The sequence below is a fragment of the Pseudomonas parafulva genome (genome assembly GCF_002021815.1).
In the GTDB taxonomy this organism is placed as follows: Bacteria; Pseudomonadota; Gammaproteobacteria; order Pseudomonadales; family Pseudomonadaceae; genus Aquipseudomonas; species Aquipseudomonas parafulva_B.
This window is the reverse complement of the sequence record NZ_CP019952.1, coordinates 1,534,702-1,592,372: the sequence shown is the minus strand read 5'-3', so window position 1 is coordinate 1,592,372 and position 57,671 is coordinate 1,534,702. Positions and strand designations below refer to the sequence as shown.

Annotated in this window: 50 protein-coding genes, 1 tRNA gene and 1 pseudogene (2 of these 52 only partly in view); 25 read left to right on the top strand and 27 right to left on the bottom strand. The window is 61.1% G+C overall.

Going from position 1 to position 57,671, the window contains the following annotated elements:
* Positions 1–1,440 carry the 3' portion of a transglycosylase SLT domain-containing protein gene (locus B2J77_RS07120; RefSeq protein WP_058639662.1) on the top strand. The gene continues 486 nt to the left of window position 1, outside the view, so 1,440 of the gene's 1,926 nt are visible here — the last part of the coding sequence; the start codon falls outside the window, past its left edge; its stop codon occupies positions 1,438–1,440.
* 62 nt (positions 1,441–1,502) lie between these two features.
* Here the strand turns inward: B2J77_RS07120 and B2J77_RS07115 are convergent, their stop codons facing one another.
* Together B2J77_RS07115 and B2J77_RS07110 are read right to left on the bottom strand one after the other, a co-directional pair.
* A complete protein-coding gene (locus B2J77_RS07115) occupies positions 1,503–2,300 on the bottom strand; it encodes an MOSC domain-containing protein (protein WP_078478264.1) in 798 nt (265 codons plus the stop codon).
* Between the two features lie 55 nt (positions 2,301–2,355).
* Positions 2,356–3,291, bottom strand: a complete 936-nt coding sequence (locus B2J77_RS07110) for a chemotaxis protein CheV (RefSeq protein WP_058639664.1) — start codon at positions 3,289–3,291, stop codon at positions 2,356–2,358.
* Between the two features lie 345 nt (positions 3,292–3,636).
* On the opposite strand from B2J77_RS07110, the pseudogene B2J77_RS07105 reads away from it, so the two are divergent.
* From B2J77_RS07105 to B2J77_RS07095, 3 genes and pseudogenes are all read left to right on the top strand, one after another.
* Positions 3,637–4,044, top strand: a pseudogene (locus B2J77_RS07105) (histidine kinase); the annotation flags it as partial.
* A 404-nt stretch (positions 4,045–4,448) separates the two neighbouring features.
* The gene (locus tag B2J77_RS07100; protein WP_058639666.1) at positions 4,449–5,345 is read left to right on the top strand and encodes a sensor histidine kinase; all 897 of its coding nucleotides are present in this window, start codon (positions 4,449–4,451) and stop codon (positions 5,343–5,345) included.
* Positions 5,335–5,994, top strand: coding sequence for a response regulator (locus B2J77_RS07095; RefSeq protein WP_058639667.1), 660 nt, complete (start codon positions 5,335–5,337; stop codon positions 5,992–5,994). The genes B2J77_RS07100 and B2J77_RS07095 overlap by 11 nt, the downstream gene beginning before the upstream one ends.
* Here the strand turns inward: B2J77_RS07095 and yegS are convergent.
* From yegS to moaB, 3 genes are all read right to left on the bottom strand, one after another.
* The gene (gene yegS / locus B2J77_RS07090) at positions 5,978–6,865 is read right to left on the bottom strand and encodes a lipid kinase YegS (protein ID WP_058606173.1); all 888 of its coding nucleotides are present in this window, start codon (positions 6,863–6,865) and stop codon (positions 5,978–5,980) included. The two genes, B2J77_RS07095 and yegS, sit on opposite strands and share 17 nt — an antisense overlap.
* Before the next feature lie 124 nt (positions 6,866–6,989).
* A complete protein-coding gene (glp, locus tag B2J77_RS07085; RefSeq protein ID WP_058639668.1) occupies positions 6,990–8,216 on the bottom strand; it encodes a gephyrin-like molybdotransferase Glp in 1,227 nt (408 codons plus the stop codon).
* Positions 8,200–8,739, bottom strand: coding sequence for a molybdenum cofactor biosynthesis protein B (gene moaB / locus B2J77_RS07080; protein WP_058639669.1), 540 nt, complete (start codon positions 8,737–8,739; stop codon positions 8,200–8,202). Before moaB ends, glp begins: the two co-directional genes overlap by 17 nt.
* A gap of 183 nt (positions 8,740–8,922) precedes the next feature.
* On the opposite strand from moaB, the gene B2J77_RS07075 reads away from it, so the two are divergent.
* On the top strand, positions 8,923–9,144 hold the full coding sequence (locus B2J77_RS07075; RefSeq protein ID WP_058639670.1) for a YgdI/YgdR family lipoprotein: 222 nt from the start codon (positions 8,923–8,925) through the stop codon (positions 9,142–9,144).
* Between the two features lie 81 nt (positions 9,145–9,225).
* A tRNA-Pro gene (locus tag B2J77_RS07070) sits at positions 9,226–9,302 on the top strand.
* An 87-nt stretch (positions 9,303–9,389) separates the two neighbouring features.
* Here the strand turns inward: B2J77_RS07070 and B2J77_RS07065 are convergent.
* Complete coding sequence (locus B2J77_RS07065; RefSeq protein WP_078478263.1) at positions 9,390–11,150, bottom strand: ABC transporter transmembrane domain-containing protein; 1,761 nt, start codon at positions 11,148–11,150, stop codon at positions 9,390–9,392.
* 214 nt (positions 11,151–11,364) lie between these two features.
* Between B2J77_RS07065 and B2J77_RS21455 the strand changes: the two genes are divergently transcribed.
* Entirely contained in the window at positions 11,365–11,538 is a 174-nt protein-coding gene (locus B2J77_RS21455) for a PA1571 family protein (RefSeq protein WP_165919263.1), read from the top strand.
* Positions 11,539–11,612: 74 nt separating this feature from the next.
* Here B2J77_RS21455 and pdxB read toward each other — a convergent pair whose 3' ends face one another.
* Together pdxB and tusA are read right to left on the bottom strand one after the other, a co-directional pair.
* On the bottom strand, positions 11,613–12,755 hold the full coding sequence (gene pdxB, locus B2J77_RS07060) for a 4-phosphoerythronate dehydrogenase PdxB (protein WP_078478262.1): 1,143 nt from the start codon (positions 12,753–12,755) through the stop codon (positions 11,613–11,615).
* Positions 12,756–12,815: 60 nt separating this feature from the next.
* On the bottom strand, positions 12,816–13,058 hold the full coding sequence (gene tusA, locus B2J77_RS07055; protein ID WP_058605718.1) for a sulfurtransferase TusA: 243 nt from the start codon (positions 13,056–13,058) through the stop codon (positions 12,816–12,818).
* A 290-nt stretch (positions 13,059–13,348) separates the two neighbouring features.
* Here tusA and B2J77_RS21450 point away from each other — a divergent pair, with 290 nt between their 5' ends.
* Positions 13,349–13,666, top strand: coding sequence for a hypothetical protein (locus B2J77_RS21450; protein ID WP_194286098.1), 318 nt, complete (start codon positions 13,349–13,351; stop codon positions 13,664–13,666).
* Between the two features lie 729 nt (positions 13,667–14,395).
* Here B2J77_RS21450 and rlmM read toward each other — a convergent pair.
* Positions 14,396–15,460, bottom strand: a complete 1,065-nt coding sequence (gene rlmM / locus B2J77_RS07045) for a 23S rRNA (cytidine(2498)-2'-O)-methyltransferase RlmM (RefSeq protein ID WP_058639852.1) — start codon at positions 15,458–15,460, stop codon at positions 14,396–14,398.
* 226 nt (positions 15,461–15,686) lie between these two features.
* Between rlmM and acnA the strand changes: the two genes are divergently transcribed.
* Together acnA and B2J77_RS07035 are read left to right on the top strand one after the other, a co-directional pair.
* A complete protein-coding gene (gene acnA, locus B2J77_RS07040) occupies positions 15,687–18,428 on the top strand; it encodes an aconitate hydratase AcnA (RefSeq protein ID WP_078478261.1) in 2,742 nt (913 codons plus the stop codon).
* Between the two features lie 235 nt (positions 18,429–18,663).
* Positions 18,664–20,229, top strand: coding sequence for a methyl-accepting chemotaxis protein (locus tag B2J77_RS07035; protein ID WP_058604537.1), 1,566 nt, complete (start codon positions 18,664–18,666; stop codon positions 20,227–20,229).
* Between the two features lie 50 nt (positions 20,230–20,279).
* Here B2J77_RS07035 and B2J77_RS07030 read toward each other — a convergent pair whose 3' ends face one another.
* The 5 genes from B2J77_RS07030 to B2J77_RS07010 form a co-directional block, all read right to left on the bottom strand.
* On the bottom strand, positions 20,280–21,161 hold the full coding sequence (locus tag B2J77_RS07030) for a pseudouridine synthase (protein ID WP_078478260.1): 882 nt from the start codon (positions 21,159–21,161) through the stop codon (positions 20,280–20,282).
* 52 nt (positions 21,162–21,213) lie between these two features.
* Positions 21,214–21,522 (bottom strand): hypothetical protein, encoded by a 309-nt coding sequence (locus B2J77_RS07025; RefSeq protein WP_058639849.1) that lies wholly within the window; start codon positions 21,520–21,522, stop codon positions 21,214–21,216.
* A gap of 65 nt (positions 21,523–21,587) precedes the next feature.
* Positions 21,588–22,019, bottom strand: a complete 432-nt coding sequence (locus B2J77_RS07020) for a D-Ala-D-Ala carboxypeptidase family metallohydrolase (RefSeq protein WP_078478259.1) — start codon at positions 22,017–22,019, stop codon at positions 21,588–21,590.
* A 109-nt stretch (positions 22,020–22,128) separates the two neighbouring features.
* Positions 22,129–22,377, bottom strand: coding sequence for a glutaredoxin family protein (locus tag B2J77_RS07015; protein WP_078478258.1), 249 nt, complete (start codon positions 22,375–22,377; stop codon positions 22,129–22,131).
* A gap of 72 nt (positions 22,378–22,449) precedes the next feature.
* Positions 22,450–23,658, bottom strand: coding sequence for an ammonium transporter (locus B2J77_RS07010; RefSeq protein ID WP_078478257.1), 1,209 nt, complete (start codon positions 23,656–23,658; stop codon positions 22,450–22,452).
* A 307-nt stretch (positions 23,659–23,965) separates the two neighbouring features.
* Here B2J77_RS07010 and B2J77_RS07005 point away from each other — a divergent pair, with 307 nt between their 5' ends.
* From B2J77_RS07005 to dacB, 8 genes are all read left to right on the top strand, one after another.
* Complete coding sequence (locus B2J77_RS07005) at positions 23,966–24,280, top strand: DUF883 family protein (RefSeq protein WP_078478256.1); 315 nt, start codon at positions 23,966–23,968, stop codon at positions 24,278–24,280.
* A gap of 9 nt (positions 24,281–24,289) precedes the next feature.
* Entirely contained in the window at positions 24,290–24,664 is a 375-nt protein-coding gene (locus B2J77_RS07000) for a phage holin family protein (RefSeq protein ID WP_058604530.1), read from the top strand.
* Positions 24,661–24,993 carry a hypothetical protein gene (locus B2J77_RS06995; RefSeq protein WP_027916551.1) on the top strand — a complete coding sequence of 111 codons (333 nt, stop codon included), beginning with the start codon at positions 24,661–24,663 and terminating at the stop codon, positions 24,991–24,993. Before B2J77_RS07000 ends, B2J77_RS06995 begins: the two co-directional genes overlap by 4 nt.
* 91 nt (positions 24,994–25,084) lie before the next feature.
* Positions 25,085–26,416, top strand: coding sequence for a deoxyguanosinetriphosphate triphosphohydrolase (locus B2J77_RS06990; RefSeq protein ID WP_078478255.1), 1,332 nt, complete (start codon positions 25,085–25,087; stop codon positions 26,414–26,416).
* Between the two features lie 279 nt (positions 26,417–26,695).
* Positions 26,696–27,313 carry a response regulator transcription factor gene (locus B2J77_RS06985; RefSeq protein ID WP_058604528.1) on the top strand — a complete coding sequence of 206 codons (618 nt, stop codon included), beginning with the start codon at positions 26,696–26,698 and terminating at the stop codon, positions 27,311–27,313.
* 7 nt (positions 27,314–27,320) lie between these two features.
* On the top strand, positions 27,321–30,959 hold the full coding sequence (locus B2J77_RS06980) for an ATP-binding protein (protein ID WP_078478254.1): 3,639 nt from the start codon (positions 27,321–27,323) through the stop codon (positions 30,957–30,959).
* A 41-nt stretch (positions 30,960–31,000) separates the two neighbouring features.
* Complete coding sequence (locus B2J77_RS06975; protein WP_023533709.1) at positions 31,001–31,345, top strand: YggL family protein; 345 nt, start codon at positions 31,001–31,003, stop codon at positions 31,343–31,345.
* Between the two features lie 238 nt (positions 31,346–31,583).
* The gene (gene dacB, locus B2J77_RS06970) at positions 31,584–33,041 is read left to right on the top strand and encodes a D-alanyl-D-alanine carboxypeptidase/D-alanyl-D-alanine-endopeptidase (RefSeq protein WP_058637687.1); all 1,458 of its coding nucleotides are present in this window, start codon (positions 31,584–31,586) and stop codon (positions 33,039–33,041) included.
* A gap of 42 nt (positions 33,042–33,083) precedes the next feature.
* Here the strand turns inward: dacB and rlmKL are convergent, their stop codons facing one another.
* Positions 33,084–35,276, bottom strand: coding sequence for a bifunctional 23S rRNA (guanine(2069)-N(7))-methyltransferase RlmK/23S rRNA (guanine(2445)-N(2))-methyltransferase RlmL (gene rlmKL, locus B2J77_RS06965; RefSeq protein ID WP_058637636.1), 2,193 nt, complete (start codon positions 35,274–35,276; stop codon positions 33,084–33,086).
* Positions 35,277–35,834: 558 nt separating this feature from the next.
* On the opposite strand from rlmKL, the gene rmf reads away from it, so the two are divergent.
* Positions 35,835–36,050 carry a ribosome modulation factor gene (gene rmf / locus B2J77_RS06960; protein WP_023533691.1) on the top strand — a complete coding sequence of 72 codons (216 nt, stop codon included), beginning with the start codon at positions 35,835–35,837 and terminating at the stop codon, positions 36,048–36,050.
* Positions 36,051–36,145: 95 nt separating this feature from the next.
* Here the strand turns inward: rmf and B2J77_RS06955 are convergent, their stop codons facing one another.
* The 9 genes from B2J77_RS06955 to ppsA form a co-directional block, all read right to left on the bottom strand.
* Positions 36,146–37,171, bottom strand: coding sequence for a quinone-dependent dihydroorotate dehydrogenase (locus tag B2J77_RS06955; RefSeq protein WP_058637637.1), 1,026 nt, complete (start codon positions 37,169–37,171; stop codon positions 36,146–36,148).
* Between the two features lie 236 nt (positions 37,172–37,407).
* A complete protein-coding gene (locus B2J77_RS06950) occupies positions 37,408–38,445 on the bottom strand; it encodes an OmpA family protein (protein WP_023533705.1) in 1,038 nt (345 codons plus the stop codon).
* Positions 38,446–38,555: 110 nt separating this feature from the next.
* Complete coding sequence (gene sigX / locus B2J77_RS06945) at positions 38,556–39,122, bottom strand: RNA polymerase sigma factor SigX (RefSeq protein WP_023533721.1); 567 nt, start codon at positions 39,120–39,122, stop codon at positions 38,556–38,558.
* 113 nt (positions 39,123–39,235) lie between these two features.
* Positions 39,236–40,060 (bottom strand): mechanosensitive ion channel family protein, encoded by an 825-nt coding sequence (locus B2J77_RS06940; protein WP_058637638.1) that lies wholly within the window; start codon positions 40,058–40,060, stop codon positions 39,236–39,238.
* 2 nt (positions 40,061–40,062) lie between these two features.
* Entirely contained in the window at positions 40,063–40,335 is a 273-nt protein-coding gene (locus tag B2J77_RS06935; RefSeq protein WP_078479400.1) for a CrfX protein, read from the bottom strand.
* An 87-nt stretch (positions 40,336–40,422) separates the two neighbouring features.
* Complete coding sequence (locus B2J77_RS06930; RefSeq protein ID WP_078478253.1) at positions 40,423–41,418, bottom strand: zinc transporter ZntB; 996 nt, start codon at positions 41,416–41,418, stop codon at positions 40,423–40,425.
* Positions 41,419–41,445: 27 nt separating this feature from the next.
* Positions 41,446–41,937 carry a ribonuclease E activity regulator RraA gene (gene rraA / locus B2J77_RS06925; RefSeq protein ID WP_058604522.1) on the bottom strand — a complete coding sequence of 164 codons (492 nt, stop codon included), beginning with the start codon at positions 41,935–41,937 and terminating at the stop codon, positions 41,446–41,448.
* Positions 41,938–42,032: 95 nt separating this feature from the next.
* Positions 42,033–43,025 (bottom strand): alpha/beta fold hydrolase, encoded by a 993-nt coding sequence (locus tag B2J77_RS06920; protein ID WP_228385167.1) that lies wholly within the window; start codon positions 43,023–43,025, stop codon positions 42,033–42,035.
* Positions 43,026–43,127: 102 nt separating this feature from the next.
* A complete protein-coding gene (ppsA, locus tag B2J77_RS06915; protein WP_078478251.1) occupies positions 43,128–45,503 on the bottom strand; it encodes a phosphoenolpyruvate synthase in 2,376 nt (791 codons plus the stop codon).
* A 177-nt stretch (positions 45,504–45,680) separates the two neighbouring features.
* Between ppsA and B2J77_RS06905 the strand changes: the two genes are divergently transcribed.
* Positions 45,681–46,499 (top strand): pyruvate, water dikinase regulatory protein, encoded by an 819-nt coding sequence (locus B2J77_RS06905; RefSeq protein ID WP_027916539.1) that lies wholly within the window; start codon positions 45,681–45,683, stop codon positions 46,497–46,499.
* A gap of 119 nt (positions 46,500–46,618) precedes the next feature.
* On the opposite strand, the gene B2J77_RS06900 is transcribed toward B2J77_RS06905, so the two are convergent.
* The gene (locus B2J77_RS06900) at positions 46,619–51,484 is read right to left on the bottom strand and encodes an NAD-glutamate dehydrogenase (RefSeq protein WP_078478250.1); all 4,866 of its coding nucleotides are present in this window, start codon (positions 51,482–51,484) and stop codon (positions 46,619–46,621) included.
* A gap of 61 nt (positions 51,485–51,545) precedes the next feature.
* Positions 51,546–51,680 (bottom strand): hypothetical protein, encoded by a 135-nt coding sequence (locus tag B2J77_RS21710; RefSeq protein WP_267128934.1) that lies wholly within the window; start codon positions 51,678–51,680, stop codon positions 51,546–51,548.
* Between the two features lie 77 nt (positions 51,681–51,757).
* On the opposite strand from B2J77_RS21710, the gene B2J77_RS06895 reads away from it, so the two are divergent.
* Positions 51,758–52,111, top strand: coding sequence for a hypothetical protein (locus B2J77_RS06895; protein WP_078478249.1), 354 nt, complete (start codon positions 51,758–51,760; stop codon positions 52,109–52,111).
* A 40-nt stretch (positions 52,112–52,151) separates the two neighbouring features.
* Here B2J77_RS06895 and B2J77_RS06890 read toward each other — a convergent pair whose 3' ends face one another.
* Entirely contained in the window at positions 52,152–53,057 is a 906-nt protein-coding gene (locus tag B2J77_RS06890; RefSeq protein ID WP_078478248.1) for a LysR family transcriptional regulator, read from the bottom strand.
* A gap of 123 nt (positions 53,058–53,180) precedes the next feature.
* Between B2J77_RS06890 and lysA the strand changes: the two genes are divergently transcribed.
* The 4 genes from lysA to B2J77_RS06870 all read left to right on the top strand — a co-directional run.
* Positions 53,181–54,413, top strand: a complete 1,233-nt coding sequence (gene lysA / locus B2J77_RS06885; protein WP_058637643.1) for a diaminopimelate decarboxylase — start codon at positions 53,181–53,183, stop codon at positions 54,411–54,413.
* Between the two features lie 249 nt (positions 54,414–54,662).
* The gene (locus B2J77_RS06880; protein ID WP_078478247.1) at positions 54,663–55,373 is read left to right on the top strand and encodes an AraC family transcriptional regulator; all 711 of its coding nucleotides are present in this window, start codon (positions 54,663–54,665) and stop codon (positions 55,371–55,373) included.
* Between the two features lie 106 nt (positions 55,374–55,479).
* Positions 55,480–56,895, top strand: a complete 1,416-nt coding sequence (locus B2J77_RS06875; protein WP_078479399.1) for an efflux transporter outer membrane subunit — start codon at positions 55,480–55,482, stop codon at positions 56,893–56,895.
* An 86-nt stretch (positions 56,896–56,981) separates the two neighbouring features.
* Positions 56,982–57,671, top strand: the 5' portion of a protein-coding gene (locus tag B2J77_RS06870) for an HlyD family secretion protein (RefSeq protein WP_078478246.1). It continues 456 nt past the right edge of the window; the window shows 690 of its 1,146 coding nt (coding positions 1–690); its start codon is at positions 56,982–56,984; its stop codon lies beyond the right edge, outside the window.

Genomic DNA, 57,671 nt, shown 5'->3' with positions numbered 1-57,671 from the left:
GACCCGTTGTTCGCCATGTGGGCCGCAGAGGGGCAACTCACGGAGGGCAAACGCTGGGAACGGGCCAAGCTTGCTGCCCAGGCGCGCAACTACGGCCTGGCCGAGAACTTGGTCAAGACCCTGACCACGCTGGCGCCACAAGGCCGCCTGCTGATCGATGTGGCGCAGAAACCCGAACTGCTCAACCAGCCATCACGCTTCACCCAGGCCGACGAGGCCACCTCGGACGTCGTCAGCCTCGGCCTGCGCCGCCTTGCACGGCAGGACCCGGAGCGCGCCATGGGGCTGCTTGACGACTACGCCCAGCGCATGCACTTTTCCCGCGATGAAAAAGTGGCCATTGCCCGCGAGATCGGCCTGACCCTGGCCCGGCGCTATGACCCGCGCGCGCTTGACCTGATGACCCGCTACGACCCGGAGCTGCGGGACGACACCGTCAGTGAATGGCGCTTGCGCCTGTTGCTGCGCCTGGGCCGCTGGGAAGACGCCTACGCGCTCACCAAGCGCCTGAGCGGCGACCTGGCCCAGAGCAGTCGCTGGAAGTACTGGCAGGCGCGCAGCCTGGAGCTGGCACAGCCGAAGAATCCGCAAGTCCCGCAGCTGTACAAGGCCGTTGCCCGCGAGCGTGATTTCTATGGCTTCCTGGCTGCGGACCGTGCGCAAGCCCCTTACCAGCTGAACAACAAGCCCCTGGTGCTCAGCCCACAGCTGGTCAAGAAAGTGCGCAACACCCCTGGCATCCAACGCGCCCTTGAATTCCATGCTCGCGGTCAGATCGTCGAAGGTCGCCGCGAGTGGTATCACGTTAGCCGTCACTTCAACCGCGACGAAATGGTTGCCCAGGCGCGCCTGGGTTACGAGTTGCGCTGGTATTTCCCGGCCATTCGCACCATCAGCCAGGCCAAGTACTGGGATGACCTGGATGTGCGCTTCCCCATGGCGCACCGCGACACCCTGGTACGCGAAGCCAAGGTGCGCGGCCTGCATTCAAGCTGGGTGTTCGCAATCACCCGTCAGGAAAGCGCCTTCATGGAAGATGCTCGCTCCCCCGTGGGCGCCAGCGGGCTCATGCAGTTGATGCCTGCTACAGCCAAAGAAACGGCGCGCAAGTTCAGCATCCCACTGGCATCGCCCGCACAGGTCCTGAACCCGGACAAGAACATCCAGCTGGGGGCCGCCTACCTCAGCCAAGTGCACAGCCAGTTCAACGGCAACCGAGTACTGGCGTCAGCGGCTTACAACGCAGGCCCAGGCCGCGTGCGGCAATGGCTCAAAGGTGCCAAGCACCTGAGCTTCGACGTGTGGGTCGAGTCCATTCCGTTCGATGAAACCCGTCAGTACGTTCAGAACGTGCTGTCCTACTCGGTGATCTACGGGCAGAAGCTCAACATGCCACAACCTCTGGTGGACTGGCACGAGCGCTACTTCGACGACATGTAAGGGCCACTGCCGGCTGATCAAGCCTGGGCGCCGGTCACACCGGCGTCCAGCTGCCCGGCGACTCAGAGCACCTGCACCTTCATGCCAACTTCCAGGTGCCCGCTGCCATCGGCGGCCAGGTTTTGCCCAAACAGTATGTCCCCTTCCTTTTCCCGGAACGTCCTAAGCGTGGTCATGGGCTCCCGCTCAGGGCTGCGCTCCCCGGTGGCAGGGTCGATGGTGGTGAAAATACAGCGCACGCTTGGCTTCAGAACACGAAACTCCACCGTACCGATGCGAATGCGTTTCCAGCCATCCTCTGCAAAAGCCTCGGCCCCTTGAACCACCAGGTTGGGCCTGAACCGCAGCATGTCCATGGGCCGGCCGATACGGCGATCGAGCTCATCGAGCGACCCTTGGCCAATGAGCAACAACGGGAAACCGTCGGGAAAGGCGGCACGGTCACGGTCGGTGCCATAGCCATTGGGCAGGTACCTGGCCCGCTGCTGCGGGCAGTAGACCAACCTCACCGGTTTGCCTAGCCAGCCACTGAGCCAGCCGGCGACCTCATCGCCGGCATCCGGCACGCGCAAGGTGTCGCGCCACAAGGTCACCCCTCGCAGCGGGGCATCCTCGGCTGGGGCCACCACATTCAGCGGCACTTGCCCAGGCGCCCGCAGCAACAGTGCCCCGCGTGACTCCACTGCTTCGAGCTGCCCGAGCTGCGGCCAGGCACGCTGGGTCAGGAAGCGCCCGTTTTCTTCCTCCACCAGCATCCAGCGACGGTCTCCTTCCAGTCCAAGCAGACCCACGGGAGAGGCTTGCAGGCATTGTGCCCGCCCTGACTTGACCGGATACCGATAGAGCTTGCTGAGAAACATCCCTGCCGCCTCATAATTCACAAAAACGTCAGCTTATACCCGGCAGGGCGCGCGATCACGCGTTGGTGTTGTCCAGCAACAGGCGCTGCTTGACCACATCGACCAGGCGATCAGGCTGAAACTTGGACAGAAAATTGTCGCAACCCACCTTCTTGACCATGGATTCGTTGAAGCTGCCCGACAACGACGTGTGCAGTACGACGTACAGCTTACGCAGGCGCGCATCCTCGCGGATCTCGGTGGTCAGGCGATAACCGTCCATTTCCGGCATTTCAGCATCGGTAAAGATCATCAATAGCTTTTCGCACATGTCCTCCCCGGCATCGGCCCAAGCCTTGAGCATGCGCAACGCCTTGAGGCCATCACTGGCAACGTGCAGTTTCATCCCCAACTGCGAGAGCGTGTCGCGCAACTGGGCCAGGGCCACGCTGGAATCGTCCACCAGCAGCACCTCGCGACCACGTGCCCTTGCCAGAACCGGATCGGCCAGCTTCTCGCCCGAAACGCGAGCGTTGTAAGGCACGATCTCGGCGAGCACCTTTTCCACATCGATCACCTCTACCAGCTTGTCGTCCACCTTGGTGATGGCGGTCAGGTAATGCTGACGGCCGGCACTGGTCGGTGGCGGCATGATGGACTCCCAGTTGAGGTTGACGATGCGGTCGACCCCGCCCACCAGAAACGCCTGCACCGAGCGGTTGTATTCAGTGACGATGATGGTGCTGTCAGGGCCTGGCTGAATGGGGCGCATGCCGATTGCCTGGGACAGGTCGATGACCGGGAGGGTCTGGCCTCGCAGGTTGACCACACCGCAGACGAACGCGTGGCGCTGCGGCATCAGGGTCAGCTTGGGCAGCTGTAACACCTCCTGCACCTTGAAGACGTTGATTGCGAAAAGCTGACGCCCAGCCAGCCGGAACATCAGGATTTCCAGCCGGTTCTCACCTACCAGTTGTGTGCGTTGGTCTACCGTGTCGAGAATGCCAGCCATTGGTAAGCCCCCAGGCTCATGTCGAAAATATGCGCGATTGTGTGTGTATCGGCAGTTGGCGTAGCATCTTGACCCCTAGTAAACGCTACACCCCCCCTTATTTGATGTCACTTTAACAGCATGCTTAACGGGTTTCCTAATACCACTCCCACGGGCTGAAAAGTTCCGTTTTTTTCTTGCCTATCAGGGAAACCCCTAGCGGCACTCAGGTACAACCTGATGTTCGCTCTATCTTTTAGCCATTAATGTGACGCCATTCTCACTGCATGAATGGAGTCAGGCTTTGCTAGCTATCGTAACGGCGTGCCCGTCTCTATCGCCTGTCCTGCCCATGGAGGCGCCATGATGGACAGTGCCTTACCCTTCTCGGAGGCGCTTGAAGGTTTTCGCGAGAAGGCTCAGAAGCGCCTCCACAGAGCAGAGGACTGCTTGCAGCATCTTGAGCTCATCGAAAATGACCCTGATGCCTGCAGGTGTCTGGACGCTGCGTTAAGCGACTTGGCACATGACGCACAGCGTTTGGGGCTGCTTGAAGTGGCCCACTTCACTACTTCCCTTCAGCAGATACTGGCACCCTGCTGCCAAGGCGCATGCCTGCATCTTGACACGCTGCGTACTACTGCCGCATGCCTGAGGCTGCTGGCCTGGCAGCTCGAGCTACTGGACGCACACACGGGGCGGCTGGACCTGGACGCTGGAGAACAATTTGTGTTGCTGGGCGAACTGGCCAGGGCGGTTCGATCTTCTCTGGCATAAGCCTGGTTAACAGGTGACGGTGCAGCGCATGACCGCCAAGAGCCCGACCTTGGCGACAAACCGTAGGGCAATTTGCCACCCTGCAGTTGCATGCCAGAAGTACAACTTTGGCGAAACTGGAAAGTTGTAGCTTTAATTTACAAAGTTGTAGGAAATAGCCTCAGACAAGCAAGTCAGGCGCCGCTATGGGGCAATTCACAACAATAAGAATTATCTAGGTGAAGTCGTCTTCGGCGGCGACCTCGGGTATTCGAGGTGGTAGTATGCCCCACCGAAACGCTTCAACTTGACACAAGGTTGAATGAAACGTGGTCGAAAAAACATCGAAAGTACGGCGCAAAAGCTTCTGAGCAGTAATGTGCAAGGCCCCCATCAGCAATACTTCAGCGGCTCCCCTACCTATGTTCCCACGCTTGATGACCTCTTTTCGTTGTAGCCCCCCGTACACCAGGCTGTGCTGGGCCACGGCAGGCATCAGTGTGGTTTCCTGCATCGCCTGCCTGGTGTTGCACCTGACTGAGCGCCCCGTACCCATCAGCCTGGTGGTGCTGCAGCTGACCGGTGTATTGGTCGCTGCCGTGCAACTGCGTACGGGGGCGCGCTCGATCAGCTTGCGCCCTGCGGAACTCGCCGAGCGCCTGCTAAAAGTGCAAGAAGATGAACGCCAGCACCTGAGCCGGGAGCTTCATGACGACATCGGCCAGCTGCTGACCGCTGCGAAATTGCAGCTGCAATGGCTGCAGCGACGAACGCCCGGGGATGTGCAGGGGCATTGCGATGCCTTGCATGCCACGCTGGACGATACGTTGAGCGCTGTGCGCGACGTTTCTGCCCTGCTCAACCCCCGTCAGCTGGCCAGCCTTGGTCTTGAGGCCAGCCTGCGCGCGCACTTGCTGCGCACCTTGGACGGTAGCGGCGTGCAATGGAGCCTGTCTTGCAAGCAACGCCTTGGGGGCATTGCCGAAAATGTCGCAATGGCAGTGTTTCGCATCACCCAGGAGGCGGTGACCAACATGTTGCGCCACGCTGGGGCGCGCAATCTCGTCATCCACCTACGGCGTACGGAGCTGGGCCTGGCATTGTCGATCGAGGACGATGGCTGCGGCTTCAAGCCTGCCCGAGAACCGCACCTTGCCAGTCAGCGTGGACTGGCTGGCATGCTCGAGCGGGTCACTGCCCTTGACGGCAGCTTGAAGATTACCAGCGATGTTGGCCAGGGCACCCGCATCGATGCCGTGTTCCCCTGGCCGCCCCGTAGCCGGCAACGCGCTGACCGAGTGGATACCCATGACCTGTAGATTGTTGCTGGTGGATGACCATTCGTTGATCAGGGCGGGGGTCCGCGCCCTGGTCAGTGACATACCCGGGTACGAGGTAGTCGGCGAGGCCGACGATGGCGGGCAGTTGCTGGATCAGGCGCGGACGTTGATGCCCGATATCATCCTGCTGGACCTCTCCATGCGATCAACCAGCGGGCTGGACGCCTTGACCCAGCTCAATGCCAGCGGCAGCGCCTGCAAGGTGCTGATCCTCTCCATGCACACGGACCCGGAGTTGATCATGCGCGCCCTTGAGGGCGGTGCCCATGGGTATCTGCTCAAGGACACCAGCGCCTCTGAACTTGAGCAGGCGCTTAGCGCGGTGCGCAACGGGGAGCGCTACCTAAGCCCGGCCATTGCCCACACCGTCATCAATCAGGCCTTGCGTCATACTAGACCCGCCAGACGTCCGGCGTGCGAGCGACACAACCTGACTGCCAGGCAGCTGGAAATTCTGCGCCTGATCGTGCGCGGCAAGTCCACCCGCGAAATCGCCAACGGTCTGGGGCTGTCGATCAAGACAGTCGAAACCCATCGCTCGCAAGTGATGAAACGTCTGCAAATTCACGACGTCGCCGGGCTGGTGCTGTTCGCGGTGCGCGAAAAGATCATCAGCCTCGATGACTGAGCAATGGACAGCCTTGCGGCAGGTGCAGGCGCAACGCCTGGGGCCGCGCTTCGAAACGCAAGCTGTCCGCCTTGAGCGGTTCGCCATCGAGGTTGATATCAAGGCCCTGTTGACTGTTGATCTCTACCCACGGCAACCGTGTGCGAATGAACAGCCCATCGCCTGCCAGCAAATCGCGTAATGCGCCGACCACTTCCTGCGGCTTGGGCAGGATCGCAACATCCAGCAACCCGTCATCTACCACCGCATCCGGACACAACTCCTGCCCTCCCCCGGCTTGGCGACCGTTGCCGATCCCTAGCGCCAGCAACTCACCCTGCCAATGGAAATCCGGGCCTTTCAACTCGACCGAGGCTGCCTCCAGTTCACTGAAGCGTGACAAGCCGGTGAATACGTAGGCGGCGGCCCCCATCAACTTCTTCAGGTCTTCGGACGTACTGGCTGTGACCTGGCTGCCAAAGCCGCCGGTCGCCATGTTAAGGAACAGTTGCTCGCCCACTTGCCCAAGATCAACTGCCTGCGCCGGTTCATTGAGCAGCGCCAGTGCCTGGGCAGGCTCCAGCGCAATACCGGCCGCCTTGGCAAAGTCGTTGGCGGTTCCAAGCGGCAGCAACACCAGGCTGGCTTCGGTGCCCGCCAGGCCCATGGCTTCGGCCACATCCCGCAAGGTGCCGTCACCACCGCCGGCGACAATGTGACTGTAACCGGCGGCAAGTGCCTCCTTGACCAGGCGCTGGGCATCACCGCCCTCCCAGGTTACGCGCACGTCCAATGCCCAGCCAGTGTCGCGCAGATCATGCACGGCGGTGCGTACGTCTTCGTTCATGGCTTGCTTGCCGTGCAGAATCAGCATTGCCTTGCGCGCTTGCATGTAGGTGCCTCCATAATTGACCACCTGCATCTTGACTCTTAGCCGTTACCAATTGTTGCACGGTCGTTCAAATATTGCGGCGCAGGGCTCGCGCACTGGAGCGAGCCTGCGCCGCTGGCGTGCGTCAACCGAGTAGGTCACTGAAGGGAATGAAGGGTACGAGGTCACCTTGACCAGGCGTAGTGCCCTCCTGCACCTCGACCAGCCCATCGGCCCACACTGCGCTGCGCAACACGCCAGAGCTCTGGTTAGGGTAAAGGCATACCTTGCCCTGCTCGATGCGCGCACGCAGATACTCACGCCGTGACCCAGCTTTGGGCCAATCGAAACCGGCGGGCAGGCACACACGCAGCGGGGCGACATCGATCACACCCTGACGACGCAACAAGTAGGGGCGCGCCAGCAGGCCGAAGGTCACCAGGGTAGAGGCCGGGTTACCGGGCAGGCCGATCACTGGCACGCCCTGGAAGTGGCCGAAGGTCAACGGTTTGCCGGGTTTGATCGCCAGTTTCCACAAGGCCAGCTCACCGGCCTCGCGCAGGGCCGCGCCCAGATAATCGGCCTCGCCCACCGAGACGCCACCTGTCGAGAGGATCAGGTCCACCCCTTGCAACTGAGCCAGGCTCGCGCGGGTACGGGCCAAGTCATCAGGCAGGATACCGGCGTCGGTGACGTCGCATCCCAGGCGCTGCAACCAACTCACCAGCAAGCGACGATTGCTGTTGTAGATTTGCCCAGGCCCCAGCGGCAGCCCTGGCTCGACCAGTTCATCCCCAGTCGACAGCACTGCCACCCGCACCCTGCGTACCACATCGAGCTGACCATGACCCAGGGTGGCGGCCAAGCCCAACTCGATTGGCCCAAGACGCGTGCCGGCGTCGAGCACCTGCTCACCCTTGCGGGTTTCCTGTCCTTGCGGGCGAATGTTCTGCAGCGCCTTGAGGGGGTGCAGAAACTGCACATGGCCATTGGCCTGAACCTGGGTGTTTTCCTGCATCTCCACGCAGTCGGCGCCTTCGGGAACCGGTGCACCCGTGAAGATCCGCGCACAGGTGCCAGGCTGCAGTGGGCCAGGTGCGTGGCCGGCAAAGATTCTCTGGCTGACCGGCAGCGGCGCCCCCTGCCAGTCGGCCCGGCGCAGGGCATAGCCGTCCATTGCGCTGTTGGGCCAAGGCGGCAGATCGAGCGAAGCCACCAGGGCAGTGGCCAGCACTCGGCCTTGTGCCTCGGCCAACGCCACGCGCTCGATGTCGCGAATCGGCGCAGCATCTGCCAAGGCCAGCAATTGCTCGAGGGCCTGTTCCACCGGCATCAGTGGCCTGGGCTGCACGGCCTCAGCCACGGCTTTCACAGGCCGCCGCCTGCTTCAGATGGGCGACGAAATTGCAGGGACGGTGCCGTGCATCGAGCTGTTCGGCCAGGATACCGTCCCAACCGGTGCGCACCGCATTGGTCGAGCCGGGCAGGCAACACACCAGGGTACCGTTGGCCAACCCTGCCAGTGCCCGCGATTGCACGGTCGAGGTACCGATATCCGCCACGGAGATCTGCCTGAACAGCTCGCCAAAGCCGTCGACCTGCTTGTCGAGCAGGCAAGTAACCGCCTCAGGCGTACTGTCACGTCCGGTAAAACCGGTACCGCCAGTAATGAGCACCACCTGCACGGTGTCATCGGCGATCCAGGTCGCGACCTGGGCGCGGATCTTGTAGAGATCATCCTTGAGCAGTACGCGTTGGGCGAGCCGGTGGCCCGCCGCTGTCAGCCGGTCTACGAAGACCTGGCCCGATGTGTCGTTGTCGAACGTGCGGGTATCGCTGACCGTGAGCACGGCGATATTGAGAGGAACGAACGGGGTGTCTGCCGAGGCTTTCATAGGTATCGGTCACTGGTAATGGCAATGACGGCAGTTATATCACAGCGCACCCCCGCCGGCGTGAGGAGCGCTGTCTTCACTGGATCGCGCCGAGCGAATGCCGTTATGCTGCACGCGCAAGGAACTTGCACTAACGTCCCGCGTCTTAACAGTCATCTTGCACCATCGCACTGGAGAAACACGATGATCAAACGGACCCTTCCCGCCTTTATGCTCGCCCTGGGCCTGGCTACCCTGGCCGGTTGCTCGACCCCAACCGTCATCACCTTGAACGACGGTCGCGAAATCCAGGCGGTGGACAAGCCGTCCTATGATGAAGATTCCGGCTTCTACGAGTTCGAGCAGCTCGATGGCAAGCGCATGCGTCTGAATAAAGACCAGATTCGCACCGTCAAAGAACTCTGATAGCCCATCCGAGTTGGCCAAAGCTTCGTTCTTTTACAAGGACTTGCGGGCAAATTTCGGATGCAGTAGGATTTTGTTCATCGGAGTGTAGCGCAGCCAGGTAGCGCGTCTCGTTCGGGACGAGAAGGCCGCAGGTTCGAATCCTGTCTCTCCGACCAAGTCCTTCAAAAAACCCGCCTTGTGCGGGTTTTTTGTTGTTCACGACTCAGGCTCATACCTGCATCGCGCACCAGCGGGCCAGCCTTTCAAGCGGACGTAAATTGCAGCGCTGCCAGCCGTGCATACAACGGGCTGGCTTCAATCAGCTCACTGTGGGTCCCAGTGGCGACTACTTTGCCTTGGTCGACCACGGCAATGCGGTCGGCGTGTTGTACCGTGGCCAAACGGTGCGCGATCACCACCGTTGTCCGCCCCGCCATCAGGCGCGGCAAAGCTTGCTGGATCAGGTGCTCACTGTGAGCGTCGAGCGCGCTGGTCGCCTCGTCAAGCAGCAGGATCGGGGCATCCACCAGCAACGCACGGGCAATCGCCAACCGTTGGCGCTGCCCACCGGATAAACCCACCCCGCCCTCCCCCAGGCAAGTCTGGTAGCCCTGCGGCAACTGGCGTATGAACCCGTCGGCATGGGCTGCGCGCGCGGCTGCTTCGATGTCGGTCAGGCAAGCGCCAGGGCGTCCGTAGGCAATGTTGTCCGCCACCGTACCTCGAAACAGTGCCGGTTGCTGTGCGACCCATGCAAACTGCTGGCGAAGGTGGTCGGGGTCGAGTTGGTCGATGGGGTGGTCATCGAGCAGAATCTGCCCGTGCTGAGGGTCATAGAACCGCAGAAGCAGGTCGAACAGGGTGGATTTACCCGCACCGGAGGGACCGACCAATGCAAGCGTCTGGCCTGCCTGGATGGCCAGGCTCAGGTCATCGATAGCCTTGTGCTCGGGTCGCGAGGGATAGGCAAACACCACGCGCTGCAACGTCAGGCAGCCCCGTGCACGACCTCCCGTCAGCAGCCGCGCACTGGACGGCGCCAGAATCTGGCTTTGCGCAGCCAGTAATTCGGCTATGCGCTCTGCTGCTCCAGCAGCACGCTGGAGCTCGCCAATCACCTCGCTGAGTGTACCGAACGCACTGCCCACTACCAGGCTGTAGAACACGAACGCCGCCAACTCACCCCCCGACATACGCCCGGCGATAACGTCCAGGCCGCCGACCCACAGCATTGCGCCGATAGCGCCTAGCACCAGCACAATCACCACGGTAATCAGCCAGGCCCGCTGCGTAATGCGCTGGCGGGCCACTGCAAATGCCGACTCCACCGTCTCGGCGAACAGTGCCCGGTCGTGGGCTTGATGAGTGTAGGCCTGCACGGTCTTGATCTGGCCCAGGGTTTCGGCCACATAGCTACCCACATCTGCCACCCGGTCCTGGCTCTGGCGGGAGAGGCTGCGCACACGACGACCGAACAGCAGGATCGGGGCCAGCACCACCGGCAATGCCACGACCACGATGCTGGTCAGTTTCGGGTTGGTGATGAACAGCAAGACCACACCCCCCACCACCATCAGCGCATTACGCAGGCACATGGACAGGGAAGAGCCAATCACCGATTGCAGCAATGTGGTGTCGGCCGTCAACCGAGACTGTATTTCCGAGCTGCGGTTGTCTTCGAAAAAACCCGGATGAAGCTCGAGCAGATGGTCAAAAACGGCGCGGCGAATGTCCGCCACGCACCGCTCACCTATCCAGGAGACGAGGTAGAACCGACTGAAGGTCCCTACCGCCAAGGCCAGCACCAGCAGCAGGAAGAGGCCAAGGGTCTGGTTGAGCTGATGGACGGAACCGGTCATGAACCCCTGATCCACCAGCAGGCGGATGCCTTGCCCCATGGACAGGGTAATGCCGGCAGTCACCACCAGTGCCAGCAAGGCCAGCACCAGGCGCCGCCGATATGGGCGAAGAAAATGCCAACCAAGGCGCAAAGCGCGGCTGGGGCGCGGAGTTGTAGAGGCCATGGATCTGCTCTCGAAGGCGGAACATGCAGCCTACCATTCATGCCGCAGTACGGAACTGTCTGGCGCGGCTATAGCCTATTGTTCTAACCGCGCTCTGGCACTTGTTCGCCATCTCTGGTGGACTATGGCCCAGCCTCAGGTTGCGCCGCACCCGCGTCGACGATCTGCCAGGCGCAAGGTTGATACCAGACGTCATCTGAAGAGGAGACCCTGCATGAGCTTGCACCATGACCGCGAACACCACACGCCTCGTCACGCACCGTCCCCCCAGGCAAGCGGCGCGCTAATCGACGCCCAAGGGCGGGAGGTACCGATCACCGAGCAGATGATCCAGCAGGCCTGCAAGGCCTTGGAAGAAAGCCGGGTCGAGCGCTCGCAGAAAAACTGATCACCTTATTCCTGACCCGGCGCAAGCGTCGGGTTTTTTATGCGTGCTGCTTTGCCCTGGGGCAACCCCGAGCGTCAGACCCTTTTTGCTCCGATAGCGTCAATCAGCTGCGCAAGCTGGGGCGAGTTACCACGGATGCGCACGGATAGCCCTTCGATTTCACGGCGTGGCGGATAGTGTTTGCGCAATAGGTCGAAAGCCGCACGTTGCTGCTGCGCGTCTTCGCTCAGGCTGCGGCGCAAATCGGCATCATCGCGGCGCGGATCGTAGACGGCGCGGCATAGCATGGCCAGTGCCCATTGCAGATCGGCCTCAGCGTCCAACTCAATCTGCGCGACTGGCGGGCGCGGCAACAGGTCGGCCAGTTGAATGCGCTCATCCACGCCCAGGTGTTGACACAAGGCGCGATAGATCTGGGCGGTGCCACGCTGACGGCCATCGAGGCTATAGCCGGCGATGTGGGGGGTGGCGACGGTACACAGGTCGGCCAACCGCAGATCGACCTGGGGCTCGCCTTCCCACACGTCCAGCACCGCGTGCAGGTCATCGCGCTGCTGCAGGAGCGTGCGTAATGCGCCATTATCCACCACTGCCCCTCGACTGGCGTTGATCAGCCAGGCGCCGGGGCGCAGTTTCGCCAGTTCTGTAGGGCCTAGCAGGTGCCAGGTCGGGTACCGGCCACCGCGTTCGAGGGGTGTGTGCAGGCTGATGACATCGCAGGCTTGCAGCAGGGTATCGAGCTCGACGTAGTCACCGCCTTCGGCGGCCTGGCGCAATGGATCGCAGACCATCACCTTCCACCCCAGGGCGCGTAGCACGCCCACCAGCCGCCCACCTACTTCGCCTGCACCCACCACGCCGTAGACGCGCTCGGGCAGTGATGCACCCTCAAGGTCAGCGAGGGTCAGCAGGCTGCCCAGCACATAGTCCACCACACCCCGGGCGTTGCAACCGGGTGCACTGCTCCAGCGGATACCCGCTTGTTCGAAGTAGTCGAGATCGAGGTGATCGGTGCCGATGGTGCAGGTACCCACGAACCGCACGCGACTGCCTTCTAGCAGTTGCCGATCGACCTTGGTCACGGAGCGGACCAGCAGGATGTCGGCCTCCCGGACGCTGGCGGCGTCGAGGCTACGCCCAGGATAGCGACGAATCTCGCCAAACCCTTGGAAGAAGGCATCGAGCAAAGGGATGTTTTCGTCGGCAACTATCAGCATGGCGCTCTCCTGTCTGGGGAACGCAGTGTAGGCTCAACGCGGAGCGTGTTCCAGAGAGGCTCAGTCGGCTTTCTTGCGGATCCAGTAGAGGAAGGTGCCGGCGGCTTCCTGTTGTTCCAGCAGTTGGTGGCCCAGGAAGGTACAGAACTTGGGGATGTCGCGTTGGGTCGAGGGGTCGGTGGCGATGACTTTCAGCAGGCCGCCGGCGGCGAGGGCGCGCACGTGTTGGTGCAGCATCATCACCGGCTCTGGGCAATTGAGGCCGGTGGCGTCGAGGGTGGCATCAGGGGTGAGGTCGGTCATGAAGGGCTCCGCAAATGATGGGTATTGTGGCGCATTCGAGGGATGCGGGCCAAGTGGGGCTGTTGTGGGGCCCGCTGGTTCAGGGGCGCCGTACCGGCAAGACCGTCTCTACCCGGAATCCGTTGGCTTTTGAGTGCGGTGCAAGGCAAATTTCCGCATACAAATGAGACAGGTTGCCAATCTCCATAAGATGCAAGTTGTGTGGCATTGCTAGTTCATACCATCCTTTCTTTTTATAATACATAACCATGACATTCCAGCTCGTGGTATCGGCCAGGATAAGATGCTCGATGCCTATTACTGTTGCTATTGCTGTTGCTGTTGCTGTTGCTATTGCTGTTGCTGTTGCTGTTGCTGTTGCTGTTGCTGTTGCTGTTGCTGTTGCTGTTGCTGTTGCTGTTGATCTTGACCTTGATCTTGATCTTGATCTTGATCTTGATCTTGATCTTGATCTTGATCTTGATCTTGATCTTGATCTTGATCTTCGCGACTTCAGAAGGCCGAACGCAGGTCTTGCGGAGGGAGGTGACAGGCATGGATGCCTGTCAAGCGCTGGGCCCCAGGATGGGGCCTACAGCGCGGTCCTCCCGGGAGCAAGACCGGAGTGAGGGAACCCCGAAGCGCAGCGTAGGGGCCGTATGAATGGAGCGCAGCGTTTTTTGGTTAATTTTTGTCGCGTTTGACAAAAAGTGACTCGCCGTAAGGGCGAAAAGGTGATTAAGCGTCGCCATCGCAAATGGACTATGCTCTCTTTCGACACCCACACCAACGCAATCAAACTTAAAACTTAAAACTTAAAACTTAAAACTTAAAACTTAAAACTTAAAACTTAAAACTTAAAACTTGAAACTTGAAACTTGAAACTTGAAACTTGAAAGCGCGGGCGCACATAGCAAGTTGGTATTCATTGGCGCGGGTGGCGCACAGTCACCTTTCCGCCCTTACGGCGGCTCACTTTTTGTCTTGTCAAAAAGTAAGCAAAAACCGCCTGCTCCTATCATCCGGCCCCTACGCTGCGCTCCGGGGTTCCCTCGCTCCGGGCTTGCTCCCGGGAGGACCGCGCTGCAGGCCCCCTCCTGGGGCCCAGCGCTTGACAGGCATCCATGCCTGTCACCTCCCTCCGCAAGCCCTGCGCTCGGCCTCCTGAAGTCGCGATCTGCGGCGTCTGTGCTACCGCGCGCTTAGAAGCAAAAGCCAAAGCAACGGCAACGGCAACGGCAACGGCAACGGCAACGGCAACGGCAACGGCAACGGATCGATTTGGCCTGATTTCGAGCATCGCGGCCGATTCAGCGCAAAGCAGTACAGGCCACGCCTGGCTCGGCCTCGTTAGACCCTCACCGCCCCTTCAAATCAACCCGCCGCAAATGACACGTCACTTCTTCACGATCGTGATACAGCTGCTTGCACGCAATCAGCACCCTCACCTTCCGGGCCTTGAATGTCGCCTCCATGCGATCGAGCAACCGCCGTACCTCAGCATACCGCTGCTTCATCGGCAGCTTCAGGTTCACCACCGCCTCGCGGCACAACCCCTCCCCCAACCACGTCTCGATCAAGGCCGTGGTGCGCGCCGGTTTCTCGACGATGTCGCACACCATCCAATCCACCGGGTGCCTGGGCTGCCAGGTAAAGCCATCGGCCATCAAATGCTGGACAAGCCCTGTGTCCATCAGGCTCTCGGCCATCGGACCATTGTCGATGGCGGTCACCAACATGCCCCGCCGTACCAACTGATACGTCCACCCACCCGGTGAGGCCCCCAGGTCGACACCGGTCATGTCATCGCCCAGCCGCTGCTCCCACTGCTCGCGTGGGATGAACTGATGCCAGGCCTCCTCCAGCTTCAAGGTCGAGCGACTGGGCGCTTCACGCGGGAATTTCAGGCGGGGAATGCCCATCGGCCATAAGGCACTGTTGTCAGCAAAAGCCTGCCCGACAAACACCCGGCGGCCACTGATGAACGTCAACAGCAGTCGTGGGCGATTCGGGTCATCCACCAGGCGACCGGCCTTCTCCAACGCCTTGCGCAATGGTGCTTCGAACTTGCGGCAGAACGTCGACAGTTCCTTGCCCTCGTTGCTGTCGAGCACCTCCAGCCACAGGCTGCCGAACACCGGCTGGTCGGCAAGGTGCGCCAACAACACGCTGATACGATCGCTCTCGGGCAACTCGATGAACGCGCCACGCGCCCACTGCCTTGGGAAAATCAGCTGGTTGAACCGCACTGCCTGCATCAAGCGCTCGGCACCGCCTTGCTCGCTGCAGACGAACTCGGCGCTGGCGCTGCCAGGCTTGCCTTTGGCATAGCCGGCAATCCCCAGGCGGGCGGCATGTTCACTGATTTCGGCGCACACCTCACCCTCGAAGCCGGGCCGGCAATGCATGAACAGGGTTTCCATCTCTCACTCCACGACGGCTGGCGCGACACAGGCGCCGGCAGGGCGGCGATGATAAAGGAAGATCGGAACCTGGGACATGCCCCGCTGGTCCAGAAAAGGGTCAGGTCAGGCAAACAGGACTAACCTGACCATTCAGTCGGACCCGTGCCGTGCGGGCCTGTACACAGCGGTGCCACCGGCAGCCCTTAGAGACGTTGCCGGGGCACCGGCTCAGAAGGAGTTGGCAATGCCCTCGCTCGATAGCCTGAATACCCTCACGTCGCTCGATGTCGGTGACAATACCTATCACTACTTCAGCCTTCCGAAAGCTGCTCGGCAGCTCGGGGACCTGCAGCAATTGCCCATGTCGCTCAAGGTGCTGCTGGAGAACCTGCTGCGCTGGGAGGACGGCAAGACCGTTACCGGCGAAGACCTGCAGGCACTGGCCCAGTGGCTCGTTGAAAAGCGCTCGGACCGCGAAATCCAGTACCGTCCCGCGCGTGTACTGATGCAAGACTTCACCGGCGTGCCAGCCGTGGTGGACCTCGCCGCCATGCGCGCGGCCATGGCCAAGGCTGGCGGCGATCCCCAGCGCATCAACCCGCTCTCGCCTGTGGACCTGGTGATCGACCACTCCGTGATGGTCGATCGATATGGGACACCGCAGGCCTTTGGCGAGAACGTCGACATTGAGATGCAACGCAACGGCGAGCGCTATGCGTTCCTGCGTTGGGGCCAGAGTGCCTTCGATAACTTCAGTGTGGTACCGCCTGGCACTGGCATCTGCCACCAGGTGAACCTCGAATACCTGGGGCGTACCGTGTGGACCCGCGAAGCCGACGGCCGCACCTATGCCTTCCCGGACACGCTGGTCGGCACCGACTCCCACACCACCATGATCAACGGGCTGGGCGTGCTGGGCTGGGGCGTGGGGGGCATCGAAGCGGAGGCCGCCATGCTTGGCCAGCCTGTGTCGATGCTGATCCCACAGGTCATCGGCTTCAAGCTCACGGGCAAGCTGCGCGAAGGCATCACAGCCACCGATCTTGTGCTGACGGTCACCCAGATGCTGCGCAAGAAAGGCGTGGTAGGTAAGTTCGTGGAGTTCTATGGCGACGGTCTGGCCGAACTGCCCTTGGCTGACCGCGCCACCATTGCCAACATGGCTCCGGAGTACGGCGCAACCTGTGGCTTCTTCCCCGTCGATCAAGTGACGCTGGATTACCTGCGCCTGTCGGGTCGACCTGAAGCAACCGTGCAACTGGTCGAGGCCTACTGCAAGGCTCAGGGGTTGTGGCGCCTGCCTGGGCAGGAGCCCATCTTCAGCGACACGCTGGCGCTGGACATGAATGAGGTTGAGTCCAGCCTGGCCGGCCCCAAACGTCCGCAAGACCGGGTTGCCCTAGCCCAGGTCAAGCAGGCGTTCGAACAGTTCGTCGAGCTGCAACCCAAACCTGCCGCCAAGGAAGTCGGCAGGCTTGAGAGCGAGGGCGGGGGTGGCGTTGCCGTGGGCAATGCCGATCAGGCGGGCGAAGCCGACTACAGTCACCAAGGCCAGACCCACACCCTGCGCGACGGCGCCGTGGTCATTGCGGCTATCACCTCCTGCACCAACACCTCCAACCCCAGTGTGATGATGGCGGCCGGCCTTGTGGCCAAGAAAGCCCTCGAGAAAGGTTTGCAGCGCAAGCCATGGGTGAAAAGCTCGCTGGCACCGGGGTCCAAGGTGGTCACCGAATACTTCGAGGCGGCGGGTCTCACGCCCTACCTCGACGAGCTCGGGTTTGATCTCGTCGGTTATGGCTGCACCACCTGTATCGGCAACTCAGGCCCCTTGGACGAGCCTATCGAAAACGCCATCAGCAGCGCCGACCTGACCGTCGCCTCGGTGTTGTCCGGCAACCGTAACTTCGAAGGACGCGTGCATCCACTGGTCAAGACCAACTGGCTCGCCTCACCGCCTCTGGTCGTGGCTTATGCACTGGCTGGTAGCGTGAAAGTCGACCTGACCCAGGATCCATTGGGCACCGACAAGCACGGGCAGCCGGTCTATCTGAAGGACATATGGCCTAGCCAGCAAGAAGTCGCCGAGGCTGTGGCCAAGGTAAGCACGGCCATGTTCCACAAGGAATATGCCGAAGTGTTCGCGGGCGACGAGCAGTGGCAGGCTATCGAAGTGCCAGAGGCTGCCACGTATGTATGGCAAGAAGACTCGACCTATATTCAGCACCCCCCTTTCTTCGAAGGTCTCGAAGGACCGGCGCCTCGGATCACCGATATCCACAACGCCCGCATCCTGGCGTTGCTGGGCGACTCGGTCACAACGGACCATATCTCTCCGGCCGGCAATATCAAGGCCGATAGCCCTGCGGGTCGCTATCTGCGCGAGAAGGGTGTGGAGCCTCGCGATTTCAATTCCTACGGGTCAAGGCGCGGCAACCATGAAGTCATGATGCGCGGTACGTTCGCCAATATTCGCATCCGCAACGAGATGCTTGCAGGCGAAGAAGGCGGCAATACCGTGCATGTGCCAAGCGGCGAGAAACTCTCGATCTACGACGCCGCCATGCGCTACCAGCAGCAAGGCACGCCCCTGGTGGTGATCGCCGGCCAGGAATACGGCACAGGCTCCAGCCGCGACTGGGCTGCCAAGGGCACGAATTTACTTGGCGTGAAGGCAGTGCTGGCCGAAAGCTTCGAGCGTATTCACCGCTCCAATCTGGTTGGCATGGGCGTGCTGCCGTTGCAGTTCAAGGCAGGCCAGGACCGTAAACAACTCGGCCTGACGGGTAGAGAGCAGATCGATATCACTGGCCTGGAGGGGGCTGCCATTGTGCCGGGCATGAGCCTGGCACTGACCATCCTCCGCGAAGACGGCACGAAGGAGCAGATCGACGTGCTCTGCCGGATCGACACCCTCAATGAAGTGGAGTACTTCAAGGCGGGTGGAATCCTGCACTACGTGCTGCGTCAGTTGATCGCCGCGTAGGCCCCGCGCGGGTGCCAGTCTGTGCGCAGGCTGGCACCCTCCTTCTTCCAATCTGCCCTTGCTAGCCTCCCCTCCACCAAAGTACCTATGAAAATCGCAGTGGGAACCGACCGCGAAATGCCAGTAGCCCACCCGTATCTGCCATGCACTGCCATGGGTCAATTCCTAGAAATATTCCCTCAATAAAGCGCGCACCGTGCCGATACCAGTCCAAAGCCCTGCGGACATCCTAGCCATGCGCAACAACCAGCCCATTACCCAGAGAGAACGGACTTTCCCTGCCAAGCAGCGGTTGATTTCCACCACCAATGCCAAAGGCGTGATCACTTACTGCAACGATGCCTTCATCGAAATCAGTGGCTTCACCCGCGATGAATTGATGGGCGCAGCGCACAACCTGGTGCGTCATCCTGATGTGCCGCCCGCCGTGTTTGCTCACATGTGGCAGACCCTCAAGCAGGGGCTGCCCTGGATGGGCATCGTCAAAAACCGTTGCAAGTCGGGTGACCACTACTGGGTCAATGCGTACGTCACACCGATTTTCGACAACAATCAGGTCGTCGGCTTCGAGTCGGTGCGCGTCAAGCCCACTGCCGAGCAAATTCGCCGGGCCGAGGCCCTGTACCAGCGTATCAACCAAGGCAAGCCTGCTGTGCCGCGCCGTGATCGTTGGTTACCCGTGTTGCAGGACTGGTTGCCATTCATCCTGATCAGCCAGATAGGCTTCCTCATCGGCAACTGGCTCGGACACTCATGGGGTTTTGCCTTGGCGGCAGCGTTGTCGGTCCCCCTGGGCCTGCTCGGCCTGACCTGGCAACAACGTGGGCTCAAGCGCTTGTTGCGCCTGGCCGAACAGACCACGTCCGATCCACTGATTGCGCAGATGTATACCGACAGCCGTGGCGTGCAGGCGCGCCTGGAAATGGCCATGCTCAGCCAGGATGCCCGGATGAAGACCTGCCTGACACGGTTGCAGGACAGCGCCGAGCACCTGAGCGATCAGGCGCGGCAGTCAGACGAGCTGGCGCATATGAGTTCATCAGGCCTAGAGCGCCAGCGTGTGGAAACCGAACAGGTCGCTGCCGCAGTGAACCAGATGGCCGCCACCACCCAGGAGGTGGCCAACCATGTACAACGCACCGCCGATGCGACCCAGCAGGCCAATCGCTTGACAGGCCAGGGCCGTCAAATTGCCGGTGAAACCCGGGCAGCCATCGAACGCTTGTCAGCCGCAGTTGGAGAAACTGGGCAGACCGTGACGCAATTGGCCAAGGACAGCGACGAGATCGGCGGTGTGGTCGATGTCATCAAGGGCATTGCCGACCAGACCAACTTGCTGGCGTTGAACGCCGCCATCGAAGCGGCACGGGCAGGCGAAATGGGCCGGGGCTTCGCCGTGGTTGCCGACGAAGTGCGGCAGCTGGCCCAGCGCACGGCTGAATCGACCGGGCAGATTCACGGCCTGATCGCCAAGCTCCAGCAAACTGCCAGCAACGCCGTGACGACCATGGAAAGTGGGCACCGCCAGGCCCAGGAAGGTGTTGATCGGGTCATGCAGGCTGACGAGGCGCTAGTGGGCATCAGTGAAGCCGTGGCGAACATCACCGACATGGCCACGCAAATTGCCGCTGCGACCGAGGAACAGACTGCGGTGGCCGACGAGATCAGCCGTAACATCAGCACCATTGCCGACCTGGCCGACCAAACTGCCGAGCAGGCACAGCACTCGGCAGTGCTGAGTGAGGCCCTCAACAGCACGGCCGGTAGCCAATATTCACTGGTGGAGCGCTTTAACCGCTAGATCGGATAACTCGCGAGGGTCGGCATCGTCGACCCTTTGCATGACCAACGTTACCAGTCAAGCCGCAGACGGGTTTCGAAACGGCGGGCCTGCCCGGTTAACGGATCATCGAAACTCAGGCTTTGCGCCAGCAATTTCAGCGGCCGTTGATAGTCATCCTCTACATCAAGCAATGCCGGGTAGAACGGGTCGTTACTGATGCCTGCTCCCAAAGCAGCCATGTGCACACGCAGCTGATGCGTCTTGCCCGTGATGGGCGAGAGTTCATACCGCCAATGCTCCTCGTTCTTTTCCAATACGCGGGCGTGCGTCTCACTGTTGGCCGGCCCTTGCACCTCATGCATGCGAAAGAACGGCTCCCCGTGTTCCAGGCGGCTGCGGTGCACCAGTGGGAAGGTATGCTGCCCAAGCGCTGCGGCAATGGCCTGATAGCGTTTTTCGATCCGCCGCTCTGGAAACAAGCGCTGGTAAGCGCTGCGTGACTCAGGGTTGGCCGAGAACAGCACCAGCCCCGCCGTGTGCCGATCGATGCGGTGCAGGGGCACCAGGTGCGGATTGTCCAGCCGATGGATGAGACGGCGCAGCAAGGTCTGCTCCACGTACGCACCCCCTGGGGTGACCGGCAGAAAATGGGGTTTGTCAGCTACCACCAGGTGTTCGTCCACATGCAATATCGCTTCCTGCACGGGAATCACTCGCTCGTTCGGCACTTCGCGAAAATAGTGCAGACGCAGACCGCGCTTGTAGGGATCACCGGCCGAAATAGCCTGGCCGTCCGCGCCCAGCACCCGTCCCCGGGCAAAACGGTCCACCCACTGGCTACGGTCAATGGCCTTGAAGTGATCGCACAAGCAATCGAGCACCGTAGCCCATGGACCAGGAGGCAGACATACCGTGCTGGCTTGCAGTCGGGCGGGGTCGAATGGCGTCATCGTCGGGCTCGGAACCTGGCTTGGCGGCGTATTATCCTTCAAGCCCCGCCGATCAGCCAGCCTGGGCCAGCGACTCGCTGCGCGCCTTGAGCCAGCGCAGCACCTGAACGGGCTCCCAGCGGCTGGGGTCGTACAGCGCATACACCAGCCCTTCATAACCCACCACATCCAGCCCCCGGTGGTAGCCAGCCCGCTGGAACAGCGCCTCCACCTCGGCAAAGCAGGTGTTGAAGTGCACCTTGCCGAAAGGCGTGCGGTCGTCGGTGACCAGGCCTTCAAGCCGCAGCTCCAAGACAGCATCGGCCACCCTGTCGACGGGCATCCGGTTGACGCTGTACTTCAATTGCTCGACGTTGAGCATGGGCTCACCTTGATACTGTATTTATGTACAGCATACGAACATCCTTCCGTTGCCGTCAATCCGTCTCATACCAGACCCGCGAGGTAACCACCTCCCTTGCGCAGGGTGAGCACCTGTCGGCGTGGAATGCCAGGGGTTACAGACAGGTGCACCCAGCGGTCGTATTCCAGTATGAGCTGATCGAACGCGATCGGGCTCGTGCTGATGCGGTGCACCGTGTCCCTGGGAGAACGCTCGACGACCGTGAAGTCAGCGGCGAGCCCCTGCATGTGCTGGCTGTTGGAGGCGCCGCCGAGCAACCGGTTGACTTGCTCGCTGCGATATCCACTGCTGATGATGATCGGCGCGTTCCAGAGGGCACGCACCTGTTCAAGGGTTTCGCACAGCAGACGAAGATTGTCGATGACCGGCTGGGAAGGCGTGTTATCGACACCGTTCCGGGCCGCGACCTGGGAGACGGTCATTTCGTTGAGGGTGAAATGTGGGGTGAGCAACATGACGTTCAGATCCGATAACAGAAGGCGGAGTCGACACTCAGGCTGCGCCCAGTGCCTGAATCGGATCATCGTATTGATGTTTCTGCAGTGGAGCAGGGTCAAATCTCCACTAGGGGTTTGGGTGCCTCAAAAAGGCCGCTACTTGTTCGGCATCGAAAGGCCAAAGCAATTCCGCCGCATTGTCGCGACGTCTCAGCACGGGGATTGCAAGGCCATAATGCTCGAACAGCGCATCGCTTTCGGCAATGTCGACCAGTTCGACGAGCAATCCATGATCGACAAAAGGCATCAGTATGGCCTCAGCCACCTCGCACAAATGACAACCCAAGGTGCCGAACAGCTGGCATTCAGGCAACATGGCACATATCCTCACTCAGTTGCACAGGCCGTTATTCTATGCCGCCCTACTGACGTCTGCATCTTTTGAGTATCAGTCCTGGCTCGTAGCGCCTATCCGGTGCAAGGACAAATCTGCCCCCTCGAACTCTTGTTCGTGACTGAGCCGCAAGCCAAGTACCTTGCGGATCACGCCATAGACGGCCAGGCCACCCACCAGCGCCACGGCTACACCGGCCAGGCTTCCCAGCAGTTGGCTGTAAACGCTGACCCCACCCAGCCCCCCCATCCAGACCTGCCCAAAAATACCGCAGGCGACTCCGCCCCATACCCCACACAACCCATGTAGGGGCCACACACCCAGAACATCATCGATCTTCCAACGGTTCTGCGCGGCGGTGAATGCCCACACGAACAGAACTCCGGCCACCAGGCCCGTAGCCAGCGCGCCCACGGGATGCATGATGTCGGAGCCTGCGCAAATGGCGACCAGCCCTGCCAGCGGGCCGTTGTGCAGGAACCCTGGGTCGTTGCGACCCACCAGCAGCGCGGCCAGCGTGCCGCCAACCATGGCCATTAATGAATTTATAGCGACCAGGCCGCTGACGCCCTGCAAGGTTTGCGCACTCATCACATTGAAGCCGAACCAGCCGATGATCAGTATCCAAGAGCCCAAGGCCAGAAACGGGATGCTCGAGGGCGCGAACGCGACCAATCGCCCTTCACGGTAGCGCCCGCGTCTGGGGCCCAGTAGCACAACCGCAGCCAGCGCCAGCCAGCCGCCCATGGCATGTACCACCACCGAGCCGGCAAAATCATGGAACGGCGCACCGACATGCACCTGTAACCACGCTTGGACGCCAAAGTTGCCATTCCACACTATCCCCTCGAAAAAGGGATACACCAGTGCCACGATCAATGCCGTGGCGCACAGTTGGGGTGCAAAGCGCGCTCGCTCCGCAATCCCGCCAGAGATGATCGCCGGTATGGCAGCTGCGAACGTCAGGAGGAAAAAGCACTTGACCAAGGCGTAGCCATTATCGGCCGCCAGGGTTGCGGCAGGCTGGAAAAACGCAACCCCGTAGGCCACCCAATAGCCGACGAAGAAATAGGCGATCGCCGACACGGCGAAATCGCTCAAAATCTTGGACAGGGCGTTGACCTGATTTTTGTAGCGTACGGTGCCGACCTCAAGAAACGCGAAGCCGGCATGCATGGCGAGCACCAGAATGGCGCCTACCAGGATGAACAACGTATTTGAACCGTTTACCTGAGACTGAATCGCGCTTGAAGTCATATCCATGAAGCAGCAGCACCTGTCGGCGGCACCAACAATGCTCAGTCGACCCCCTTCCTGCACCGATTCGGTGCCTGGCAAGGCGGTTATGGGCACTTGCCACGAATGGACGGGAGCCCAATCTGGCAGTCTGGGCAATTTGGGTTAATGTTTAGGCGTGGCGGGTGGCACGCGCCCCGAAGCAGCGCAGCGCGTTGAGAGGGCGCCCTGCAACGATGCATAAACCAAGCAAAGCCTGTACCAGTGTGCTGACTTGAACCTTCCAGTAGCCACGTCACTCGAAGTACCAACATCAACCGACAGGGAGAGACACATGGCCAGCAATTCGGCAAAGCATGCACAAGATGTACTGATGGCTGACTTCCAGGCACTGGTCCGCGACACGGAGAAGCTGCTGGCCGATACCGCCAACCTGGCAGGTGACCAGGCGCAAGTGCTGCGCGAACAGATGCACGAGCGCCTGGCGCAAGCACGCGAGGCGCTGGAAGTCACCCAGGAATCATTGCGCGAACGCAGCCAGGAGGCACTGGGCAGCGCCGAGCAGTATGTCCAGGAAAAACCCTGGCATGCCATTGGTATCGCCGCCGGCGTTGGCCTGTTAATCGGCCTGCTGGCGAACCGTCGTTAAGGGGTTTTCATGGACAATGACGCCATCGGCACCGGTGCCACCGGCAAGCGGCTCGGTGCAGCTGTTCTTGGGCTGCTGCACAGCCATATAGAACTGTTCGGCATCGAACTGCAGGAGCAGAAAGGACGAACCCTGCGCCTGTTGCTGTTCGCAGGCCTGGCACTGGTTTTCGCGCTGCTGCTGTTGACAGCGCTTTCCGGGTTGGTGCTTGTTCTGCTCTGGGACAGTTATCGCCTGGCCGGCATAATTGGTCTGTGCGTGTTCTATGGACTGGCAGCGCTGTACTGTGGGCTGCGCCTAAAAGGCGCGGTGTTCGACGAGTCCTCGCCCTTCCACTCCACGCTTGAGGAACTGGCCAAAGATCGGGAGCGCCTTCTGCCATGAACCTGCCTGACTTGCCCAATACACGTAATCCGCGTGAACTGCGCAAAGCGCTGCTGCGCCTGCGCATGGAAATGCACCGCCAGGAAATCCGCCATGAAACCGGCCAATTGCTCGAGCCTGTGCGGCGCATACGCGGCATGGGTAGCTCGCTCCATGCCGGGCTTGGCATCAAGCATGCACCCTTGTGGGGCATAGGGGCGGTAGTGGCCATGGGCTTTCTGACAGGCAAGGGCGTTCGAAGTGGTGGTCTTCCCCGCCTTGTCCGTCTAGGTGCCAGCCTGATTCCCTTGGTCAAGCTCTTCATGCAGAGCAACCGTCGTCGCCGGTGATCCCCACCTCACGCCGCGTCAGTGGTTGTTCGCGAACAAGAACCACTGACGCGGCGTATGCTTCGCTGCAACCCCTTCTGGAGACTGCGCCTTGGATTGGCATACCCTGCTCACCCGCGAACGCCTGGGCAAAGCTCAGTACAGTGCTGAAGAATTGGGACGCAGCCCGTTTCACAAAGACCATGACCGCATCATTTTCTCCGGCGCATTTCGTCGCCTGGGGCGCAAGACGCAAGTTCATCCTTTCACCAGCAACGATCACATTCACACGCGCCTGACACATTCGCTGGAGGTGAGTTGCGTAGGCCGGTCCCTTGGCATGCGCGTTGGGGAAACGCTACGTACAAGCCTGCCCGACTGGTGTGATCCGAGTGACTTGGGCATGGTGGTGCAGTCGGCCTGCCTTGCCCATGACATCGGCAACCCCCCCTTCGGACACTCCGGTGAAGATGCCATCCGTCATTGGTTTCAGCAGGCCGCCAATCGTGGTTGGCTGGACGACATGCGCGATGATGAACGTGCCGACTTCCTCAATTTCGAAGGCAATGCCCAAGGCTTTCGGGTACTGACGCAGCTGGAGTACCACCAGTTCGATGGGGGCACCCGCTTGACCTATGCCACCCTGGGAACCTATCTCAAGTACCCCTGGAGCGCGCGTCATGCCGATGCTCTGGGCTATAAAAAGCATAAGTTCGGGAGTTACCAGAGCGAATTGCCGCTGTTGGAACAGATTGCAGGTCGCCTGGGCCTGCCTCAAGTAGACGATCAGCGCTGGGCACGGCATCCCCTGGTGTATTTGATGGAGGCTGCCGATGACATCTGCTATGGCCTGATCGACCTGGAAGATGGCCTGGAAATGGAGCTTCTGCAGTACGCTGAAGTTGAAACGCTGTTGCTCGATCTGGTAGGCAGCGACCTGCCGGAAACCTACAGGCAGCTCGGTCCAAGTGACTCGAGGCGCCGCAAGTTGGCGATCCTGCGCGGCAAGGCTATCGAACACCTGACCAATGCGGCGGCACTGGCCTTCGTGGAACAGCAGGATGCACTGCTCGCCGGCCATTTGACCGGTGATCTTGTCGAGCACATGCACGGCCCCGCTAAACGTTGCGTACTGCACGCCAAGGCGATGGCGCGAAACAAGATTTTTCAGGACAAGCGCAAGACGCTTCACGAAATCGGTGCCTACACCACGCTGGAAATCCTGTTGAACACCTTCTGTGGCGCCGCACTGGAGCAACATGGGGGGCGCACTCCCTCGTTCAAGAGCCGTAGGGTATTGGACCTGCTAGGCAACAATGCCCCCGACCCCCATGGTTCGCTTTATCAGGCTTTCCTGCGCATGATCGATTTCATAGCCGGTATGACCGACAGCTACGCCAGCGAAATGGCACGGGAGATGACAGGGCGTTCCGGCTCTGCATGAAGATGCGCAGAAAATCTGTCGGCCTGCGCTTTCAAACGGGTGAATCAGGAAAGACTTACATCCAATTCAACCAACCTTGGATACCAAGTTCAAACCATAAACATCAGCTAACAAACAAGGTTTGACTTTGCTTGTTGATGCAACCGTACGTAAGTAGTTTTTGTTAAATTTGTAGGCCATTTCCTATATACGGTTATTGAGCCGCCCCCGCATTACTTGCCGCTTTCAACTGGGTTAAGGTGCCAACTGTCACCCTCATTGATAGCAGGGAAGTAGAACATGTACTCCATATTCATCGTCGACGACCATCCGGTAATCCGGCTGGCAGTGCGCATGCTTCTGGAAAATCAGAATTACAAAATCGCTGGCGAATCGGACAACGGCGTGGATGCCATGCAGATGATTCGCGAAACCAATCCAGACCTGATCATCCTGGACATCAGCATCCCCAAGCTCGATGGCTTGGAAGTACTGGCACGGTTTCAGTCGATGGCAATGTCACAGAAAATCCTGGTGCTGACCGCGCAGTCGCCAGCGCTGTTCGCAGTGCGCTGCATGCAATCAGGGGCAGCGGGCTATGTCTGCAAGCAAGAAGACCTGAGCGAACTACTCAGCGCGGTCAAGGCGGTTTTGGCTGGGTACAACTACTTTCCCAGCCAGGCGATGCAGACTCATGCACCTGTTGACAACGACCTGCAACTTCTAAGTACCGTCAATGATCGGGAATTGATGGTTCTTCAACTTTTCGCACAAGGGCGAACCAACAAGGAGATTGCAAAAGGCATGTTTCTAAGCAGCAAGACGGTCAGTACCTACAAGAAACGCCTCATGCACAAACTCGAAGCCAGCACGCTGGTCGATCTGATCGACATGGCTAAGCGCAACGCACTGGTCTGAGGGCTCCATGGCACGTTTTATCGCCCTCCTGCTCCTGGTCGCCACACTGCCAGGCAACCTGGCGAACGCCGGGCAGCAAGGCGCGTCCCAGCTGTCCCTGGTCGCTCGCTCCACCGCACGGCCCGCCATGCCTGCGATCACCCCTGAACAACAGCAATGGCTGAATGCTCGCCACGAACTGGTGGTCGGCACCTCTGCCCCGGATTATCCACCTTTTGACATCAGCAGTGGGGGGCGCGACTACCAAGGCCTTACCGCAGAGTACGCCAGCCTGCTGGGCAAGGCGCTTGACCTGCCGGTACGCGTGCTGCGCTATCCAAGCCGCCAAGCGGCGCTGCAGGCGCTCAAACAAGGCGACATCGATCTGCTAGGCAGTGCCAACGGCTATGACGCCAACTATGAAGGCGTGGTGCTGTCGCACGCCTACGCCATCGACCAACCCGTGCTGGTCACGCGAGAGGACGAACATCGGGCGCTGGACACTGGCCTGGCAGGCATGCGCCTTGGCATGCTGTATCACTACCTGCCCAGGAAAGAAGTACTCAGTGTCTATCCCGATGCCAAGGTCCTGGCCTTCGGATCATCCAGCGAAGCCTTGAATGCGGTGGCGTTCGGCCAGGCCGATGTCTTCATCGGCGACACGATTTCCACCCACTATCAACTCAACCGCGGGCACCTGCCAAGGCTGCGTATGGCCAGCTTTGGCAACCATGAAGCATTTGGCTTCGGCTTCGCCCTACGCAAGCAAGACACGGTACTGCTCGCGCTGGTCAATGCTGCGCTCGACAGTCAGTCCCCCGCCCTGCGTTCGAGCATATTCAAACGCTGGAGTGCAGGCAGCGATTTGCTTTTGACCGACCGCAAGCTTCGACTGACGCGTACCGAAGAGCAGTGGTTGCAGCGTCATCCAGTCATGCGTGTCGTTGTCGACGGTACGGCGGCGCCATTGTCCTACTTCGACAAATCGGGCTATTTCCGCGGCATCACCGCCGACCTGCTGGAACTGATCAGCCTGCGTACGGGCTTGCGTTTCGAGGTGCAACGGGCCAGTGGCATCGCGGACATGATTGCCCGGGTCAAGGACGGGCGCGCCGATGTGATCGCTGCACTGGCAAGCGGCGGCATCGACCAGAACGATCTGCAGATCAGTCAGGCATATCTGGACAGCACCTACGTGCTGGTCAATCACAAGGACAACGCGGCAGCCACTTCGCTGGACGATCTGCGTGGGAAGCGGATAGCAATCACGCGCTACAGCGCCCTAGACACCATGCTCTCGCGCTACCACCCGCAAATTGGCTGGATAGAAACGGAAAGCTCGTACTACTCCATGGCCCTGCTCAACAGCGGAGCAGTGGATGCGGTCATCACCACACTGATCGACGCCAACCATGCCTTGGCCAGCAATCCCGACCTGATCATCCGCACCACAGTGGGCAGCGAACCTGCCAGTTATGCAATGGCCACCAGTACCCCCTCCAAAACCCTCATTTCAATACTGGACAAGGCACTTTCGAGCATTTCACCTGAAGAGCTGGGGGTAATCAACAACCGCTGGCGAGGCTTCACCCTGTTCGAAGATGCCAAGGGCGAGGGGGTGCGCCGCTTGACGGTATTGGTAGCCCTGGGTGCGGCGGTATTGCTGCTGCTGGCCCTGTTATGGAATGCCCGCCTGCGTTTGCAGATCCGTCAACGCCAGCAAGCAGAGCGCGCCCTGAACGATCAGGTGGCATTCATGCGCGCATTGCTCAACGGTACGCCACACCCGATGTACGTCCGTGATCGCGAAGGCTGCCTGCAAAGCTGCAACTACAGCTACCTCGAAGCGGTCCAGGCCAGCGCCGAGGAGGTCCTGGGCAAGCAACTGGAGAGCAGCCTGTTTGCCGACTGCGAACAGACCCGACAAATCCAGAACGACTACGCCAAGGTGATGGCGGCTGGTACGCCGTTGATCATGGACCGTCCCTTGCGCATCAAGGGCCGGGAAATCACCATCTACCACTGGATCCTGCCCTACCGGGATTCGTTGGGCGAGGTACAGGGCATCATTGGCGGATGGATCGATATCAGCGACCGCCGCCAGCTGGTCAACGAGTTGCGTCAAGCCAAGCAGCAGGCCGATGACGCCAACCGGGCCAAGAGCACGTTCCTGGCCACCATCAGTCATGAAATCCGCACGCCCATGAACGCCGTCATCGGCATGCTCGAACTCGCCGTCAAGCGCGCCGAACAGGGTCAGGTCGATCGCGGCGCCCTTCAGCTGGCCCACCATTCGGCCAAGGACCTGCTTGGCTTGATTGGCGATATCCTGGACATCGTGCGCATAGAGTCAGGGCACCTCACGCTGGTCCCTGAAGTGGTCGACCTGGCTGAATTGCTCGAGTCGGTAGGGCGCATATTCGAAGGCCAGGCTAGGCAGAAAGGACTGGCGCTGGAAGTCATCATCGAGCCCGCGGCACGTTGTCATGTCCTGCTGGACCCCTTGCGTTTCAAGCAAGTGCTGTCCAACCTGGTGAGCAATGCCATCAAGTTCACCGAGCACGGGCAGGTACGCATCCACGCCAAGCTACTACAGAACGAAGACAGCGCCAGCTCGCTGTTAGACATGGAGGTGCGCGACAGTGGCATTGGTATCCGCCCGGACGACATAGAACGGCTATTCCATCCGTTCGTTCAGGCGAACCCGCACAGCCAGGGCGCACGCGTCGGCACCGGGTTGGGCCTTACTATCTGCCGCACACTCTGCGAAATGATGGGAGCCGACCTCAGTATCAAGAGCCTGGAAGGCCTGGGCACACAAGTCCGGGTGAAGATGCCGCTGCAACAGGCCGACACTGCAGTGCAATCGGCACCGGTACCAGCTGCCGAACGCTTGCTGACACCCGACCCTCACCTCAAAGTGCTGGTGATCGACGATCACCCTGCTAACCTGCAACTGATGGCGCAGCAGCTCGGTTACCTCGGGCTGCAGCACGCGACGGCTGAGGACGGTCGCGAAGGCCTGTCGGCATGGCGTGCAGGCGACTTCGATGTGCTGGTACTCGATTGCAACATGCCCCACATGAACGGCTACCAATTGGCGACTGCGGTACGTGCCGAAGAGCAACGAACAGGACGCAGACGCTGCACGATCCTGGGCTACACCGCCAACGCACAACCCGAGGTACGGCGCAAATGCCTTGACTCGGGCATGGACGATTGCCTGCTCAAACCCATCAGCCTCAGCACCCTGAGTCAGCACCTTGCAGCAGTGAACATGCAGCGCCGAAAAAAGAACCGACGCAAACCCTATTGCCTGGATGGACTCAACGCGGTGGTTGGGCATGACCCGGCTGATCATCTGCGATTCCTGCAGACGCTGCAACGAAGCCTGGAGACAGACTTCACGCTCTTGATGGACCTGAAGCCTGATCAAGATCAACAGGCCATCGCCGCCCAAGCGCACAAAATCCTGAGCGCAGCACGCATGCTGGAAGCGGCAGCGCTGATGCGGGCCTGCGCCGCCCTTGAAAGTGAGGACCTCACCCCTGCCCAAGTGCGAGTGCGACGACAAGCCCTGGCCAGGCACATGCGCCGTGTGCACCGAGCGCTGACGCTGGACTTGTCGACAACCACGTGCAAGCAGGCGGGCAACCGGACGTGTTAACTGATAGACTGCGCGGCGTTATTACCTAAGAGGATTGTTTCATGGCCACAAACCGCTCCCGTCGTCTGCGCAAGAAGCTGTGTGTCGACGAGTTTCAGGAATTGGGCTTCGAGCTGAACCTGGAATTCAAAGAGGATCTGGATGACCAGGCAATCGATGCATTCCTCGACGCGTTCCTTGCCGAAGCCATGGATGCCAACGGCCTCGACTATGTCGGCGGTGACGATTACGGCTTGGTGTGCTCGGTCAAGCGTGGCTCGGTCACCGAAGAGCAGCGCGCTGCCGTCGAAAGCTGGCTCAAAGGCCGCAGCGAACTGACCAAGGTCGAAGTCAGCCCACTGCTCGACGCCTGGTACCCGGAAAAGCCGATCAACAAGGCAGAGTAATCTCTGTCGGGTTCGTTCGCAGAAGGCCACCCCCAGGGGTGGCCTTTTTACTTTCGGATCTGCACACAAGCCGCAGTGCAGAACAAACTCACCGTAGCGGTCCGATGTGAAACCCATGTGCATCGAACTGGCGCAACCCCGGGGGGCTTGGGGCATAATGCGTGTGCATTCGTTCTGGGGCCATCATTCCTCTACAGCCCCAATGCCCTTTCTCCTCTTTGCAGGGTATCCGTTGATCATGATCAAAACGCTCCGCCCCATCCTACTCGCCGGCCTGTTGCTGCCTTTGGCCCTGACCAGCCAGGCCGCTGCGGTCAATACAAGCCTTCCACCCAAGGTGCAGCAGGCACTCAAGGCCAATAAGCTACAAGACACGGCATTGTCATTGGTGATGCTGCCCTTGGATGGCCCCGGCACAGCCACGGTGTTCAACGCCGACGTGTCCGTGAACCCTGCCTCGACCATGAAGTTGGTCACCACCTATGCTGCCCTGGAGCTGCTGGGGCCGACCTACCAGTGGAAAACCGAGTTCTTCACCGACGGCACGCTCAGCAACGGTGTACTCAACGGCAACCTCTATCTCAAAGGTGGAGGCGATCCGAAGCTGAACATGGAAAAGCTGTGGTTGCTGATGCGTGACCTGCGCGCCAACGGTGTGCGCACCATTACAGGTGACCTGGTGCTCGACCGCAGCCATTTCGTGCAGCCCAATCTTCCGCAATTCAATGACGACGGGGGTGATCAGAACAAGCCGTTCCTGGTGAAGCCTGACGCATTGCTGGTCAATCTCAAGGCCTTGCGCTTCGTGGCGCGCAACGATGGCGGCAGGGTCAGCGTTGCCGTGGAGCCACCGATTGCCAGCATTCGCATAGACAATCAGGTCAAGGCTATCAACAGCAAGAACTGCGCCGGCGACGTACGCTACAACCCCGTGCCACAGCCGGACGGCATCACCGTGACGGTCAGTGGTCAACTGGGCGATGGCTGCAACTCCCAGACCTACCTCTCGCTGCTCGATCACCCGACCTATGCCGCCGGTGCGGTACGTGCCATCTGGAGCGAGCTGGGGGGTACCATCCAAGGTGCCGATCGCATCGAAAACGTGCCCAAAAGCGCCCGGTTGCTTGCGCGTGCATTCTCACCGGACTTGGTCGAAATCATCCGTGACATCAACAAGTACAGCAACAACACCATGGCTCAGCAGCTGTTCCTGAGCCTGGGTGCCCAGTTCCGGACCGATGCCGATGGCGATGACGCCCGTGCCGCGCAGCGTGTCGTGCGCCAGTGGCTGGCCAAGAAAGGCATCACTGCACCGCATCTGGTGATGGAAAACGGCTCAGGCCTATCCCGGGCCGAGCGCGTGAGCACTCGTGAGATGGCAGCCATGCTGCAAGCGGCCTGGAAAAGCCCTTACGCTGCCGAGTTCATGAGCTCGCTGCCGCTGGTGGGTATGGATGGCACCATGCGCAAACGGCTCAAGCGTACCGCCATGACCGGTGAGGGCCACATCAAGACCGGTACGCTCAACACCGTACGCGCAATCGCTGGTTTCAGCCGTGACAGCAACGGCCATACCTGGGCAGTCGCTGCTATCCTCAACGACCCCAAACCGTGGGGCGCCTCTCAAGTGCTTGACCAGGTGCTGCTGGACCTCTACCGCCAGCCCAGCGCAGGCGCCAGTACAGCCGCCAAGTGACCTGCACGGCCTGTGCCCTGCAAGGGCACAGGCAACGGCGCATCAACGCAACTGCAGCTTCCAGGCACGGTGGATGCGGTTGTTGCGGGCGAAGTCCGGGTCAAGCGTCTGGGCGGTGATTTCTTCCACGGCGTAACGAGCAGACAGGTGCTCGTCGAGCTGGAACTTGCGGAAGTTGTTGGAAAAATACAGCACGCCACCTGGGGCCAGACGCGCCATCGCCAAGTCCAGCAACTGAACGTGGTCGCGCTGGACGTCGAACACACCTTCCATGCGCTTGGAGTTGGAGAACGTGGGCGGGTCGATGAAGATCAGGTCGTAGCTTTCACGTTCGGCCTCCAACCACGCCATGACATCGCCCTGCTCCAGACGATTGCGCTCTGAAAAGCCGTTGAGCGCCAAGTTGCGCCGCGCCCAGTCCAGATAGGTTTTCGACAGGTCGACACTGGTGGTGCTGCGCGCCCCGCCTTTGGCGGCATGTACAGTCGCCGTCGCGGTATAGCAGAACAAGTTCAGGAAACGCTTGCCGGCCGCCTCACGCTGAATGCGTACGCGCATCGGCCGATGGTCCAGAAACAGGCCGGTATCGAGGTAGTCGGTAAGATTGACCAGCAGCTTGACCCCAGCTTCCGACACTTCCTGAAAACGACCTTCCGTGCCCTGGCGCTCGTACTGACGGGTTCCGCTTTGACGCTCTCGGCGCTTGAGCACTACGCGTTGTGGCGAAATACCAAGGGCCTGGGGGATGGCCGCCAGCGCGTCGAGCAGACGACCCTGTGCCTTGTCGGGGTCGATCGAACGCGGTGCCGCGTATTCCTGCACGTGCACCCAGTCCTGATACACGTCTACAGCCAGGGCGTATTCGGGCATATCCGCATCGTACAGACGGTAACAGCTGACCTGTTCGCGGCGAGCCCACTTGCCCAGTTGCCGAAGGTTTTTCTGCAGGCGGTTAGCGAACATCTGCGCACCCTCGGACAGGCGTGCAGGCTCGCTGGCCAATGGCGCCGGCTCGTGTGCTTGCGGGGCTTGCGGCTGTTCGGTCCGGCGCTCGCCGGTGACGAACTGGTCCGGCTGGACCTTGAACAACAGCAGTTTGCAGGGCAGTGCACCGTTCCAGAATGCGTACTGCTTGTGGCTACGCAGGCCCATGCGCTTGCCCAGCTGCGCAGCGCCGGTAAAGACGGCAGCTTCCCAACCCATGCATGCCTGACGCAGGCGTTCGCCAAGGTTCTGGTAAAGGTAAAGCAGGCTGGCTTCGTCACCCAGACGCTCCCCGTAGGGTGGGTTGCTGATGACCAAGCCTTTCTGGTTCTGGTCCGGGCGCGGCTCGAATGTGCTCACTTCGCCTTGATAGATCTTCACCCAATCGCTCAGGCCTGCACGCTCGACGTTGTTGCGCCCTGGCTGGATCAAGCGCGGATCGGCTTCATAGCCGCGGATCCACAATGCAGGTTTGGCCAGGCCAGCCTCGGCGCGCGCCTGCGCCTGTTCATGCACCTTGCGCCAGAGCGCGGGCACATGGCCCAGCCACGCCGTGAACCCCCAACGCTCACGCTTGAGGTTGGGAGCGATGTCCGCGGCGATCATGGCCGCCTCGACCAGGAAGGTGCCGACACCACACATGGGGTCGGCCAGTGCGCCGCCCTGGGCCGCGATGCGTGGCCAGCCGGAGCGAATCAACACCGCGGCGGCGAGGTTTTCCTTGAGCGGTGCTGCACCTTGCTGCAGGCGATAGCCCCGCTGATGCAGACTATGGCCGGAAAGGTCCAGCGACAGGATCGCTTCGCCCCGGTCAAGACGCAGGTGGACGCGCACATCCGGGTCGATCTTCTCCACCGACGGGCGTAGCCCGTCACGGTTGCGCAGTTTGTCGACAATGGCATCCTTGACCTTGAGGGCGCCGAAATGGGTATTGTCGATTCCCGACCCATGACCGCTGAACTCAACTGCCAGGGTACCATCGGCGGCCAGGTGATCAGCCCACTCCACGGCGTTGACACCGTGATACAGGTCGTCGGCGTTTTTCATGGAAAAACGCTTGAGTACCAGCAATACGCGGTTTGCCAACCGAGACCACAGGCACAAGCGGTAGGCGGTCTCCATGTCGGCAGCCCCGCGGATGGCCGAGGTGTGTTCACGGACCTCGTCCAGACCCAGGCTGCGGGCCTCTTCTGCAAGCAGGCTTTCAAGGCCTTTGGGACAAGTGAGGTAGAGTTCGAAACGGTCCGACATGAGTTATCCAGCACATTAGGGCTATTAGACTGGCGCTGCGACGCATCGCAACGCCCTGTTTACCTGCACGCCTTTCCAACAGGTGTGCAAGTGGCCATCTGCCCCTTGCGGAGGCGCAATGACCGGGCCGCCCGACTTACCCATCTCTGCCTGACGGCACAGACAGCTTAGATCATCGAGCAGTACATAAAATTCTTGCGAAGCCGGGGCCGATGTGACCCTTCGTCGCATTTCGAGCTATTTCAAACGCCTCGCAAGGGTGATGGCAAAATGGCGTCAAACTTCGACGAACCCTTGATTCTGCGGGCTGACAGCGGGAATAAAGATGAGTCGCATTTATTTACTTATCCCCTCACCCTTGGAAAGGTTACGTGCTTATGACAAATCGATCATTCCCACCGTCACCCGCATTGGTTAGAACTGAGCACAGGTCGCATCGCAACGAAGCGGCACTTCAGGCTCGCGACGCCGGCAGCGAGCCCACACCGGCAGAACGATTCTGCCCGGCCTCCAGGAGGCCGACGGGACATTACAGTCAACAAGTGAGGGCAACACCCTATGAGAAGACTTAAGCGTGATCCGTTGGAAAGAGCATTTTCACGTGGCTACCAATATGGAGTCACCGGCAAATCCCGGGAGCTTTGCCCCTTTACCCTGCCATCTGTTCGTCAAGCCTGGATCAATGGCTGGCGGGAGGGCCGCGGTGACAACTGGGACGGTATGACTGGCACCGCCGGTATCCACAGGCTCAACGAAAATCACGCCGTAGGCTGATAGAGGACATTCACCCGATTTACCAGGCACGCCCCACCAGGGCGGCGGGCTGAGGCCCAAGGGCCCCGTCAAGGGGCCCTTTTTTATGGGTGGGCTTACCGCTTGGGCATGGCGGCGATGGCGTCCACGGCTTCACGAATGAGTGCCGGCCCTTTATAGATGAAGCCTGAGTAAATCTGCACTAGGCTCGCACCTGCGGCGATTTTTTCTGCCGCATGCTTTCCTTCCGTGATGCCCCCAGCTGCGATAATCGGCAGCTTGCCGCCCATTTCACCGGCCAATACCTGGACGATACGCGTGCTTTTCTGGCGCACTGGCGCACCTGAGAGTCCGCCCGCTTCGCCGCCATAGGGCAGCGCCTCCACGCCCTCACGCCCGAGCGTGGTATTGGTCGCGATGACCGCGTCCATGCCTGACTCCACAAGCGCAGCGGCTACCAGTGCCGTTTCTTCATCGCTCATGTCAGGGGCAATCTTGATGGCCAAGGGAACGTGCCGGCCATGGCGCACGCTCAGCTGCGTCCGCCGCTCTGCCAAGGCATCGAGCAATTGCTTGAGCGAATCCCCGAACTGCAGGCTGCGCAGCCCCGGTGTGTTTGGAGAGCTGACATTGACCGTGACATAGCTGGCCGCGCTGTAGACCTTGTCCAGGCAGATCAGGTAGTCGTCCACCGCACGCTCGACGGGGGTGTCGAAGTTCTTGCCAATATTGATACCCAGCACACCCGTATAACGTGCAGCGCGAACACGGCCCAGCAGATGATCAACACCCAGGTTATTGAAACCCATGCGGTTGATGATGGCAGTTGCCTCTGGCAAGCGGAACAGGCGCGGTTTGGGGTTGCCCGGTTGCGGGCGAGGCGTGACGGTGCCGATCTCGACGAACCCGAAACCCAGCTGGGCGAAGCCGTCAATAGCCGTACCGTTCTTGTCCAGGCCAGCCGCCAGACCTACCGGATTTGCAAAATCAAGGCCCATGACCTTCACCGGCAATGAGGCCGGGCGCTTGCACAGCTTGCCGTTCACGCCAAGTCGGCCGCCGGCACCGATCAGGTCCAACGACAGATCATGAGAAGTTTCCGGTGACAGTTTGAACAGCAGCTGGCGGGCCAGGTTATACATGGGCAGACAAGACTCGGGGTGAGTGAGGGGGCGATTATAGCTATCGCTGACGGGACAGGACAGCCCGATGTTGGCCTGCAGGTTTGCTGCAGGTGAACGTATAGACAAATGTGTAGCAGGCAAACACTGCCTTGGTTGGGCCTCATACCAGTGCTTGCCTGCTAGACATCACGTGCTGTCAGGCAGGCAAAGAAAAACCCGGCCGAGGCCGGGTTTTTCATCAGGCTTCAAACCAATTACTTGGCCTGGGCTTCTACCTGAGCTTCAACGCGACGGTTGATAGCACGGCCTTCTTCGGTGGCGTTGTCAGCAACCGGACGGGTTTCGCCGTAGCCAACCGAATCAACACGGCTGGATTCTACGCCGTACTGCTGGGTCAGAACCTGCTTGACAGCGTTAGCACGACGCTCGGACAGCTTCTGGTTGTAAGCGTCTGGACCTACGGAGTCAGTGTGACCTTCAACCACGGTGGTGGTCTGTGGGTACTGCTTCATGAAGTCAGCCAGGTTCTTGATGTCGCCGTAGCTGTTTGGCTTAACGACCGACTTGTCGAAGTCGAACTTGACGTCCAGCTCAACGCGAACGACTTCGGCAACAGCCGGGCAGCCGTCGGCGTCAACAGTGACGTTAGCCGGGGTGTCTGGGCACTTGTCGACGTTGTCGCAAACGCCGTCGTTGTCGGAGTCGGAGCAGACTTCAGCAACTGGAGCAGGTGCAGGAGCAGCCTGGTTCTTCGGGCTACCGCCGAAGTTCAGACCAACACCAACGCTTGGAGCCCACTCGGTGTCGCCCTGGTCGATGTTGTACTGAGCTTCAACGCCGGCACGGGCGTAGAACATGTCAGTGATGTACCACTTGGCGCCAGCGCCAACGTTGGCGAAGGTGGAGTGGTTACGACCACCGCGGCCGGTCTGGCCGATCGACTGGTGCGAGAAACCAGCGGAAACGTACGGACGGATGGCGTCGTACGGGTTGTTGAAGTGGTAAACGGCGTCCAGGGCAGTGTTGGAGCCCTTGATGTTCTTGCCGTCGTCGCCACGAGCGTTGTGGACTTCGTCGTAGCCCAGACGCAGTTCAACGTCGTCGGTCAGGAAGTAACCGATGGAGCCGCCGAACAGGTTACCGTCGTTTTTGAAGTCGCGCTGGCTGTCGAAGAATTCTTTCTTGTAGAAGATTTCAGTTTCGACGGCGCCTTGGCCTTGTGCCATAGCGCCAATCGAGGTGGCGGCTACGAGCGAACCAATGGCCAAGCCCAAGGTGTTTTTCAGTTTCATCCGTTAAATCCCCATCTGGTGATAGTTAAGCAGTCCCACCAAAACCGGGGGGACAACTCGTCGGCGAGTCTAGCAGAACTCGCCGGTTCGTTAGAGATATTTGCTGGTCGTTAAGTTTCATCGAGACCGGCAAATTTCTCCCGAAGCTTGTCAAGCGCACGCTTGTAACGCATTTTCGTCGCGCTGAGCCCCATGTGCATGATGTCCGCGATCTCCTGAAACTCCAGTTCGGCGACGAATCGCAGCACCAGGATTTCCCGATCGATCGGGTTCACATGGACCAGCCACTTGTCCAGCCCGCCCTTTTCTTCGGCCTTGGGTGCCTTGTCCTCGGACGCCTCTTCGACGGGGTCCAGGCTCAGGGCATCCATCAACCTGCGCTTGCGGCGCTCCTTGCGGTACTGGGTGATGCATTCATTGTAGGTGATGCTGTAAAGCCAGGTCTTGAATTTGGATTTTCCCTCGAAATTCTTCAGGCCATAGAGCACTTTCAACATCACTTCCTGACAGACATCGTCCGCGTCTCGGTCGTTCCCCAAATAACGTGCACACACGTTGAACAGGGTTCGCTGGTAGCGACGCATGAGCTCCTCATACGCGCGAGTGACGTGGTACAGCTCCTCATGCGAGCGCGCCACCAACTCTTCGTCGGTGAGTTCGCGGGGGTCGTAGCGCATGGGCGGCGTGGGAACTTTATTCAAAACGGATCTGGCCGACAGTCAGGTCAATGTCGCCGCAAGTGCCCGGAGGGCCGTTTTTTGCGGCGGCATACATTAACAGCTTTGTTCGGTCAGCGGCTATTGACCCGCTGCTCGAGCAATTCCCGATTGGACAGGGAAACCAGCTCGTCATCGTCGGTGAGAATCACCGTCTTGACCGTGCCAATCTCCTCGATATGCCCTTCGACCTCGCCAATGCGCACCTGCTGGCCCACCTGGAACAACTCGCGGACATAGATGCCGGCCAGGATTTGACCCGCGATTTCGCGGCTACCCAGGCCCATGGCCAGCGCAACGGCCAGACCAACGGTAATCAGGCCGATGACGATCACATGGTTGAGCAGGTCGGTCTTGACCTCCAGTTGGCTGATTGCCACCGAAATGCTGATGATGATCACCAGGCCCTGAACGATGCGTCCAAGCCCTGCGGCGTACTCAAGCCCCACGCCTTCGGCGGCGCCGCGCACCAGGCCGTTGGCCACCTGCGCCAGAAGAACGCCCGCGAGCAATACCAACGCGGCACCGAATACCTTGGGCAGGTACAAGGCCAGCATGTCGAGCGTAGCGGAGACACGCTCCAGGCCTAGCGACTCGGCGGCCGACACCAGGAAGATCAGCAGCACGAACCAGTAGACGATCTTGCCGATCAGCGTGGAAATCGGTACCTGAATGCCAACGCGGCCCAGCATCTTGGTCAGCCCCGTACCAGCCATCAGGCGATCGAGGCCAAGCTTGGCCAGCAGTTTGGAGAGCAAGGTATCGAGCAGTTTGGCTACCACGAAGCCCAGCAGCACCACGACTAACGCGCCGAACAGGTTGGGGATGAAGTTCGCCACCTTGGTCCATAGGGCGGTCATGGCGGTGACCAGGCTCTGGGTCCAGAGATCGAGTTCCATATTCAGTCGGCCTTATCAGCTTTGCTGCCAGCGGCAGCGTTGCGGGAAGAATGTCTACGCACCGGCGCGACGTGCGCCGAGCCATTGTTGATGGCGATCATCAGCGCCTGGCTCCAACGGCCAAGCAAGCTGAACAGATCACCGGCGCCAATCTGGCGGTTGGCGGTCTTGAGCACGCGACCCAGGCAGGCGGCATCATCCTGGTCATGGCGGTCATTGCCGGACGGGGATGCCTTGAGCAGGTCACGCAGGGATTGTTCAAACGGATCGTGCATGGGCACCTCGCGTAGTATCAGCAAGAGACGAGACGGCTTGGCGACGGGTCACACCTTGCGTCGACCAGGCCGCCGGCGCGCCGGTGGCTACACCCACTGCAAGCGCCGGAACAACCACCATTGCCCTGCTGCCAGCCCTATTACCACCAGGCACGCCAGGAGAAACCCATAAGGGTTCTGCGCCCCAGGAATGCCACCCACGTTGATGCCCAGCAACCCGGTGATGAAGCTCATTGGCAAAAAGATGCAGGTGATGATGCCGAACCGGTACATGGTGCGGTTCATGCGTTCGCTGCGGCGGCGGTCTTCGCTCTCGAGCACCAGTGCCGCACGTTCGCGGGTGAGTTCGAGCTCCTCGAGGTAGCGGATCAGGCTGTTGTTCAGCTCGTTCCAGTAGTCAGCATCGCTCTCGGCAAACCAGCTCCACTTGTTGCGTGACAGATGTGCATAAATGTCGCGCTGCGGGGCCAAAAAGCGTCGCAGCCCGGCCGCGCGGCGGCGGATCTGTTGCAAGCTGCCCTGATCAGGCTGGTGCCGCTCGTCAGCCTCTACCTTTTCTTCTTCGACATCGACCAGCTCGGACAGGTCGCTGACCAAACCCTGGACTTTCTCGGTCAGTAGCTCGCCCATCAGCAACAGCAGCTCGGAAGCGGTCTTGGGCCCCCTGCCCTGCTCCAGCTGCAGCAGGATTTCGTCGCTGGCCCTGAGCGGGCGCAAGCGCAGCGAAATCACGCGCTGGGCCTGGGCGAAGATGCGTACCGAAACCATGTCTTCAGGCTCGGCGCCAGGGTTGAGGTTGACCCCGCGCAAAAAGAGCAACAATTGCTCGTCGGCCATCGGCAGCAAGCGCGGCCGCGTGTTCTCTTCAAGCAACAGCTCACAGGCGAATTCACTGAGACCACTTTCGCTAAGCAGCCAAGACCGGGTTTGGGGATGACTGCGATCCCAGTGCAACCAGAGGCTTTGCTCTGGCTGCAGTTGCAAGTCGCCCAGCTGGGTTCGGGCGATGGCGCGTGCCCCGCCCTTGCCGTCGAGCACCAGGGCATGCACCAGCCCCCACTGCGCGTTGTCTTCCTCGAACATCAAAGCTCCATCAGCGCCTGCGGCGCGTCACTCCGGCATCTGCAGCGGGCTTGGCGAGACCAGCACGCCGTTGTTGTCGGCGTAGACGTATTCACCGGGCCTGAAGGTAACGCCCGCGAAATTCACCACGACGTTGAGGTCGCCAATGCCACGCTTGTCGGTCTTGAGCGGGTGACTGGCCAGCGCCTGTACACCTACGTTGGTCTGGATCAGTGCATCGACGTCGCGTACGCAGCCGTAGATCACCAAGCCTTCCCAGCCGTTTTTTGCCGCTTTCTCGGCGAGCATGTCGCCCAACAGGGCGCGACGCAGCGAACCGCCGCCGTCGACCACCAGCACCTTGCCCCGGCCATCGAGCTCGACCTGCTCACGCACGAGCGAGTTGTCCTCGAAGCACTTGATGGTGACGATCTGGCCGCCGAACGAATCACGGCCACCAAAGTTGCTGAACATCGGCTCCAGCACCTGCACGAGGTCCGGGTAGGCGTCACACAGGTCGGGCGTTACGTAATGCTGCATGGCAAGCTCCTGTCAGTCACAACGAAAGCGATTGTGGGCCAAGGCTACACCTTGGAGCACACCGCAGTCACCCGAGACCGCTCGGTCAGCGCCTTTCATACAGCTGGCACAAGCGCCAAGGCCTCGATGGAGGCATGCACCGGCAACCCGGGCTCACGTAGCCAGCGTTCTACCAGCGGCCATACCTGCACGTGAGCAGCCTGGCTGGCCAGCATGTCCGCATGGCCAAAGGCATCGAAGCCCGCCGCAGGCCCAAGGCAGAGGAATTGCTTGCGTGCACCCCCGAATTGCTCGAACAACATGCGGCAGGCCCACGGTGGGCTCTGCGGGTCGGCCGCGGCGGCCACGGCAAGCGTCGGCACGTCGACTTGCGCAAGGCCTGCCCACCAATCACCCTGCTTGTCGCCAAAACGCCCAAACAAGCCGTGCCAGCGCATGTGTTCAAAGGCAAGGCCGACGGGTTCATCCTCTGGGCCGCGCCCAAAGCGCGCGCCAGGCAGGTGCCCCCAGCGGCGAAGCAGCCAGCGCAGGCCCCACACCACCGGAGGCACTTTCAACGGCCAGTAACTGCGGCTTACCTGGGAACCGAACAGCGCCACGCCCGCTACATGCTGCGCAGCCAATGCGCCACTACCCAGGGCGACCGCCAGCGTGGTGCCGCCCAACGAATGCCCGATCCACAGGGGCGCCCTGCCTGCTTTCTCATGCACGAAGGCACCGATGGCCGGCACGTCATCACGCGCATAGGCAGCCACCGTGTTCTGTGCCCAATCCCGATTGCGCGGCGACAGCCCGTGCCCACGCATTTCGGGAATCCACACATCGAAGCCGGCCCGGGCCAAGTAAGCCCCGAGGCCACCCCCCTTGGGTGAATACCAGAAACGCCGATTGGAAAAGCTGCCATGCAGCAGGATGACCGGTATACCCTGGGCGCTGCTCTGATCAGCCAGGCCCAGGCGAGTCACGGCCAGCTCCACGCTGGGATCGGGCCCCAGGCCGGCCTTGATCCGATAGACATCTTCACTGAGGTCGCCGCGGCGCTCGGCACTGAGCAAGGCGACGGGAAATAATGTACTGCTGCTTTGCATAGGTCGGTTGCTTGTCGCACAAAAAAGGGCGAAATCCATCGCTGGAACTCGCCCTGGAAAAACCAGGCGAGGAGCGCCAGACGCCCCTCGCATCTTTCGGTATCAGGTCGCGCTTTGGCCTTCGGCCAGGTAGAACCAGGTTTCAAGCACCGAGTCCGGGTTCAGCGACACGCTGTCGATGCCCTGCTCCATCAGCCATTTGGCCAGGTCTGGATGGTCCGAAGGGCCCTGACCGCAAATGCCGATGTACTTGCCGGCCTTGTTGCACGCTGCGATGGCGTTGGCCAGCAGCTTCTTGACCGCAGGATTTCGCTCATCGAACAGGTGGGCAATGATGCCCGAATCACGGTCCAGACCCAACGTCAGCTGAGTCAGGTCGTTCGACCCGATCGAGAAACCGTCGAAGTATTCGAGGAACTCGTCGGCCAGGATGGCGTTGGACGGCAGTTCGCACATCATGATGACGCGCAGACCGTTGTCGCCACGGGCCAGGCCGTTTTCAGCCAGCAGGTCGACGACTTGGCTGGCCTCACCGAGGGTACGCACGAACGGCACCATGATTTCGACGTTGGTCAGGCCCATTTCATTACGCACGCGCTTGAGGGCGCGGCATTCGAGCTCGAAACAATCGCGGAACGCTTCGCTGATGTAGCGCGAGGCCCCACGGAAGCCCAGCATCGGGTTTTCTTCTTCCGGCTCGTACAGCTTGCCGCCGATCAGGTTGGCGTACTCATTGGACTTGAAGTCCGACAGGCGCACGATCACTTTCTTGGGATAGAACGCCGCTGCCAGGGTGCTGATGCCTTCGACCAGCTTCTCCACGTAGAAGCCGACTGGGTCGTCGTAGCCAGCGATGCGCTTGTCGACGCTGTCCTTCAGGTCGGCCGGCAGGCCGGCGTAGTTGAGCAAAGCCTTGGGGTGCACGCCAATCATGCGATTGATGATGAATTCCAGGCGCGCCAGGCCTACACCGGCGTTGGGCAACTGGGCGAAGTCGAAGGCGCGGTCCGGGTTGCCGACGTTCATCATGATCTTGAACGGCAGCTCGGGCATGGCGTCCACCGAGTTCTGCTTGATGTCGAAGCCCAGTTCACCCTCGAAGATGAAGCCTGTATCGCCTTCGGCGCAGGAGACGGTCACGCCCTGGCCATCCTTGAGAATCTGGGTAGCGTTGCCGCAACCGACAACCGCCGGGATACCCAGCTCACGAGCGATGATGGCCGCATGGCAGGTGCGCCCGCCACGGTTAGTGACGATGGCGCTGGCACGTTTCATGACCGGCTCCCAGTCCGGGTCGGTCATGTCCGAGACCAGCACGTCGCCTGGCTGCACCTTGTCCATCTCGGACACGTCGTTGATCACGCGGACCTTGCCGGCGCCAATGCGCTGGCCGATGGCGCGGCCCTCGACCAGCACCGTGCCTTTTTCCTTGAGCAGGTAACGCTCCATGACGTTGGCGCTGGCGCGGCTCTTCACCGTTTCAGGGCGGGCCTGGACGATGTACAGCCTGCCATCGCCACCGTCCTTGGCCCACTCGATGTCCATCGGGCGCTGGTAATGCTGCTCAATGATCATCGCCTGCTTGGCCAGCTCAACGACCTCCTCGTCGGTCAAGCAGAAGCGGGCACGCTCGGCGCGATCGACTTCGACCGTCTTGACCGAACGACCGGCCTTGGCTTCTTCGCCATAGACCATCTTGATCGCCTTGCTGCCCAGGTTACGGCGCAGGATGGCGGGGCGGCCGGCTTGCAGGGTGTGCTTGTGCACGTAGAATTCATCGGGGTTGACTGCACCCTGGACCACGGTTTCACCCAGGCCGTAGGCACCGGTGATGAACACGACGTCACGGAAGCCCGACTCGGTGTCGAGGGTAAACATGACGCCGGCGGTACCAGTTTCGGAGCGAACCATGCGCTGCACACCGGCCGACAGGGCGACCAGCTTGTGGTCGAAGCCCTGGTGCACACGGTAGGAGATGGCACGGTCGTTGAACAGCGAGGCGAACACTTCCTTCGCCGCACGGATCACGTTGTCCACGCCGCGGATGTTGAGGAAGGTTTCCTGCTGGCCGGCGAACGAGGCGTCCGGCAGGTCTTCGGCGGTGGCCGAAGAGCGCACGGCCACGGCCATGTTGTCGTTGCCATTGGCCATTTCGGCGAAGGCGGTGCGGATCTCGGCGTCCAGACGCGCCGGGAACTCGGCTTCCATCACCCACTGGCGAATCTGCGCGCCGGTCTTGGCAAGGGCGTTGACATCGTCCACGTCCAGGGCTTCGAGCGCCTCATGGATGCGGTCGTTGAGCCCACTTTGCTCGAGGAAATCACGGTACGCCTGAGCCGTAGTGGCAAAGCCGCCCGGCACGGACACGCCGGCACCGGCAAGATTGCTGATCATCTCGCCCAGGGATGCGTTCTTGCCCCCCACATGCTCTACATCATGGACGCCGAGCTTTTCGAGGGAAACTACGTACTCTACCAAGGTGATCTCTCCACTAGCTGTATTGGAAAAGCTCAACGGCGCCCGCCTGTCTTCTTGACTGGGCCGGACGCATGTGGCCTGTACCTGGAAAATAAGTGAGAATGCCGACAGCCGCATTCGGCAAAGCGAACTTATCATAATCAAGAAACGTCATCATCACTAAGGCCCCGATCGCAAATGAAACGAACCGCGTTCTTCATCTCCGACGGCACCGGCATCACTGCCGAGACCCTGGGCCAGAGCCTGCTCGCGCAGTTCGAGAGCATTCCTTTCAGCAAATTCACCCGGCCCTACATCGACTCTCCTGAAAAAGCGCGCAACATGGTCCAGCAGATCAATGCGGCCGCCGAGCGCGACGGCATGCGGCCGATCATCTTCGACACCATCGTCAATCAGGACATCCGCGAGATCCTGGCCACCTCCAATGGGTTCATGATCGACATCTTCTCCTCGTTCCTGTCACCGCTGGAGCAGGAGCTGACCGCCCATTCCTCGTATTCGGTGGGCAAATCCCACTCCATTGGTGGCAACTCCAACTACATGGAGCGCATCGAGGCGGTGAACTTCGCCCTGGACAACGATGACGGCGCCCGCACCCATTACTACGACAAGGCTGACCTGATCCTGGTGGGTGTGTCCCGTTGCGGCAAGACGCCGACGTGCCTGTACATGGCCATGCAGTTCGGCATCCGCGCGGCCAATTATCCGTTGACCGAAGACGACATGGAGCGCCTGCAACTGCCGGCGGTATTGAAAAAGCACCACAGCAAGCTGTTCGGCCTGACCATCGACCCCGACCGGCTGACCGCCATTCGCCACGAGCGCAAGCCCAATAGCCGTTATTCAAGCTTTGCCCAGTGCGAATTCGAGGTGCGTGAAGTCGAGAGCCTGTTCCGCCGTGAGAACATTCCCAATATCAATTCCACGCATTTTTCGGTGGAAGAGATCTCGGCCAAGATTCTGGTCGAGAAGGGTGTAGAGCGGCGTTTCAAATGACGCAGTAGTGGGGGTTTGCCTGATGATGTCGTGGAGTTTGAGCTTCAACATCGTGAACAGCATCCAACAATAAAAAAGCCCCGGCATCACTGCCGGGGCTTTTTCAGTTCAGCATTGACTCAACACGGCATCACAGTCGCCTGTCCGCTCATGGCCAGATCGACCAGTTCGCGGTTGGCCACTGCATACATCGCGTAGTCATGGCCCGAAGCGCTGCGCAGGTCATCGAGCATGGCGCGCCAGCGTTCCACCATCACCCGATGCTGCTCGGCCCATAGTGCGACCCGTGCATCCATGTCCTGCGGAGCATCGGCCATCTGCAATACCGAGATGGTGATCGCGCGTTGTTGCAGGTCGATGTCGTCGCGGAAGGCTTCCCGGGCCAAGGCCTGCCAGTTGTTCTCCACCGGCAGATTGCTGATTTCCTGCAAGTACCAGGTCAGGTCAAGCGCGCTGCCCACGGCGAAGAACGCCTTGGCCACCTGCGCTGGCTCGTGACCTGTCACATCAGCTGCCTCGATGATCGGCAGCAAGGTGTACAGATGGCTGGTGCCCGCCACCATACGTGCCAACAGCTCTGGCACCCCCGCTTCGACGAAGCTCTGGTAACGCACCATCCAGCGTTCGCGGGTTGGGCCTTCGAGCAATTCGTCGAGCTTGAGCCCAAGCTGGGCGATCTTCGGCCCGAAGTGGGCGCAATCACGGCCAGCGTCCTGCTCATTGCGACGGCTGCGCAGGAACCAGCGCGTGGCACGGCGGCCCAGGCGCATCAGTTCGTCCATCAGGGTCAGCTGGATCTCGGCAGGAACCTGGTAGTCCAGCGCCTCGATCTGACGGAACCAGTGCGGCAGGTGGAAGATGTCGCGCACGATCACGTAGGCCCCGGCCACGTTGGCAGGGCTCATGCCGGTCGATTCCTTCAACCGCTGCACGAAGGTGATGCCCATGTTGTTGACCAGGTCGTTGGCGATCTGGGTGCTGACGATCTCGCGCTTGAGGCGGTGGCGGCGCATGGAGTCGGCGAACTTGCTGACCAGCGACGGCGGGAACGCGGTTTCCATGTCGCGGGTCAGGTAGTCGTCGTCCGGCACCTGGGACTTGAGCAGCTGCTCTTTCAAGTCGATCTTGCTGTAGGAGATCAGCACCGAGAGCTCTGCACGGGTCAGGCCCTGGCCTGCGGCGAGGCGCTCGGCCAGCTGTTCCTCTGAAGGCAGGAACTCGATGGCCCGGTCAAGCTTGCCGCGGGCCTCGAGGTCGGCCATCAGGCGCTTGTACTCGGCAATGCGCTCGCGCACGCGGCGCGCTGCCAGCGACAGCGCCTGGGTCTGCTTGTAGTTGTTGCCCAGCACCAGGCCAGACACTTCCTCGGTCATGCTACCGAGCAACTGGTTGCGCTGCTTCTCGGTCATGTCGCCACCCTGCACCACCTCGTTGAGCAGGATCTTGATGTTGACCTCGTGGTCGGAGCAGTCCACGCCGCCGGCGTTGTCGATGAAGTCGGTGTTGGTGGCGCCGCCGTGCAGGCCGAATTCCACCCGGCCAAGCTGGGTCATGCCCAGGTTGCCGCCCTCGCCTACCACCTTGCAGCGCAGCTCGTTGCCGTTGACACGCAAGGCGTCGTTGGCCTTGTCGCCCACATCGGCGTGGCTTTCGCCACTGGCCTTGACGTAGGTGCCGATGCCACCGTTCCAGAGCAGGTCCACAGGCGCCTTGAGCAGGGCATTGAGCAGCTCGGTGGGCGTCAGGCGGTCGGCCTCGATGGCAAAGCGTTCCTTCATCTGCGCCGTAATGGCGATGCTCTTGGCGCTACGCGGGAAAATGCCGCCGCCTTCGGACATGATGCTGGTGTCGTAGTCGGTCCATGCCGAACGTGGCAAGTCGAACAGGCGCTTGCGCTCGGCAAAGCTGGAGGCCGGCTCCGGGTTGGGGTCGATGAAGATATGCAGGTGGTTGAAGGCCGCTACCAGCTGCAGCTTGTCGGACATCAACAGGCCGTTACCGAAGACGTCGCCTGCCATGTCGCCCACCCCAATCACGGTGATCGGGTCTTCTTGCACATTGATGCCGCGCTCACGGAAGTGACGCTGGACGCCAACCCAGGCCCCACGTGCGGTGATGCCCATTTTCTTGTGGTCGTAGCCTGCCGAGCCACCCGATGCGAAGGCATCACCCAGCCAGAAACCATAGTCGATGGCGATGCCGTTGGCGATGTCCGAGAATGTGGCCGTGCCTTTGTCGGCCGCCACCACCAGATACGGGTCGTCATCGTCGTGACGCACCACGCCAACCGGCGGTACTACGCCACCGTCCTTGAGGTTGTCGGTAATGTCGAGCAATCCCGAGATGAAGATGCGGTAGCACGCCACGCCCTCTGCCGCGATCTCGTCTCGCGTGCCGCCCAGTGGCAGGCGCCGTGGCAGGAAACCGCCCTTGGCGCCGACCGGCACGATTACCGAGTTCTTGACCTGCTGCGCCTTGACCAGGCCCAGCACCTCGGTGCGATAGTCTTCCTCGCGGTCCGACCAGCGCAGCCCGCCGCGCGCAACGTTGCCGAAGCGCAGGTGCACCCCTTCGACCCGGGGTGAGTAGACGAAGATCTCGAACTTGGGCACCGGCTTGGGCAGTTCGGGCACAAGCTTGGGGTTGAACTTGAAGCTGAAATACGACTTGTTCTGGCCGTTGGCATCGAGCTGATAGAAGTTGGTGCGCAGGGTGGCCTTGATCAGGTCTAGGTAGCGGCGCAGGATGCGGTCTTCGTTGAGTACCTGCACCTCGTCCAGCGCATTGAGGATCGCTTGCTCGAGCCGCTGCTGCTTGTCCTCCAGGTCATCCTGGGTCAGCTTGCGGGCCAGGTAGAAACGCGTCTTGAACAGGCGGGTCAGCTCGCGCGCGATGTCGGTATGGTTGTTCAGCGTGCTGGCAATGTAGCCCAGGTCGAAGCCCAGGCGAATTTGTTTCAGGTAGCGTGCATAGGCACGCAGCAACGCCACGTCACGCCATGGCAGGCCCGCTGTGAGCACCAGGCGGTTGAAGGCATCGTTTTCGGCATCGCCACCGACGATGTGGATGAACGCATCCTGGAAGGTGTCATTGAGCTCTTGAATGTTCAGGCTCAGGCCTTCGCTGTAGGTGAAGGCGAAGTCGTGAATCCAGTATTCGCGGCCATTGGCGTGGCGCAGGCGATACGGGAACTCGCCCAGCACGCGCAGGCCGAGGTTTTCGAGGATTGGCAGCACGTCCGACAGCGCCAGGGGGGTGTCGGCGTGGTACAGCTTGCAGTGCAGGGTGCGCTCGCCAACCCGCGTCAGTGGCTGGTAGAAACTCATGGCCAGTGGCTTGCTTTCCGACAGGGCCAGCACATGCTGTAGGTCCACCACGGCCGAATGGGCGGCGAAGCGCTCGCGGTAGCCGGCTGGGAAGCCTTTGGGGAAATCGGCCAGGATGTTGGTGCCTTGGGCCTCGCCGAAGTTCTCCACGACCAACGCCGAGAAATCGTCCTGCCAGGAGCGGCAGGCCTGGATGACCTCACGCTCGAGCTGCTGTGGGTCGATGTCGATGCGGTTCTTCGGGTCCACCCGCAGAATCAGCTGCACACGGGCCAGTACCGACTCGGAGAAGAAGGTCCAGAATTCGCAATCGCTGGCCTTCAGGCGCTCCATCAACACCTGCTGGATTTTCTGGCGAACCTCGGTGGAATAGATTTCACGCGGTACATAGGCCAGGCAATAGCAGAAGCGTCCGTACGGGTCCTTGCGCAGGAAGACGCGAATCTTGTTGCGCTCCTGAATCTGCACGATGGACATGACCGTGCTGAACAGCTCATCGACCGGCGTCTGGAACAGGTCGTCGCGCGGCAGCACTTCGAGCACCTGCGCCAGTTCCTTGCCCAGGTGAGCCTTGGTATCGAAGCCGGAACGGCGCTCGACTTCAGCGACCTTGACCCGGATGTAAGGGATGGCATGAACGCTTTCGCCGTACACCGTGGAGGTGTACAGGCCCATGAAGCGGTGTTCCTTGAGCACGTTACCCGAGGCATCGAGCTGGCGGATGGACACGTAATCAGGGTAGCCCGGGCGGTGTACGCGGCTTGGCAGCGCAGCCTTGGCGAAGGAGAGCAGCAGTGGCTCGGCCAGGTAGGCCACGGCGTAATCTTCGATGCGCAGCTCTTCAGGGGTCAAGCCAACGCGCAGGCGACGCGGCAGGCCAAGGAACGACTGCTCGTCGTAGACCATCTGCCCGCCGGCCTGATCGGCCTGGACGGTGAACTCTTCATAGCCCAGGAAGGTGAAGTGGTTGTCCAACAACCACTCAAGGAATGCCTTGACCTCGCCCTTTTCATGCTGAGCCGGCCCGTACGGGGTCTGCTCGACCAGCGCCACGACCTCCCGCAGCTTGTCCTTCATCGGTTCGAAATCATCGACCGCCACGCGGACCTCGGCCAGCACCTGCTCGATTTCCCGGGCCAGCACGCTCAACTCCGCAGCGTTGGCGCAGCGGTCGATTTCCAGGTACATCAGCGACTCGTGCCCCACCCCTTCACCGTGGGTGCCCTTGGGCAGCAGTTCCAGCAACTCGCCGTTGGCGCTGCGGCGCACGCTCAATACCGTGGTCTGCAGGGTATGAATGCTGTAACCGCGTCGGTTCAGTTCGGTGCGGACCGAGTCCACCAGAAACGGCAGGTCATGGTGCAGCACCTCGACGACCGTGTGGGTCGACTGCCAGCCGTTGCGCTCGTAATCGGGGTTGTACACGCGCACCTGCGGGTGCTCGGGGTCGAAACGCTCGACGATGCGCCAGGCCGAGAGGGTGCAGCCCGCCAGGTCGGAAAGCCTGCGCTGGGTGAGTTCGTCCAGAGAGATGATGCCGAAGAACTGCTCGGCGAACAGCGCCACTTGTGGCAGGGACTGTTCGCTGATGTGCTGCGCCAGGGCCGCTTGCAGTTGATGCTGGAAGTCGGCTTTGCTGGCCGCGGTGAAGAACGCCATCTGTGGTACTCCGCTTGGGCTTTGTAATAGTTGAAGCGTCGCTGCGTGCGCCGTGCCGGGGTCAACGATAGACGATTGCAGGCAGGGCGACCGATGAAAACCAGGCGTTGAGCGTGTGCATGCACGCCCAGGACTGGGCGAAGCTTAACGACTGACCGGTCATCAAGGCTTGCAGCGCTGCGACAATTTCGTTCAAGGGGCGGTAACTTTACGTTTATGCATGTAAGCAAGACTGTCAGAATTCCCTTCCGTTTCCTTAGATCCGAGCTTGCCATGCAAATCGACACCGCCGTGCTGTTCGCCACCCCCTGCGATGAAGAGGAGGACAACATGGCAACCCTGTGCTGCCACAGTGACAAAGGTCAGATGTTCTTGCTGACCCGCTACCCTGACGAAGACACGGTTGATCTGACCCTGGACGATGAGCCCTCGACCCTGGACGGCTTGAAAGTGACCTTGAAGGCAACGAGCCTGTTGATCGAAGTGGCAGCAGGTGACCGAGACGCCTTGCGCGGTGATGAGGTGCTTCAGATCAACCTGACCGGCACGCTGAGCGACCTGGACGAGATCAGGCAAACCTTGGAGAACATCCTGAGCGGCACCGGCACTTTCGTCTGCGAGCTTTGATCCGTCGTTCACTGGGCAGGCTTGCCGCGGGCCACGGGGGCTAAGCCAGGGCGCGCTGCATCGCCTGCGCCTGCTCGCGCAGTGTCTGGCAGAACGGCTCGACTGCCGCCGAGGCCGGTCGATGGTCTGGCCTGACCAGCATCACCTGGTAGGCGATCGAGATGTCCAGCGGCCTGATGGTTAAGCCACTCTGAGCGGCCTCCAGCCCGCTCAGGGGGTTGATGATGGCTACGCCCAGGCCCTGCCTGACCATGGCGCACACCGAGGCGGCGCTGGTGGTCTCGATGACCGTGCGACGGTTAACCCCAGCCGCGCGAAAATGGTGGTCCAGACGCTGACGATAGGTGTCCAGGCTGGCCAGGTTGATGAAATCGACCTCATGAAAATCCGCCAGGCTCAGCCGTGACTTGGCCTGCAACGGATGGTGTTCAGGCAGCACGCAGACCATGTCGGCGCTGAACAGCAATTCCCCGCTCGCCCCACGGGGTATCTGCGCGACCTCCGTCAGGCCCAGGTCATGCTGCTGGGTGGCCAGGGACTCCTCCAGCAGCGGCGACTCCTGGGCTTTGATGCTCACGCTCACCCCAGGGTGCTGCTTATGAAAACGCTGGCAGACCTTGGGCAGCAGGGTCTGCGAAAACAACGGCAGGCAGGTGACGGCCAACTGGCCCTGCTGGAAGTTGCGAATGGCCTGGGCACAACGCTCGATGCGCTCAAGCCCCACATACGCCCGCTCTACCTCCTCGATCAGCAGCAACGCCTGGGCGGTGGCTTCCAACCGACCGGCCGTGCGCTCGAACAGATGCAGGCCCGTCACGTGCTCCAACCGCGCCAGCTCACGGCTGATGGTCGGCTGCGAGGTGAACAGCAGACGCGCCGCGCCTGTGACGCTACCTGAGGCCATGATGGCGCGGAACACTTCGATGTGGCGGGCGGAGAGTTTCATGGGAGCACCGACTGCATTTTCAGGGCATATCAGAGATGAATGGACGGCGCAAAAATAGCTATTTTTCTGAATCGAGTCTACGGGCCATGCTGTCGGCTTCCACCTGTGCCGAGCCATTCGATCATGACCATTCCCTTCTCTGTCCTAGCCAACGCCGTTCGCCAGTACGGTTCACCCCTGTGGGCCTACGACGCCGCCACCATCCTCAGCCGGATAGAACAGCTCAAGCCATTCGATACCGTACGCTTCGCCCAGAAAGCCAATCCCAATCTGCAGGTGTTGCGCTTGATGCGCGAGCACGGCCTGGTACTCGATGCAGTATCGCTTGGGGAAATGGAACGCGCCTTTGCAGCCGGCGCCAGTGTGGCGGGCGAGCCTGCGGGGGTGGTGCTGACCTGCGACGTGCTGGACCGCGCTACCCTGGCACGCGTGATCGTGGAAAAGATCGAAGTCAATGCAGGCTCCATCGACATGCTGCGCCAGTTGGGCGAGCATTCGCCAGGGCACCGTGTCTGGCTGCGCATCAACCCGGGGTTCGGCCATGGCCACAGCCGCAAGACCAATACCGGGGGCGAGAACAGCAAGCATGGCATCTGGCATGAAGACTTGCCGCAGGCGCTCGCCTGCATCAGGGCCCATCGCCTGCACCTGGTGGGCGTGCACATGCACATCGGCTCCGGCGTGGACTACACCCATCTGGAGCAGGTGGCTCGCGCCATGATCGAGCTGATCGCGCGCCTGGACACCGATATCGAAGCGTTCTCGATCGGCGGTGGGCTCTCGACGCCGTACCGCACTACCGACACGCCGGTGGACCTGCAGCGCTACGCGCAAACCTGGGCAGTGGCACGCCAGGAAATCGAAGCGCTGCTGGGCCACCCGGTGCGCATGGAGATCGAGCCAGGGCGTTTTCTGGTGGCCGAGTCGGGCTATCTGGTGACCGAAGTCCGTGCCGTCAAGCAGGTGGGCCGCAACACGTTCGTGCTGGTCGATGCTGGCTTCAACGACCTCATGCGCCCTGCGATGTACGGGGCCTACCATGCCATGACCCTGCTCGATGCCGATGGCCGCCCCGTGGACCGCCCGCGGCAACCGACCGTGGTGGCCGGCCCACTGTGCGAATCAGGCGACGTGTTCACTCAGGATGACCAGGCACTCTGCCCCCAGGACTTGCCCCAGGCCCAGGTCGGCGACTTGCTGGTGATTCACGATGCCGGTGCCTACGGTGCCTCCATGTCGTCCAACTACAACAGCCGGCCCTTGCTGCCGGAGGTCATGATCGAAGGCCAGGCCGTGCGCTTGATCCGACGTCGGCAGACCATCGAAGCGCTGCTCGCGCTTGAGGAAGGCTTGTAACGGCCAATTCCTGCATGCCGACCTCCCTCGACAGCCGGCATGCCAGGGATAGATCGTTGAGCGCTCCCTAGACACTCCGCTCGGCTACACAGTTACAACTGCAAAAACCAAATAATCCGCAATCAAGCCTCAACTTTTAAGAAGATCAAGCAATTCAATCGCACTTATCACGCACGCTACCCCACGCTTCGCAACATCTACACACAATCCACCCTTACAATTGGATCCATTCCCACAATGGATCCCGCCATGCAAACACTCGAAATGGATTACGCCCCCGGCGATCACGTGGCCAGCCACTGCCACGCCCACGACCAGCTGATCTACGCAGCCAGTGGCACTGTGCATGTGAGTACCGATTCGGGAAGCTGGGTGATTCATGGGGGCAATGCGCTGTGGGTGCCGGCCGGCGTCAGCCATGCGATTGTCATGGAAGGCGTTGTCAGCATGCGCTCCCTGCTGCTGGCGCCCCACGTCGACCACTGCCAGGTGATCGTGGTGACGGGGTTGCTGCGTGAGTTGATCCTGGCTGCCTCGCGCATGCTCGGTATCCGGGAGGGCGAGCACGTACGGGCGCTCATTCTGGGCGAGCTCGCCCATGCAAGGCGCATCGACACATTCATAGCACTGCCGACGCACCCACGCCTGAGGGCCTGGTGCGAGCGCATGCTGCAGGCACCAGCCGAGGAACATGCCCTTGAACAGTGCGCCACGGCGCTGAACATGAGCACACGCAATGTGGCCCGGCTGTTCCAGCGCGAGCTGGGCATGTCCCACGGCCAATGGCGCGCTCGGGCACGGGTGATGTTGAGCCAGCAGTGCCTGGCGGCAGGTCAGCCGATCATCAATGTGGCGCTCGAACACGGCTACCAGAGCCCCAGCGCCTTTGCAGCCGTGTTCAGGCGCATCCTGGGGTGCGCGCCCAGCGACTGGCAGGACGGTAGCGCACGCCCCCGCTGAAACGGCTCGGATTGTCCGGCTGGCGCGCATGGTTGTCCCGCTTGCGGCAGCCTTGGCCTGACTGGTCTCGTTAACGTTGCATCATGACTGCCAAGCGATGTTCATGATGCCCACTTTGTCGATGATCCCCTCCCCCGTACGCCTTTGCACTGTGCTGACGTTCGGCCTGCTGGCAGGTTGCACGCACCCTGTCGTCTGCGAACAGCCCCCTGCGGCCATGCGGGTCAACCCTTTGACCGAGACCCAGGCCGGGGTTAGCGCACAGCCTTTACCCGGGCGCTGGTGGCAGCTGTACCAGGACCCGCAACTCGAGTACTGGGTGGAGCGCGCATTGGCCAATAACCAGGACCTGGCTCAGGCTCAAGCCAACGTGCGCGCACTGCTGGCCGGCATTGGCGAGTTCCAGGCGCAGCGCCTGCCTGCCACCTCGCTGGGCATTGCTGCGACCTACGGCAGGGACAGTGACGATCAGACCCTGGCCCAAGCCCGTGACAGCCGAGCTACTTCCTCTTGGCAGTTCAATCCGGGCATGGAGCTGGCCTATCAGGTGGACCTGTGGGGGCAGGTGCAAGCCCAAATCGATCGCGCCAAGGCGCAAGCGCAGGCCGCGGCCGCCGCACACGATGCCGTGGGGCTGCAGGTGGCAGCCCAGACCAGCCGTGCCTACATCGAACAATGCGTCTACACCGCTCGCCTGAGTCAAGCCAGGCAAGCCCTACACACCCTTGATCGCAGCCTGCTGTTGAGCGACCGCCGGCGTCAGGCCGGCATCGCTACGGCGCTGGACGGTGAGCGGCTGCTTGGCCTGCGTGAGCAGGTTCGCGCCCGGATACCCGTTTTCGAGGCGCGGCGCCAGGTGGCACTGTTCGAGCTGAGCACGCTGGCGGGTGAGGTCACGGTCGATCACACCCAACCCTGCGCTGCCATCCCTTCGCTTACGGCAGCGCTGCCCACAGGCGATGGCTGGCACCTGCTCGAGCGGCGCCCCGACGTACGCCAGGCTGAACGAGCGTTGCAAGCCGCCGGCCTGGAAACGGACATCGTGCGCGCCGACCTGTACCCCAAGGTTCGCTTTGGCGCCCAGCTGGCTAGTGCTGATCGCCACATCAATGGCCTGGGTGCCAGCGGCGCCATCACGTTCGGCGTCGGCCCGCTGATCAGCTGGGAATTACCCAACCTGCAAGCCAATCGTGCCCGGTTGGGCAAGGCCCAGGCTTTGCAGCAGGCTCAGCGCGCTCACTATCGCAGCGTCGCGCTCAAGGCCCTGAAGGATGTGCGCCAGGCCTTGGCCCGTCATGCCGGTGAGCAGCAGCACCTGTCTTCGCTGCAGGCCGCGCTTGAGCACAGCCAGCGTGGCTTCGCCCTGGCAGAGGCCAGCTACCGTGCGGGCACCCAGGACGGGCTGGCCCTGCTTGACAGCGAGCGCGAGCTGATTGCCCTGCATGACCAGCTCCTCGAGGCGCGCGGCAAGGTGGCCAGGGCGCAGATCGACCTGTTTCGCGCGCTGGGCGGGGGATGGTGAATCCGCCACGCCCCAGGCACCGCTCACCACCCAACGCCCACCGCTCGCAAAGCGCAACTGCCTCCACTCGACAATGGAACCCCACCATGAACGCTGCTGTAGAAACGCCCACCCCAACCCCGACTACCGAGCATGCAACCATTCGCACACGACGGCGGTTGGTCTATATCGGCGGCGCAGGCCTGGGCGTGCTGGCGCTACTGGCGCTCGCTGGCTACTGGTTCACCACCGGGCGCTACCTGGAAAGTACCGATGACGCCTACATCCGCGCCGATTGGGTGGCATTGAGTTCGCGCGTGGCAGGCTATGTGGCGACGGTAGAGGTCGAAGATGACCAGCCGGTTCAAGCCGGCGCTGTGCTGGTGCGGTTGCAGGATCGCGATTACCAGGCCCGCAGGGATAGCGCGCGCGCTGCCGAACGCCAGGCGCAGGCAGCCATAGACGCAGCGCGGGCTCACCGCGAGCTGGCCATGCAGCGCATCGAGCAGCAGGCGCAGGCAACCCTCAAGGCCGAGGCCGCCGTGCACAGTGCCAGCGCCGAACGTCGTCGCAGCCAGCTGGACCTGCAGCGCTACCAGGGCTTGGTACGCGATGAGGCCGCCACGACCCAACGGCTGGAGCAGGCGCTGGCCGCCGCCAACCAGGCCAAGGCTGTCGAGCAAGGGGCCAAGGCAGCATGGCGTGAACAACAGGCACAGCAACGGATGGCCAAGGCCGGCGCTGCCCAGGCCGAGGCCGACTTGCAGCAGCGCCAGGCCGCCTTCGAAAGCGCCCGC

Bases quoted from the DNA above. Each gene is read 5' to 3' on its own strand.
- B2J77_RS07115 (WP_078478264.1), bottom strand. From the start codon at position 2,300: ATGTTTCTCAGCAAGCTCTATCGGTATCCGGTCAAGTCAGGGCGGGCA.
- B2J77_RS07110 (WP_058639664.1), bottom strand. From the start codon at position 3,291: ATGGCTGGCATTCTCGACACGGTAGACCAACGCACACAACTGGTAGGT.
- B2J77_RS07100 (WP_058639666.1), top strand. From the start codon at position 4,449: ATGTTCCCACGCTTGATGACCTCTTTTCGTTGTAGCCCCCCGTACACC.
- B2J77_RS07095 (WP_058639667.1), top strand. From the start codon at position 5,335: ATGACCTGTAGATTGTTGCTGGTGGATGACCATTCGTTGATCAGGGCG.
- yegS (WP_058606173.1), bottom strand. From the start codon at position 6,865: ATGCAAGCGCGCAAGGCAATGCTGATTCTGCACGGCAAGCAAGCCATG.
- moaB (WP_058639669.1), bottom strand. From the start codon at position 8,739: ATGAAAGCCTCGGCAGACACCCCGTTCGTTCCTCTCAATATCGCCGTG.
- B2J77_RS07075 (WP_058639670.1), top strand. From the start codon at position 8,923: ATGATCAAACGGACCCTTCCCGCCTTTATGCTCGCCCTGGGCCTGGCT.
- B2J77_RS07065 (WP_078478263.1), bottom strand. From the start codon at position 11,150: ATGGCCTCTACAACTCCGCGCCCCAGCCGCGCTTTGCGCCTTGGTTGG.
- B2J77_RS21455 (WP_165919263.1), top strand. From the start codon at position 11,365: ATGAGCTTGCACCATGACCGCGAACACCACACGCCTCGTCACGCACCG.
- pdxB (WP_078478262.1), bottom strand. From the start codon at position 12,755: ATGCTGATAGTTGCCGACGAAAACATCCCTTTGCTCGATGCCTTCTTC.
- tusA (WP_058605718.1), bottom strand. From the start codon at position 13,058: ATGACCGACCTCACCCCTGATGCCACCCTCGACGCCACCGGCCTCAAT.
- B2J77_RS21450 (WP_194286098.1), top strand. From the start codon at position 13,349: ATGCCTATTACTGTTGCTATTGCTGTTGCTGTTGCTGTTGCTATTGCT.
- rlmM (WP_058639852.1), bottom strand. From the start codon at position 15,460: ATGGAAACCCTGTTCATGCATTGCCGGCCCGGCTTCGAGGGTGAGGTG.
- acnA (WP_078478261.1), top strand. From the start codon at position 15,687: ATGCCCTCGCTCGATAGCCTGAATACCCTCACGTCGCTCGATGTCGGT.
- B2J77_RS07035 (WP_058604537.1), top strand. From the start codon at position 18,664: ATGCGCAACAACCAGCCCATTACCCAGAGAGAACGGACTTTCCCTGCC.
- B2J77_RS07030 (WP_078478260.1), bottom strand. From the start codon at position 21,161: ATGACGCCATTCGACCCCGCCCGACTGCAAGCCAGCACGGTATGTCTG.
- B2J77_RS07025 (WP_058639849.1), bottom strand. From the start codon at position 21,522: ATGCTCAACGTCGAGCAATTGAAGTACAGCGTCAACCGGATGCCCGTC.
- B2J77_RS07020 (WP_078478259.1), bottom strand. From the start codon at position 22,019: ATGTTGCTCACCCCACATTTCACCCTCAACGAAATGACCGTCTCCCAG.
- B2J77_RS07015 (WP_078478258.1), bottom strand. From the start codon at position 22,377: ATGTTGCCTGAATGCCAGCTGTTCGGCACCTTGGGTTGTCATTTGTGC.
- B2J77_RS07010 (WP_078478257.1), bottom strand. From the start codon at position 23,658: ATGGATATGACTTCAAGCGCGATTCAGTCTCAGGTAAACGGTTCAAAT.
- B2J77_RS07005 (WP_078478256.1), top strand. From the start codon at position 23,966: ATGGCCAGCAATTCGGCAAAGCATGCACAAGATGTACTGATGGCTGAC.
- B2J77_RS07000 (WP_058604530.1), top strand. From the start codon at position 24,290: ATGGACAATGACGCCATCGGCACCGGTGCCACCGGCAAGCGGCTCGGT.
- B2J77_RS06995 (WP_027916551.1), top strand. From the start codon at position 24,661: ATGAACCTGCCTGACTTGCCCAATACACGTAATCCGCGTGAACTGCGC.
- B2J77_RS06985 (WP_058604528.1), top strand. From the start codon at position 26,696: ATGTACTCCATATTCATCGTCGACGACCATCCGGTAATCCGGCTGGCA.
- B2J77_RS06980 (WP_078478254.1), top strand. From the start codon at position 27,321: ATGGCACGTTTTATCGCCCTCCTGCTCCTGGTCGCCACACTGCCAGGC.
- B2J77_RS06975 (WP_023533709.1), top strand. From the start codon at position 31,001: ATGGCCACAAACCGCTCCCGTCGTCTGCGCAAGAAGCTGTGTGTCGAC.
- dacB (WP_058637687.1), top strand. From the start codon at position 31,584: ATGATCAAAACGCTCCGCCCCATCCTACTCGCCGGCCTGTTGCTGCCT.
- rlmKL (WP_058637636.1), bottom strand. From the start codon at position 35,276: ATGTCGGACCGTTTCGAACTCTACCTCACTTGTCCCAAAGGCCTTGAA.
- rmf (WP_023533691.1), top strand. From the start codon at position 35,835: ATGAGAAGACTTAAGCGTGATCCGTTGGAAAGAGCATTTTCACGTGGC.
- B2J77_RS06955 (WP_058637637.1), bottom strand. From the start codon at position 37,171: ATGTATAACCTGGCCCGCCAGCTGCTGTTCAAACTGTCACCGGAAACT.
- B2J77_RS06950 (WP_023533705.1), bottom strand. From the start codon at position 38,445: ATGAAACTGAAAAACACCTTGGGCTTGGCCATTGGTTCGCTCGTAGCC.
- sigX (WP_023533721.1), bottom strand. From the start codon at position 39,122: ATGCGCTACGACCCCCGCGAACTCACCGACGAAGAGTTGGTGGCGCGC.
- B2J77_RS06940 (WP_058637638.1), bottom strand. From the start codon at position 40,060: ATGGAACTCGATCTCTGGACCCAGAGCCTGGTCACCGCCATGACCGCC.
- B2J77_RS06935 (WP_078479400.1), bottom strand. From the start codon at position 40,335: ATGCACGATCCGTTTGAACAATCCCTGCGTGACCTGCTCAAGGCATCC.
- B2J77_RS06930 (WP_078478253.1), bottom strand. From the start codon at position 41,418: ATGTTCGAGGAAGACAACGCGCAGTGGGGGCTGGTGCATGCCCTGGTG.
- rraA (WP_058604522.1), bottom strand. From the start codon at position 41,937: ATGCAGCATTACGTAACGCCCGACCTGTGTGACGCCTACCCGGACCTC.
- B2J77_RS06920 (WP_228385167.1), bottom strand. From the start codon at position 43,025: ATGCAAAGCAGCAGTACATTATTTCCCGTCGCCTTGCTCAGTGCCGAG.
- B2J77_RS06905 (WP_027916539.1), top strand. From the start codon at position 45,681: ATGAAACGAACCGCGTTCTTCATCTCCGACGGCACCGGCATCACTGCC.
- B2J77_RS06900 (WP_078478250.1), bottom strand. From the start codon at position 51,484: ATGGCGTTCTTCACCGCGGCCAGCAAAGCCGACTTCCAGCATCAACTG.
- B2J77_RS06895 (WP_078478249.1), top strand. From the start codon at position 51,758: ATGCAAATCGACACCGCCGTGCTGTTCGCCACCCCCTGCGATGAAGAG.
- B2J77_RS06890 (WP_078478248.1), bottom strand. From the start codon at position 53,057: ATGAAACTCTCCGCCCGCCACATCGAAGTGTTCCGCGCCATCATGGCC.
- lysA (WP_058637643.1), top strand. From the start codon at position 53,181: ATGACCATTCCCTTCTCTGTCCTAGCCAACGCCGTTCGCCAGTACGGT.
- B2J77_RS06880 (WP_078478247.1), top strand. From the start codon at position 54,663: ATGCAAACACTCGAAATGGATTACGCCCCCGGCGATCACGTGGCCAGC.
- B2J77_RS06875 (WP_078479399.1), top strand. From the start codon at position 55,480: ATGCCCACTTTGTCGATGATCCCCTCCCCCGTACGCCTTTGCACTGTG.